40 protein-coding genes and 1 tRNA gene are annotated in these 41,526 nt (G+C 54.7%); 19 read left to right on the forward strand and 22 right to left on the reverse strand.

From position 1 onward, the window contains the following. The first annotated feature begins 7 nt into the window (after positions 1-7). The 3 genes from VNZ60_RS01360 to VNZ60_RS01370 all read left to right on the forward strand — a co-directional run bounded on the left by VNZ60_RS01360 (position 8) and on the right by VNZ60_RS01370 (position 1,312). On the forward strand, positions 8-619 hold the full coding sequence (locus VNZ60_RS01360) for a glutathione S-transferase N-terminal domain-containing protein (protein WP_092355772.1): 612 nt from the start codon (positions 8-10) through the stop codon (positions 617-619). A gap of 82 nt (positions 620-701) precedes the next feature. Continuing rightward, positions 702-1,211, forward strand: a complete 510-nt coding sequence (locus tag VNZ60_RS01365) for a ClpXP protease specificity-enhancing factor (RefSeq protein WP_325656431.1) — start codon at positions 702-704, stop codon at positions 1,209-1,211. A gap of 25 nt (positions 1,212-1,236) precedes the next feature. Next, positions 1,237-1,312: transfer RNA gene (locus VNZ60_RS01370), tRNA-Thr, on the forward strand. Between the two features lie 98 nt (positions 1,313-1,410). On the opposite strand, the gene VNZ60_RS01375 is transcribed toward VNZ60_RS01370, so the two are convergent. The 4 genes from VNZ60_RS01375 to VNZ60_RS01390 form a co-directional block, all read right to left on the reverse strand. Then, on the reverse strand, positions 1,411-2,181 hold the full coding sequence (locus tag VNZ60_RS01375; protein WP_325656432.1) for a LuxR C-terminal-related transcriptional regulator: 771 nt from the start codon (positions 2,179-2,181) through the stop codon (positions 1,411-1,413). Positions 2,182-2,704: 523 nt separating this feature from the next. Next, a complete protein-coding gene (locus tag VNZ60_RS01380; RefSeq protein ID WP_325656434.1) occupies positions 2,705-4,696 on the reverse strand; it encodes a protease pro-enzyme activation domain-containing protein in 1,992 nt (663 codons plus the stop codon). A gap of 733 nt (positions 4,697-5,429) precedes the next feature. Beyond that, positions 5,430-5,852, reverse strand: coding sequence for a lysozyme inhibitor LprI family protein (locus VNZ60_RS01385; protein ID WP_325656436.1), 423 nt, complete (start codon positions 5,850-5,852; stop codon positions 5,430-5,432). 190 nt (positions 5,853-6,042) lie between these two features. Then, the gene (locus VNZ60_RS01390) at positions 6,043-6,804 is read right to left on the reverse strand and encodes a molybdate ABC transporter substrate-binding protein (RefSeq protein ID WP_325656438.1); all 762 of its coding nucleotides are present in this window, start codon (positions 6,802-6,804) and stop codon (positions 6,043-6,045) included. Between the two features lie 524 nt (positions 6,805-7,328). Here VNZ60_RS01390 and VNZ60_RS01395 point away from each other — a divergent pair. Beyond that, entirely contained in the window at positions 7,329-7,676 is a 348-nt protein-coding gene (locus VNZ60_RS01395) for a hypothetical protein (RefSeq protein ID WP_325656441.1), read from the forward strand. Between the two features lie 186 nt (positions 7,677-7,862). Here the strand turns inward: VNZ60_RS01395 and VNZ60_RS01400 are convergent, their stop codons facing one another. Next, positions 7,863-9,278 (reverse strand): SH3 domain-containing protein, encoded by a 1,416-nt coding sequence (locus tag VNZ60_RS01400; protein WP_325656444.1) that lies wholly within the window; start codon positions 9,276-9,278, stop codon positions 7,863-7,865. 294 nt (positions 9,279-9,572) lie between these two features. On the opposite strand from VNZ60_RS01400, the gene VNZ60_RS01405 reads away from it, so the two are divergent. Next, complete coding sequence (locus tag VNZ60_RS01405) at positions 9,573-9,851, forward strand: hypothetical protein (RefSeq protein WP_325656446.1); 279 nt, start codon at positions 9,573-9,575, stop codon at positions 9,849-9,851. A 198-nt stretch (positions 9,852-10,049) separates the two neighbouring features. Beyond that, positions 10,050-10,892 (forward strand): alpha/beta hydrolase, encoded by an 843-nt coding sequence (locus VNZ60_RS01410; protein WP_325656448.1) that lies wholly within the window; start codon positions 10,050-10,052, stop codon positions 10,890-10,892. 34 nt (positions 10,893-10,926) lie between these two features. Here VNZ60_RS01410 and VNZ60_RS01415 read toward each other — a convergent pair whose 3' ends face one another. Further along, entirely contained in the window at positions 10,927-12,021 is a 1,095-nt protein-coding gene (locus tag VNZ60_RS01415; RefSeq protein ID WP_325656449.1) for a YncE family protein, read from the reverse strand. Between the two features lie 29 nt (positions 12,022-12,050). Then, the gene (locus tag VNZ60_RS01420; RefSeq protein WP_325656450.1) at positions 12,051-14,906 is read right to left on the reverse strand and encodes a TonB-dependent receptor; all 2,856 of its coding nucleotides are present in this window, start codon (positions 14,904-14,906) and stop codon (positions 12,051-12,053) included. Between the two features lie 407 nt (positions 14,907-15,313). On the opposite strand from VNZ60_RS01420, the gene VNZ60_RS01425 reads away from it, so the two are divergent. Next, a complete protein-coding gene (locus VNZ60_RS01425; RefSeq protein ID WP_325656500.1) occupies positions 15,314-16,048 on the forward strand; it encodes a COG4705 family protein in 735 nt (244 codons plus the stop codon). A 57-nt stretch (positions 16,049-16,105) separates the two neighbouring features. Beyond that, the gene (locus tag VNZ60_RS01430; protein ID WP_414648754.1) at positions 16,106-16,522 is read left to right on the forward strand and encodes a histidine kinase; all 417 of its coding nucleotides are present in this window, start codon (positions 16,106-16,108) and stop codon (positions 16,520-16,522) included. A 161-nt stretch (positions 16,523-16,683) separates the two neighbouring features. Here VNZ60_RS01430 and VNZ60_RS01435 read toward each other — a convergent pair whose 3' ends face one another. Next, positions 16,684-17,910 carry an ABC transporter substrate-binding protein gene (locus tag VNZ60_RS01435; protein WP_325656452.1) on the reverse strand — a complete coding sequence of 409 codons (1,227 nt, stop codon included), beginning with the start codon at positions 17,908-17,910 and terminating at the stop codon, positions 16,684-16,686. A 113-nt stretch (positions 17,911-18,023) separates the two neighbouring features. Next, positions 18,024-18,644, reverse strand: a complete 621-nt coding sequence (locus VNZ60_RS01440; protein WP_325656454.1) for a TetR/AcrR family transcriptional regulator — start codon at positions 18,642-18,644, stop codon at positions 18,024-18,026. 99 nt (positions 18,645-18,743) lie between these two features. Between VNZ60_RS01440 and VNZ60_RS01445 the strand changes: the two genes are divergently transcribed. After that, on the forward strand, positions 18,744-19,127 hold the full coding sequence (locus VNZ60_RS01445) for a darcynin family protein (protein WP_325656456.1): 384 nt from the start codon (positions 18,744-18,746) through the stop codon (positions 19,125-19,127). Between the two features lie 177 nt (positions 19,128-19,304). Here VNZ60_RS01445 and VNZ60_RS01450 read toward each other — a convergent pair whose 3' ends face one another. Continuing rightward, positions 19,305-19,754 carry a hypothetical protein gene (locus tag VNZ60_RS01450; protein WP_325656458.1) on the reverse strand — a complete coding sequence of 150 codons (450 nt, stop codon included), beginning with the start codon at positions 19,752-19,754 and terminating at the stop codon, positions 19,305-19,307. Positions 19,755-20,167: 413 nt separating this feature from the next. Here VNZ60_RS01450 and VNZ60_RS01455 point away from each other — a divergent pair, with 413 nt between their 5' ends. The 4 genes from VNZ60_RS01455 (at position 20,168) to VNZ60_RS01470 (ending at position 23,664) form a co-directional block, all read left to right on the forward strand. Next, complete coding sequence (locus VNZ60_RS01455; protein WP_325656460.1) at positions 20,168-21,448, forward strand: dicarboxylate/amino acid:cation symporter; 1,281 nt, start codon at positions 20,168-20,170, stop codon at positions 21,446-21,448. A gap of 133 nt (positions 21,449-21,581) precedes the next feature. Beyond that, positions 21,582-22,013, forward strand: a complete 432-nt coding sequence (locus tag VNZ60_RS01460; protein ID WP_325656461.1) for a GNAT family N-acetyltransferase — start codon at positions 21,582-21,584, stop codon at positions 22,011-22,013. A gap of 26 nt (positions 22,014-22,039) precedes the next feature. Beyond that, positions 22,040-22,201 (forward strand): hypothetical protein, encoded by a 162-nt coding sequence (locus VNZ60_RS01465; protein WP_325656463.1) that lies wholly within the window; start codon positions 22,040-22,042, stop codon positions 22,199-22,201. 92 nt (positions 22,202-22,293) lie between these two features. After that, positions 22,294-23,664, forward strand: coding sequence for a carbohydrate porin (locus VNZ60_RS01470; RefSeq protein ID WP_325656465.1), 1,371 nt, complete (start codon positions 22,294-22,296; stop codon positions 23,662-23,664). Here the strand turns inward: VNZ60_RS01470 and VNZ60_RS01475 are convergent. The 6 genes from VNZ60_RS01475 to VNZ60_RS01500 form a co-directional block, all read right to left on the reverse strand. Further along, complete coding sequence (locus VNZ60_RS01475) at positions 23,661-24,911, reverse strand: AGE family epimerase/isomerase (RefSeq protein WP_325656467.1); 1,251 nt, start codon at positions 24,909-24,911, stop codon at positions 23,661-23,663. The two genes, VNZ60_RS01470 and VNZ60_RS01475, sit on opposite strands and share 4 nt — an antisense overlap. Before the next feature lie 12 nt (positions 24,912-24,923). Then, entirely contained in the window at positions 24,924-25,904 is a 981-nt protein-coding gene (locus VNZ60_RS01480) for a LacI family DNA-binding transcriptional regulator (protein WP_325656469.1), read from the reverse strand. A gap of 394 nt (positions 25,905-26,298) precedes the next feature. Further along, positions 26,299-28,188, reverse strand: coding sequence for an alpha/beta hydrolase family protein (locus tag VNZ60_RS01485; protein ID WP_414648755.1), 1,890 nt, complete (start codon positions 28,186-28,188; stop codon positions 26,299-26,301). 128 nt (positions 28,189-28,316) lie between these two features. Further along, the gene (gene trpC, locus VNZ60_RS01490) at positions 28,317-29,120 is read right to left on the reverse strand and encodes an indole-3-glycerol phosphate synthase TrpC (protein ID WP_325656473.1); all 804 of its coding nucleotides are present in this window, start codon (positions 29,118-29,120) and stop codon (positions 28,317-28,319) included. Positions 29,121-29,147: 27 nt separating this feature from the next. Beyond that, positions 29,148-30,185 (reverse strand): anthranilate phosphoribosyltransferase, encoded by a 1,038-nt coding sequence (gene trpD / locus VNZ60_RS01495; RefSeq protein ID WP_325656474.1) that lies wholly within the window; start codon positions 30,183-30,185, stop codon positions 29,148-29,150. A gap of 83 nt (positions 30,186-30,268) precedes the next feature. Then, the gene (locus VNZ60_RS01500; RefSeq protein ID WP_325656475.1) at positions 30,269-30,838 is read right to left on the reverse strand and encodes an aminodeoxychorismate/anthranilate synthase component II; all 570 of its coding nucleotides are present in this window, start codon (positions 30,836-30,838) and stop codon (positions 30,269-30,271) included. Positions 30,839-31,437: 599 nt separating this feature from the next. Between VNZ60_RS01500 and VNZ60_RS01505 the strand changes: the two genes are divergently transcribed. Next, entirely contained in the window at positions 31,438-31,638 is a 201-nt protein-coding gene (locus VNZ60_RS01505; protein WP_325656477.1) for a DUF1059 domain-containing protein, read from the forward strand. Positions 31,639-31,723: 85 nt separating this feature from the next. On the opposite strand, the gene VNZ60_RS01510 is transcribed toward VNZ60_RS01505, so the two are convergent. Next, the gene (locus VNZ60_RS01510) at positions 31,724-32,032 is read right to left on the reverse strand and encodes a hypothetical protein (protein WP_325656478.1); all 309 of its coding nucleotides are present in this window, start codon (positions 32,030-32,032) and stop codon (positions 31,724-31,726) included. Positions 32,033-32,320: 288 nt separating this feature from the next. On the opposite strand from VNZ60_RS01510, the gene VNZ60_RS01515 reads away from it, so the two are divergent. Together VNZ60_RS01515 and VNZ60_RS01520 are read left to right on the forward strand one after the other, a co-directional pair. Then, positions 32,321-34,159, forward strand: a complete 1,839-nt coding sequence (locus VNZ60_RS01515; RefSeq protein ID WP_325656479.1) for a hypothetical protein — start codon at positions 32,321-32,323, stop codon at positions 34,157-34,159. Between the two features lie 154 nt (positions 34,160-34,313). Further along, complete coding sequence (locus tag VNZ60_RS01520) at positions 34,314-34,595, forward strand: hypothetical protein (RefSeq protein WP_325656481.1); 282 nt, start codon at positions 34,314-34,316, stop codon at positions 34,593-34,595. Positions 34,596-34,705: 110 nt separating this feature from the next. Here VNZ60_RS01520 and trpE read toward each other — a convergent pair whose 3' ends face one another. The 3 genes from trpE to rpe form a co-directional block, all read right to left on the reverse strand. Continuing rightward, positions 34,706-36,220 (reverse strand): anthranilate synthase component I, encoded by a 1,515-nt coding sequence (gene trpE, locus VNZ60_RS01525; RefSeq protein WP_325656483.1) that lies wholly within the window; start codon positions 36,218-36,220, stop codon positions 34,706-34,708. Positions 36,221-36,429: 209 nt separating this feature from the next. Beyond that, complete coding sequence (locus VNZ60_RS01530) at positions 36,430-37,128, reverse strand: phosphoglycolate phosphatase (RefSeq protein ID WP_325656485.1); 699 nt, start codon at positions 37,126-37,128, stop codon at positions 36,430-36,432. Then, entirely contained in the window at positions 37,125-37,790 is a 666-nt protein-coding gene (gene rpe / locus VNZ60_RS01535; protein WP_325656487.1) for a ribulose-phosphate 3-epimerase, read from the reverse strand. The genes VNZ60_RS01530 and rpe overlap by 4 nt, the downstream gene beginning before the upstream one ends. 142 nt (positions 37,791-37,932) lie before the next feature. On the opposite strand from rpe, the gene apaG reads away from it, so the two are divergent. Further along, complete coding sequence (gene apaG, locus VNZ60_RS01540; RefSeq protein ID WP_325656489.1) at positions 37,933-38,307, forward strand: Co2+/Mg2+ efflux protein ApaG; 375 nt, start codon at positions 37,933-37,935, stop codon at positions 38,305-38,307. A gap of 47 nt (positions 38,308-38,354) precedes the next feature. Here the strand turns inward: apaG and VNZ60_RS01545 are convergent, their stop codons facing one another. Next, the gene (locus VNZ60_RS01545) at positions 38,355-38,498 is read right to left on the reverse strand and encodes a hypothetical protein (protein WP_325656491.1); all 144 of its coding nucleotides are present in this window, start codon (positions 38,496-38,498) and stop codon (positions 38,355-38,357) included. Between the two features lie 12 nt (positions 38,499-38,510). Between VNZ60_RS01545 and mltA the strand changes: the two genes are divergently transcribed. Further along, positions 38,511-39,716: a murein transglycosylase A gene (gene mltA / locus VNZ60_RS01550; RefSeq protein WP_325656493.1), complete on the forward strand. Its 1,206-nt coding sequence runs from the start codon at positions 38,511-38,513 to the stop codon at positions 39,714-39,716. Positions 39,717-39,772: 56 nt separating this feature from the next. Here the strand turns inward: mltA and VNZ60_RS01555 are convergent, their stop codons facing one another. Further along, a complete protein-coding gene (locus VNZ60_RS01555; protein WP_325656495.1) occupies positions 39,773-40,210 on the reverse strand; it encodes a universal stress protein in 438 nt (145 codons plus the stop codon). 275 nt (positions 40,211-40,485) lie between these two features. Here VNZ60_RS01555 and VNZ60_RS01560 point away from each other — a divergent pair, with 275 nt between their 5' ends. Beyond that, a complete protein-coding gene (locus tag VNZ60_RS01560; RefSeq protein WP_325656497.1) occupies positions 40,486-41,262 on the forward strand; it encodes an enoyl-CoA hydratase in 777 nt (258 codons plus the stop codon). The last annotated feature ends 264 nt before the right edge of the window (positions 41,263-41,526 follow it).

Consider the following 41,526-nt stretch of genomic DNA (forward strand, 5'->3'; position numbering starts at 1 on the left):
TATAAAAATGATGGTTCTCTATTCGGGTACAACCTGCCCATTTTCACAACGCTGCCGTCTCGTTCTGTTCGAGAAAGGCATGGACTTTGAAATTCGCGATGTCGACTTGTTCAACAAGCCGGAAGACATCTCGACCATGAATCCATATGGTCAAGTGCCGATCCTGGTCGAGCGCGATCTGATTCTGTACGAGTCCAATATCATCAACGAATACATCGACGAACGTTTCCCGCATCCGCAGCTGATGCCGGCCGATCCGCTGATGCGCGCCCGTGCGCGGCTGATGCTGTTCAACTTTGAGAAAGAATTGTTCATCCACGTGCACACGCTGGAAAACGAGAAAGCCAAAGCAGCAGAAAAGAGCCACGAAAAGGCACGCTCGGAAATCCGCGACCGTCTGACCACGCTGGCGCCTTTGTTCCTCAAGAACAAATACATGCTGGGCGACGAGTTCTCGATGCTGGATGTCGCCATCGCGCCGTTGCTGTGGCGTCTGGATCACTACGGCATCGAACTGTCGAAGACGGCTGCGCCGCTGATGAAGTATGCTGAGCGCATTTTCTCGCGCCCAGCCTACATCGAAGCGCTGACGCCGTCCGAAAAAGTCATGCGTCGTTAAGATCGTGTAGATTACTGGTGTGTATCGCTCCGGCGATACGCGCCAGCCCTTGCCTAAATTTTGTAGTGATAGCGTTTTTCCAATGTCAGAAACCTCTACCAAACCGTATTTGTTGCGCGCTATTTATGAATGGTGCACCGACAATGGCTACACCCCGTATCTGGCGGCCAGGGTAGATGCGCAAACACGGGTGCCGATGCAGTTCGTCAAGAATGGCGAGATTGTATTGAACATCAGTTTCGAAGCCACCAGCGGTTTGAAAATGGACAACCAGTTTGTCAATTTCAGCGCCCGTTTCGGCGGCGTATCGCGCGACATTTCGGTGCCGGTGGATAACGTGATTGCGATCTATGCACGGGAAAACGGCCAAGGCATGGCGTTCGAAGCAACGGCTCCGGCCGCAGAATCGGATACCGAAGCCGCCGCCGAGCAAGAGCTCAACACTGAATCACCCGCAGCGGTAACGCCGATTCTGACCTCGGTGCCATCGCCGTCATCGGATGCAAAACAGAGTTCGTCAGGTACGGATCCAGAAAAAGATCCGGAACCACCAAAAAAAGGTGGAAGACCTACCCTAACTCGAATTAAATAGGTATAATTGCGGACTTCGCAGTTTAGCTGGCTTAGCTCATCTGGTAGAGCACCTGACTTGTAATCAGGGGGTGGCGGGTTCAAGTCCTGCAGCCAGCACCAGAATTTAAAAGGCCCTCAGAAATGAGGGCCTTTTTCTTTTGCTCCGCAATTCTCCAGTCGCAAGGGTTCGGTTCAGTTACACAGGAAAAACCGAGAGCTTAGTGCGCTGGTTTGATGATTTCCATCATGATTGCTTTGCTGATGGCATGGCGGGTGCTGTAGACGCCAAGTTTCATCACGACATTTCTCAAATGGAAATATACGGTGCGTTGCGAAATCCCCAAGATCAGTCCGATTTCGAAGCTGGTTTTGCCCTCTGCACTCCAGCGCAGGCATTCAAGTTCGCGTAGCGATAGCAGAGGCGGCTGATTGGGGATGGTCTTGCACCACAGTAGTTCAGCGGCCTCCTGCAGATGGAGGCCGAGTAGCAGCGCAGTGGCTTGAGTGTTAATGTCCAGCGCCATCGGTTTTGCGGCATTGTAGTAAAAGTCGAGGCGGCTCACCGCATTTTTTCTATGCGTGGCCAGACTCATCCCATGTGTGATACCCATCGATTTCAACAGCGGGTAGATTTGTCCGCCGTCTAGAATGCACAATTGCTCAACCTGCCAGGTTAAGGGGAGGCTGGATCGTGATAGATGCTGCTGGATCGGATCTGTTTTTCCAGGCGGAGGATTATTGAACAGCTGCAGCCAGGAATTTGGCAAGCTGCTGAACTTCTGCATCAACGGCTTGCCGTTGGCGCAGAAGATGTCCATCTTCAAACAAAAATCACAAATCCCGAGTTTCATCAGAACGCGCTGCATATGTTCACGCAGCCTTTCCCAGTTTGGCGCATGCAATATCTCCAGCAGATCTGGAGCGGATAGTCTGGGAGCGGCTTCGCTTCGTAAAGATTCGACGTTTGATCCAGTTTTATAATCTGACATTAAGTGTTCAAGAAAGATGAATTTGAAATTTCGAGCCACAGCCACGGAAAGTTTTTGCGCTGCAAGCTGCCCCGCATGGTGAGGCTCACAAAATTCAAATGCGTTTACCAGCGGCGCGCAGGAGACGCGCGATATTTTCAGATTTCATGGTGATCGTCTTCTATTTTTGAAGTCATCGAATCGAAGCGGTGTTTTGCTGATATTGCCGCTTAGAATTATTATTTATTCCGACAATCAAAACAATCCTGAAAATTAGAACAACACTTGTGCCGTAGCGGCACAAATAAAATCGTAAGCGCCACGTCTTTAGCTACCGTTCGCTACGGTGATGACTAAGAATGGGTGGGAAATGACAACGGCGAGATGGATGTCGGGCAGGACGAGATAATAGGGGACAGAACACTATCTTCTGACAGAGGAAACGGCGCTGCCGTTTCCTCGTCCCGGCTGAATTTCACAGCCGTTCAATCTTTACGTCTTATTTGCGTCTTATTTACGTCTCAACTAGGCAGAAGCACCCGGCTCAATCATTCGCTACCAGTGTTACGCCGCTAAATGTGGCATACGAATTGAGCAGCAAATAATAAGTCCCTGCTTTCGGATTGCTGATTGTGATGTTCTCGGAAGTCGTCCAACCGTCGGAAATATACTGATACGAACTTGTGGTCGGAGCCGAACCGAAGCTCACGTAGATATCGCAGTCGCCGCTGCCGCCGGAAGTCTTGAAGCTGAGGCTGCTGCGGCCGGCAGGAACGACGATGGTGTAGAGCTTGCTGGAACCCGCAGGAAGCGCCAGACCGGTTACCGGAACACCGCTTTTCAGCACATTGCCTGGTGGCGGTGGAGGCGGTGTGACCGAACCGATGACTGCCGCAAATTTTGCAACATCCAGACTGCCGTAGCCGCTGGCATAATCCCATCCAGCCTTGGCGCTATAGCCTTGGCTACCCGAGGTGATGTCGTGGAACATGGTCGGATTGGCCGCTGCCTTTTGGTAGATTGCAGCTGCCGGGAAAGCCAGGCTGTTGTTGTTTTGCGATTGGACACGAGCCCAGAAGCCAGTGAACAATGGCGCCGCCAGGCTGGTTCCGCCAATCTGCTGAGCGGCGCCATTGATCAGGACCATTGCGCCGCTGGATGGATCGGCATCCAGGGAGATATCCGGGACGCCGCGTTTTGTCGATGAGCCGAGAACGCCGGCATTGATTTGCCAGCTAGGTGCTGCCTCAGTCAGGCTAGGACCACCGCCGGCGCCGCCGCTTGCGCTTTGCTGGCAGCTCTGCCAATCGGTACAGGCCCACACGGATTCCGAGGACCAGGCATTGTTCGCACCGGTGCTGACCAGAGTACCGCCCAAAGCCATCACGTACGGCGAGACTGCCGGAAAACTTTGGGCAGTCGAACTGGTGTTGCACTCGTAGGCGCCGGAGTCACCTGACGACACCGAGAACATCTGCCCCTGTGCGACCGCAGTCTGGAAAATTTGGTCATTGCTGGCCATGATACCGGACGCTTGGGCATCGTTTTCGCATTCGCCCAGCGAGACGTTGATCGACTTCGCCTGGTTGTCCGTCACCGCCTGGTTGTAGGTGGAGGTCAGGTCAGCATCGCTCAAGGTGTTCGCTACGTACAGGATCATCTGCTTGATGGTCCCGCCCGCTGCAGCCAGTGAACTTTGCGTGTCCATGTTCCATTCACCGAGACCGGCAGTATCGGTGCTGGGGCTGCCGACCACGACGGTGGAGACATTAGTCTGCGGATAACCGGCATTGGATGTGAAGGTATTCAAATCCGCAATGGTTTGCGTCACGTCGCCCTGGGTGATGATGCCGATGGTGGCGTTGGTCGCGCTAGGCAGGCTGCTGGCGTTGTAGATTACCGGGAAATCGGTAGGATTGTGGCCGCTCACCCCGAGCGTCACGGCATTTGGTTTCGCTTCCAATTTCTTTAACGTGGTGTGATGCAGATGTACCGTCTGCAGACCGTGCACCGCCAGCACAATACCACCCAACGACTGCGGAACAGCGGCGTCGCTGATGTTGGCGTAGGCATTGCGGCCATTCACGCTATAGGTGTGCAGTTCGGTATTGAATGCGGATTTTACCGAGCCAGCAGAGCCGTTGGCGCTGACCAGCAAGTTGTTAGCAGAAACGGTAATGTTGGTAAAACCGTTTTTAGTCAGATGGGCGACGACAGCTTGCACCTGTTCTTTGGTAGGGGCATACAAGCGCATGAAGTCGGCGCTGGACAGCGTCCTGTTTGAATGCCCTGACATGAGATTAGCCGTGAACTGGTCCAGTTCAGGCTTGTTGCGCAGTTTCAGCGCCACGACCACGTGAGTCAGAGCGCCGGCCTGCATTGCCGAGATATGCGTCACGGCGGTTCGCGCCGTGCTCGCAACAGCGGTTGCCTTGGTCGCGGTTGGCGCCCAAGTCTCCGCTTGTGCGGTTGTGGCGAAAGCAGCAAGCGTCAAGCCCGCGAGCGCCAGCATTTTAAAGTTGGATCTGAATGTCATTACTTTACTCCGGTTTTTAAGGGATAAAGTGATCCCGTCGACGGTGGTCGACTGGATCTGCTCAGTGGATGCATTCCTCTGAAATGTAAGGCTCTCAAAGGAAGTCGCAATTTCACGCAACGTCGAACCTCCTGACGATGCGGAGAAATGCCATATTGCGTGTCACGCACAATCGGCGGACATAACACAAACGCCAGGCGACCAAGATCAAGCCGTCTGACTTATTGAACAAATCAGCGAACAGAAAAACTCAATGCGCGCTGCTTTAAAGGGCATAAATTCGTGCTACAAGCTCGACGCTGGATGAACGACGGCGTGTGACGCCTGGCAACCAGGTGGGCGCAGCGTTGCCTCAATGAATGCCCGGTTTCGTGCAGTCATTTCGTTTTATCGCTTTTATCAAAAATCAGATGCCAGCGATAAATTAGTTTCCCGTGCGCAACTAAAATTACGCGGGTTGGCATATCGTGAATAGCTGCAATAAGTGTCAGTTGACAATCGATCTTCAACCGGCTGTTGAAAATTACAGGCGCTGGAAATTGCCGTGATCGACAAGTCGGACCATGAGGCAGCCAATTTTTGGCGGGGCTCTTTGAGTAAATGTGGTTCCGCAATTCGCCGTTAAGCATTTGTAAGGTCGCGTTTGCTTTCGGACTGATTTGCTTTCGATTCTGGATATAAAAAAAACCGCTTGCGCGGCTTTTCTTTTGTGAATTCAGAGCATCAGCGCCGCCTATTTTTGGCCTTCTACCCATCGAATCATTTTCTTTGTCTCTGCGGCCACGCACATCGCCTGCGCTGTCGGCCTCATTGACCCTTCACCGAACTCGCGCGCAGCAGATTTAGCACATGCTGCGTCGCGCTTCTTCTCCCACTTGGCAATCTTTTCGTTGAAGGCATCCGCACGCTGCGCCTGCTTGGCGGCGATCGCATGTTTAAGTGTCAAATCGGCGGCCACTTGGTCGCGATAGGCGCACAGATTGGTGTTTATCTGATTGGCGTCGCAATTGGCAAGGCTCTGCTGCAGGTCGGCTTCGGGCAAATTACTGCGGCGGGAGAGTTCGGTCAGCACCTCGCCAGCCGGCGGGACGTAGCTGGCCGAAGCGCTGGCCGCTGACACAGCCGTGAACAAAACCACAAATAGAAATTTTTTCATATTCGAAGGCTCTTCGTTTTTGATCGATTGCGGAGCGAAAATCACGTTAACTTATTGATTTGCATGGCATTTGGTGTGGACTTGTAATCAGGGGGGCGGGTTCAAGTCCTGCAGCCAGCACCAATATCTAAAATGTAGTAGTCCCGACTTCACGCGTATTGTGATCGATAAGCGGATGCGAATAGCCGATTTAGTTTGGCTCCAAACCTCTTGCCTTCAAAACTGCCTTCGTCGCAGCCGTAACCAGCAGGTCAATGAACGCCTGAGCTGCTCCAGGGGCTTTCGCTTCAGTTGCTATGGCGGCAGCAAATGACGAATAGACTTGAACTTCCGGGGGAAGCGGGCCGACCAGCCTTGTGCTCGGCGTATCCAGAATCTCGCTAATCTGCGTAAAGCCCATTTCGGCCTGACCTGATGCCACGGCCTCAGGGGCAGTTATCGCAGTAACTACGATTGTCTTCGCGCTCATCACTTCAGTGATTCCAAACCGCTCAAATATTCGCTTCATAATTGGCGCTGTTGCGCCTTGTGCCGAATACACAATCGACTTCGCAGATAACAGTGCTTGCTTTAGTTCCTCGCCAGTCGTGATGGATGGTGCGGCGGCTCCTCTTTTTACTGCGATGCCGACACCTGACTTGGCCACGTTGATTTTGCTGATCTGTGTGAAACGGCCCTGTTTGATTAGGTCGTCGACAGCGGCAACCGTCAGCAGCGCGACGTCACAGGGTGCACCTTTTTCGATTTCGGCCTTGAGTTCCGCAGCTGTTGCGAATCGCAAAACAAGCTTGTGATTGGAGTCGCGTTCAAACGCGGGAGCAATCTCCTCCAACACGGACTTTGCCGCTACCGTACTCAAGACGACTACTTCTGCAGCTCGAGAGTTGGAACTCGTTGCTCCGATCAGTATCAGCGACAGTGCTGCGATCGCGACGACAGGACGAAATATCATGGTATCTCTCCTAGTTAATCTATTCACTGTCTTGCACAAGTCCACGGTGCACGGTGATTCTCCGCACGGAGAAAGCCGTGTGACACTGAATGCAACGTGAACCTCAAGCAGTGTGGCATGAATCGGGAATTGCGGTATATCGCTACTGGTCGAAAGCTGCTGAAACCAACGCATTACTTGCTTTGGGATTCACGGGGTCGGAGTCGAATATTTTTTGGCACGGCGCTAGAAACACCAAGTCGGTATACGGCAGCCACTTATTGCCACGATATCAAAGAACGTCTATAGTTTGTTCGTCCCTGCAAAAAACAGGGATCAGGTTTTGCAGCCTGTATTTGCATATAGCGCACAGACCGCGCCACGCGGTCTTTTTTCGTGCGTACTACTACGTTCTCCACGGGCGGCAGTGGTAGGGAGCCTTCGGGCTGCCGGTTTTCCTATATGCACCGGTCTGCAAACCTTGCCACATGTCGCCCTCCCGTTTTGCAGCGGAAAGCGACTTAACCGCATGTATGGAGATCGTAATGACTTACACATCTATCGAATTCCCGCGCACCCCGGTAAAAGCAGACCATCAACCATTCTCCTGGCTAGCCGAAGAACTGCGCATGGATACATCCGCGCAATTCATGGCGCTTACTCTCGATCTGAGCCAAGGTATTAAAACCTGTTTGTCGCTGATCCACGCCAGCCATCTGGCGCGCGAGCATGGCGACGAAGAATCTCCGCCTATGCTAAATGTGTCCGATACAGAATGCCTGACACGTATGGCGATGGCTGCGGCAGGCGTTCTGTCGGAACGGGCTGAGAGCTACATTGATGTCTTCAACGACATGCAGGTGAGCTGCGGGGAGCGTAAGCCGCATATGTGATGCAGTAGCTGGCGCCAGTAATCTAAAAGGCTCACAACAATGTGGGCCTTTTTCTTTTTTCCGCAGAACCTGATTTTTGGAGGAGCTTGTGCTTGCTGAACGATTTCATCAATCTGTTGCATCTACCGGTTGAATCCACTTCCCCAAGCGGACGTTCGGCATTTTGCCGCGGCGTTTAGTCCCGCTTTATCGCGCAGTGACATGCACCAAGCTCGTCATTGCATCAACGTACAAGTGCTGTTCATCTGCAAGCAGTGGCAGCAACGGCGTGACCGAGACTTGATTCACTTTTGTCATGCGAATTTTTCCTGTCGCATCACGAAAAACGGCAAACGGCACATCTTGTATTACGTAGGGTTCACCATTGACTTTCCCCAAAATCATCAGCACATGTCCCGGCACCACGATCAGGTCGCCTGTCTGAGCATCTGATACTGCCTTGACGCGCTCTTGGTGAGAATCTGAAGCCGAGAAAACGCGCTGCCGTAATGCCGGGCTGCGGCCTTGGGCGGCAGAATCCGGCGGCAGGAAAATTCCCATGCTGCGATATACGTCGCTGGTAAATCCGCTGCAATCGCGTGCGTTGTAGAGGTGTCCCCAGCCATATCGCTCGCCGAGGAACTTGAACGCCTGGCGAATAATGTTGGCCCGGGTGAGCGGGAGATAGGTGGGGGAGGTGTCTTTGATTTTTTGCAGCAGTGCGGGTTTGAAGCCTAGCGATCCATCGTCGCGGCGTACTGGCAGATCGATGGTCCAGGACACGTAAGGCCCTTGGCCATTCACCGCTTCGCCGGCGGGGAGCTGGGCGAGCGGGATGCGCGTACCCATATCCAGCTGCAGTTCGGATACCTCGGGAGCCTCTGGCGTAAATACCGTGTGCACCTTATCCCCGGTCACTATGCGAAATGGTTGCTTATCTGCATAAGAAATCACCTGTTCGGCCGTGCCCTCGGCAATGTCTGCGCGTGCCACCCAGGCAGGGCCTTGCTCACTGAAGACCAGAAACCACTGGTTGTCGACGCTCGTATGCGCAATTACGACGGGATTACCTGGGAAAAGCGTGCCTCCCTGGAAGCTTTCGAAATCCAGAAGATCCTTGGACGGGAAAGCTTTGAGGGGCGTCGGAAAGAGGCGCAGCTGAGCGCGTCTTACGCTTAGTCCGTAACGGATCGGGGTGCTCGCCGCGATCCGATCGATACTGAGGTTGGCTTCGATTGCATCGATCGTTGCTTTGGGGATCGCATTACCCGATGCGTCTACCAGTGGCTTGCTCGGTAGCGCTGAAGCCTGGTTCAGCCAGGACAGTATTTGCTCCCGGGATAAGCTGGATCCCAGCTTGCTGAGATCATGCGGCGCTGGGTCCGTTGCGAGTGTTTTTGCATTCAGTGCATCGATCTGCCGCGGTGACATCAAGACTTTGTTCGGCGTGGCAGCCCGCGCAATCCAATAGTCAGGCGAAAGCATCGCCTGATCGAAACCGATAACTCCGGAAGGTGGGATGGGCAGCGTATTATTTTGCGCGCCGGCGGTAGCCGAGATGAAGAGAAAAAGAGAAATGCCAACCCTTTGGAACGACAATCTTTTCGATTGGCCCATCGCCATTTTTATTTTCCTTTGGTAATTTCGGGGGAGTGAGTTGATGCATGCTGCCATAGGTGATTTATCAAAGCAACATCAAGCAGATGACCTTCGTAGCCATAGAACCTCGGCATTGCACCGCTTATCCGCTGGTCGAATTGATAAGCACCCACCTGACACTTTTACCAGTATGTTTTCCTTGCGCATGCGACTAGCATTGGTTTCTCTTCGGCAAGTGTTGGCATTTTTGTAGCCTGTAACTGGAAGGCCGCGACAGCTACGGGTATCCGACTATGCGGTCATCGCAAGGGGAATATTATGACGACAGAACTGGCTGGTGGTTGGACTCAGTTTGACTATGAAATAACCAGTGCTGCGAGGGCAGTATTCAAAGAAGCGACGGCGGAAATTATTGGCGTGACTTACACGCCATCGGCTTTTGCAACGCAAGTTGTGGCAGGCACGAATTATTGTTTCTTGTGCACCGCTCAAGTTGCCCATCCGGTGGTTTCTCCTTACCCGGCTCTGGTTTCTATTTTCAAGCCGCTGTCTGGCAAAGCCCACGTCAGCGAAATTACAAGAATCAAGCCTCAATAGAAGCTTAGTCTTAGAGACTCCAAAAAGGGACGTCTCAGCAGAACCCCGGTAAGCGCAAGCTGCCGGGGTTTTCTGTTTGGAAATAACGGGGTCAGCGATAATAAAATTACAGAGACGACAACAAATTCAAGGATTACAATATGCACAGAGGGGGATGTGCGCAGCATAGGGTAGCGCCCCGCGCAGCCGCATTGGCATATGAACAGCATCAAGTACAAGAAAATGACTGGTATGGGCGGCATCATCGCCCTCGGGTGGCTGATTTTTACCACCGCAGTCGCGGTTAGCCAGCGCAAACTGATTTTCAAGCCGGTTCGAAACAAGGAAGTCGAACATCCCCACAGCGTTGGCCACAGATCCCGTCTTATCGTGTTGCGCAGCCTTGATGGCACTCGCCTCTCGGGATGGTTGTTGACGCCGCGCGTGCCCGGTCCTCATCCTGGCGTAGTGTATTTCGGCGGCCGCTCGGAGGAAGTCTCTTGGGTGGCGCGCGATGCGTGGCGCATGTTTCCGAATATGACTGTGCTTGCCATTAACTACCGCGGCTACGGCGATTCGGAGGGCATTCCGGGCGAGCTGAAAATGATGGAAGATGCTCACATGCTGTTCGACTGGTTTGCCGAGCATCGCCATATCATGGCTGGACAAATCGCCGTGGTCGGGCGCAGCCTTGGCTCGGGCGTGGCGGTACAGATAGCGGTCAGCCGGCCAGTCGCAGCGGTGGTGCTGATTACGCCCTATGACTCGCTGCTGGCCCTAGCCAAGCGCCGCTTCCCGTCCATACCAGCTTTCGTTCTCAAGCATCGCTTCGATTCAATCAAGCATGCGCCTTTGTTGTCTGCGCCGACGTTTATCATCCGTGCCGCATCTGACGATGTGGTGCCGGCTTCGCACACCAATCTGCTGGTGGCCAAATTGACGAACCCGCCGCAGGATGAAACCATCTCTGGCTCCGACCATCACAACATCCCCTACCTCGAAGCTACCCAGGAACGCATTGCAGCCTTCCTGACGGCGAAATTCAGCAGGGGCAGTCTCTAATCAGACAGCGTGAAGCTAAAGGATTGTTCGGCAATCACGGTGTCGCTTTTTTAGGTGCAACTACCAGCACGTTGACGCTATCCGGCAGCACCGGCGCGCGCGGATGCGGGACTTCTTTGCTTGGTTCTGCCGGCTTGCCGAATTTGGCGCTCACCAGATAGACCAGATGGTTTTCCGGATTAAACGCCAGCGTCTTCGCTCCCTTTTGCGTAGGGAGGTTTGCCTTTACCGTGTACTGATCCGCTGTGTCTTGATGCACGACGGTCAATGTGCCGCTGCCATTGGAAACCAATACCAGCCCCAATTCGGGATCAAAAGCAACCGCATCCGGGCTTTCGCCGATTTCCACCGTGCTGACGATTTTTCCGGAGAGGGAATCGACCACCATCATTTTCTTGTTGCTACACACTGAAAATAAGCGGTGCTGCTTGTCGTCGATCGCCAGGCCGCTTGGCTCTTCGCACGGAGCAAGCGCCCAGCGTTTGACTATTTTGGAGGATTGCGCATCGATGACCGCAATTTCTCCCTTGTCTTCGACGTTGAAAAAGATATGTCCCTGGCTGTCGCTGACGGCGAATTCGGGGCGTCCGGCAACTGCTATGGTGTCGATCACCTTGCGGCTCACAGCGTCGATCACTGTGATGTTGCCGCCGCGGCCGTTGAAGCTGTAGACCCGTTTCAACGGAGCGTAGTAGAAGATCACGTCGGGCGCTGCGCCGGTGGCTTTGATGGTGTCTAAGGTTTGCAGGCTATCGAGGTCAAATACCGTTACCGTGTCCGATTTGCCATTGCTGGTAAAACCGAGATTGAGATCCTGGGCGATGGCGACGCCATGCACACCGGCAGTACCGGAGATGTTGGCTACCAACTTTTCAGACTTGGTATCGATCACCTGGACGTGATCGGAGCGGCTGACGAAGAGATGATTGCGTTTGCCATCGATTGCGAGGAAATCCCAGCCTTCGTTTCCGGCTACCGGAAAGCGCGACACTATTTCGTAGTTGTCCGGCGTCGTTGCTGGTGCTGATGCCGGTGCTGCTGCTTGCGCCGATGAAACCAGGGCGGCTTGCAGTAAGGCCAGGGCGCCAAGCCTAATCATCGTCGATTTGCTGAAGTTAAAATTTTTCATGTGCTCTTAATAGTTGGATTCGATAAAGGTTAGTAGCTGGCGGTGACGCCGACTTGAATTGTCTTGCCATACGTTTCGCGCTGAATCGGACGGTTTTCGGTTCCTTCCGTGAATTTCAAGGCGGTGTTGGTCAGGTTTTTCACGTTCAGATAAATCGAGTAATTTTGCCTGATTGCGTAACTCGCGCCGAAGTCCATGGAGAAGCGTGGTTCCGAATAGATATCGGTGGCGGCAGAACTTCCTACCCCAAACAGGTTTCTGCCGACGTAGTATGCAGCCAGTCGCATGTCGAGGCCATTGCGCTCGTAGAACAGGGTGGCGTTGGCTGTGTTCTTCGAGGTCGAAGGCAAGGACTGGAATTCGCCGGGACGAATTTCGAGCCGGGAATGCACCCAGGTCCAGTTAAACGAAGTGCCGAGGCCGCTCAACAATCCGAGCAGCCCGTGGAACCGTTGTTCGTAGTTGAGTTCAGTGCCGTAGACCCGGGCCGACGAGATATTGTCATAGGTGAAAACCTTGGCTGGGCCGGTAAATCCTGCAAACAAGCCATCGTTAGGAAAGGTTTGCGTGCTGACCTTGCTCACCACGTAGTTGGAGAGGGATTTGTTGAACACGCCAAACGATGCGACCCCGCCTTGCGACAGGTAATGCTCGATCGACAGATCGATATTGTCCGCCGTGGTCGGTTTCAAGCCCGGATTCCCCTGCGATACAAAATCTCCACCCGGATTGATATTGATCGCTGCGCTGGTCTGGTTAAAGCCAGGGCGGGCAATGGTGCTGGAGTAGATCGCGCGGCCAACCAGCGACGGCGCGAACTCATAGCGCATCTGCAACGACGGGAAGAAATTCGAATAATTGCTGTTTGCCGAAACCGGCTGGACTGGATAGGTCGTATTGCCTGAACTGTCTGTTTGAGTTGAAACCGCATTGCCTCTGAAGGTGGCGCGGGTAAGTTCTGCGCGTAAGCCGGTCAGAATGCCGAGCTTGCCGAAGCCGAATTGATATTGGCCGTACAAGGCGTAGACGTTTTCCTTGTTGTCAGCGGCGCCGCGGGCTGCAGTTGCCGCATCGGCCAGCGTGTTTTGCACAAAGCCGACGCCGCTTTGATAAGCGCTCCTGATCAGATCCTGATTGATTTGCGGACCATTTTGATAGTGGTCGTTGTAATAGGTGACACTCGATCCGCCTGCTGCCTGCGACAGCGGAATGGCCGGCACCGCAGAGTAGGTAAAGGCGCCGATAGTCTGTGTGTTCTTGCGCAGGCGAGCACCGGCGCCAAACTTTATTTCTTCATTTTCTGCGGCAGTGAAATGCGTCGGAATCGTGACATTGGCCGCAGTCGACCACTCGCGTGTGGTGTTCTGCTGGGTACCGTTGTTAAAGCCGGTCAGCGTATAGGCCGAAGTGTCTAGCGGGCTGCCGCCGCTGACGATGTTATAAGTCGGGTAATTCGGACTGGCGGTGTTGTTGTAATTGACGGTTGACGGACCGGGATTGGAAAAATCCGAGTTGTAATCGTATGGCTTATCGTAGGAGCCAACGGTATGCGCCAGCCAGTAATCAATCTTCATGCCGCCCAGATCGTTTTTACCGCCGATCGTGAATACCTTGGTGTCGATGGTTTCTTTTTCGTCGCGCAAGGTCTTGTCGAAGCTGACCCCTTGTTCGGTAAAGCTGCCATCCGCATTGACGGTCGGATTGCCAGGGAAATTAAGCAGCAGGCGATTGCGGCTGACTGTTTCCGTATAGCCGGCATCGTAATAGCGGACATACCATTTGTTTGCAGCGTCCGGCTCATACGCCAGTTCGCCGCCGTAGCCGTGACGCTTGCGATGATAGTTGTAATAACGTTGTTCTAAAGAGGCGAAAGCCTTATCCGGAACAACCGGCTGGCCGTCGACATAAGAGGCTTCCAGATCGTCGACGCCGCGCCGGTCTTCGTAATACGACAGAGTGCCGATGAAACTGAATGGATGGTCCGAATAGGCCACTGGCTGGCCATCCTTGGGGACATTGTCAGAGCCGCCAAAGCGGCCGCCGAAAGTCAGCCCAAGCTCCTTGATGCCGGTGTTGCGCAACGGCTCGATACCGCTACCAAGTTTTGCTTCGATAAAAGGTTTGCCTGAAAGCGGAACCGACTTCGGCGTAATTTCTACGGTGCCGCCCAGGGCTTCCGCATCCTGTTCTGGCTTGTTGGTCTTGGTCACCAGAATGGAGCCGATAATCCCGGCAGGAATGGAATCGAACGCAACTGCGCGGCCGCCGCCGAACGGACTTGCGGTATTGGTCGGCGGTAAACGCACGCCGCCGAAAGTCGTCCCGGTGAGGTCTGCGTCCAGTCCGCGGATATTCACGAAGCGGCCCTCGCCGGTATCGCTTTCCAGCGAGACGCCGGGAACGCGGCGCACCGCTTCGCCGGCGTTGACATCCGGCAGCTTGCGAATTTCTTCTGCGGTCATGACGTTGATCATGTTCGGCGCCACTTCCTGTTTGGCGCGCGCGATGTCATTGCGGCGTGAATTGACAGTCACGGAAGCGAGCGAGGCAGTGCTGCTAGCCAGCGTAATGTCACGCGTTGTCACCGCGGCGTCGTCGACGTGAACGGCTTGTTCTACAGCGGCCTGCTTGCCGACCGTGATTGCTAATGTGTAATCGCCTGGTGGCAAGTCCTTGAATGCAAATCCGCCGTCGCTGGCAGTGGAAGTGCTTGCACCCGTCTCGCGAATCTCAACCCGCGCATTCGCCAACGGCCGATGATCTTGTTCTGATTGCACATGTCCTTGCAAGCCGCCAGAACTGGCTGCAATGGCAACTTGCACAACGAAACTTGTGGAGACTCCCAGCAGCAGGCATGCCTGTCGCGCCTGTGATTTACGCAGCATTGTCGATCCCTCAATTAATAAAAAATGACGATGCTGCCGTTGCAGCCTCGTCGCAAAAGAGGGCAATATCCGCTTGTTTTGTTACTGCATAATTACACTGCCGATCAGCTTGATGTTGTGCGACAACAGGTTTAAATGCTAAGCGTCAGCTAAGTATCGGCTAAGTATCGCCTGATATTTTCGCGGCCGCGCGCAGTCTTGCATATATAGGAAAAATGGTTGGACAAGCTCTGCCGGGCGCAATGAAAATTGCCGGCGAATACTAAGTGAGCGCTAAGACTGAGCTATCACAATAGATCGTGTCAATGCGATAAACCAAAGGCTCACACATGCAAGCACTTAACGCTACTATCGAACACTCCGCACGCGGCGGGCCGGGCCAACCTGGCGCTGAAAGCGCTGCCTACATGCGCAACAAAGTCCCGCAGGTTGTCCTCGCTTTCTGGGTGATCAAGATCTTGTCGACCACCGTCGGCGAGACCGGCGCCGATTACCTTGCGGTGCATGCCGGACTTGGCACTGCCGTTACCGGTGGCATTACCGCGACTCTTCTGGCGTTGGCACTGCTGTTGCAATTCCGCCTGAAGCAGTATGTGCCTTGGGTTTACTGGCTGACAGTGGTCTTGCTGAGCGTGGTCGGCACCCAGATAACCGACGCCCTGACCGACGGCCTGGGTGTCAGTCTGTATATCAGCACAGCCGTATTCAGCGTGCTGCTGGCTGCGTTGTTTGCGCTTTGGTACCGGCAAGAACATACCCTCTCAATCCAGACCATCGTTACCCGGCGTCGTGAACTTTACTATTGGGGCGCGATACTGTTGACTTTCGCTTTAGGCACCGCGGCAGGCGATCTCGCAACTGAAGCGCTCGGTCTTGGCTTCAGGTTTGGCGTCATCATTTTTGGGGCGCTGATTGCATGCATCGCCGTGGCTAATCGCCTGGGCGCCAGTTCTGTGCTGACTTTCTGGCTGGCTTACATTCTGACCCGGCCATTGGGCGCCTCGCTTGGCGACTTGCTGTCGCAGTCGCCTGAGTACGGCGGGGTCGGTTGGGGGACAGTAAATACCAGCATCGTGTTCCTGACCGTCATCACTATCTTTGTGCTCGTTTTGAGCTTAGGCAAGAGCCGTCCTGCTTCCTGATTTTCTGCAAGCGCAATCCCGTCAAATCAAATTGATTCTTCTCTTAAAGGTAAGAAAATGTACAAACTGAAATCAGCTTCAATCTTCGCCGCTCTGATGGCAGTAGCGATTTTGGGGGCCGCGCAATTCACGCCGTCGGGTTCCTTGATCTCGTCTGCCGCAGCCGCAACCACAGCCCCGGCTTCTAAACTGGGAGACCTGGCGGCGTTCCGGCGGATTGCTCAAGACACTGCTGCCTTGGTCGAGAAGGGTGATTTGGGCGCTGCAAAAACCCGGATCAAGGATCTCGAAACCAGTTGGGATGAAGCCGAGGCCGGTTTGAAACCGCGCTCGGCGGCGGACTGGCATGTTGTCGATAAGGCGATCGACCGCGCCTTGGCGGCATTGCGTGCAGCCAAACCTGATGCGGCTGCGTGCAAGCAAGCCGTGGCGGAACTCCTGAGCATCATCGACAAGCAAACCGGGAAGCTGTAATTTCAGCTGATCTTTATCAATCCTGATCGGCGTTCTTTTAACCTGCGCCTGCTGATAAGAAAAGGCCCATAGCAATATGGGCCTTTTCTTTTTCTCTGCAATTCCAAGTTTGGGCTGATGTTGGGCTGATAGCGCTAACTATCCCGCGCTGACAACCTCTCTCATGGACTCTTCTTGGTCCGCGCAATCGATCCGCTGCTTGCATCTTCCCGGTAGGCGTAAGCCACCTTGCCGTTGCGGATTTCACCCATCACGATCATGTTCAGGGCAATCGCTTCATGGTCGGTTGGCGAGAAGGGTTTGAAGTAACGCGAGACGACAGTCGACGTCGTGTGTACTTGCAAATTCTCCAGCGCATCCTTGATCTTGACGCCATCCGCCGAGTTAGCCTGGAATATTGCCAGCGTAATCAAACGCAGCGCGTCGTAGGTTTGGGCGGCAGCCACGGCGGAGGGAATGTGGTTGGTCTTGTTCACATTGCGATAGGTCAGCGAGAACTGGTTGCTGACTGAACTCAATTCGTTTTCGATGAACGTCACAGAGCTGCGCACGCCTTCAGCGCCTTGGCCGGCCTTGTCGATGAAGGTCTGTTGCGACATGCCCCACGGCCCGACTATCGGCAACCGCATTTTCAGTTTTTCCGAGCTCCTCACCACCATCGCGCCCTCGGGAGCGAGGCAGTACATCACGATGGCCTGGGCGCCGTTGTCTTTTGCGTGCTGCAGTTGCGTCGTCATGTCTTGATCGCCGACCTTGAAACTTTCCACCAGCACCGGTTTGATCTTGCGCCGCTCCAGTTCCGCCAGCATGCTTTGTTTGCCGAACTGGCCGTAGGGGCTGTCGTCATGGAGCAGCGCGATCTTGTCGATTTTGCGGCGGTCGATCACATCATTGAGAATCACGATCGGTTGCAAGGCGTCGCTGGCGGAAGTACGGAATACATAACTCACCGGATAGGCCGGCGGCATGAATGATTTGGTGATGGTAGCGCCGGTGGCGCCGGTCACGATCAGCGGGATCTTGGCTTCCTGGAAAATTTTCGCGGCAGGCAGGGCGACGCCGGTATTGCCGAAACCGACCACGGCGACCACTTTTTCTTTTTCAATCATTTCCTTGGCCATGGCGGCGCCGATGTCCGGCTTGGCGTGATCGTCGCGCTCGACCAGTTCGATGCGTCGGCCCAAGACGCCGCCGACCTGGTTGATGTCAGCCAGGAATACCCTGGCGCCACCGATCATGCTTAACCCCATGTCTTCCGATGGCCCGGTGATGGGGCCGATGACGCCGATCTTGATGGGGGGCAGTTCGGCCAATGCACTTGTGCTAAACCCAAGTGCTGTCAGACAAAAAATGACGCCATACATATGGCGTTGGCTGCGTTTTTGCATCGCTATCTCCTTGATGAGGCATTATTTTAATTTCCCCGTGGAAATATACATGAGGAGAATGCGAAATGTGGCAGTTTGATGTGCCAAAATTGAAATTAAACGCGTTTGCCGGTTCAGGTAGAGGCAGCGCCCTGCAGATAGCCGTTCACCGCCAGCATCACGCGTTGTTCCAGCGCAACCGCATCAAGTTCGCCGCGCTCGCCGGCGGCATCGACCATGCCGTGAACTATGGCCAGCAGATCGTGAGCCACCAGGGGTACGTCGGCCAGCCGTGGCGCGTCGGGCAATTGCAAGGCGGCTGCCAGTTGCGCATGGATGATATCGGCCACGCGTTGATTGCGCTCGCCTAGCGGCAACCGTCTTTCCTCGAAGTCAATCAGCCTTGCCAGCACCGGCCGCCGCATTTGATGCGCGACCGCTGCCCGCACCATGTATTGAATGCGGCTGCGCGCGGTTTGGCCTTGCGCGGCGCGCTCGATATCCAGTAGCAACTGCGCCGTCTCGCGCTCGATCAACGCTACTGTCAGTGCGTCGCGGTTGGGAAAATACTGATACAGCGAGCCGACGCTGACGCCGGCGCGTTCTGCGACGGCGTTGGTGGTGCAAGCGGCGAGCCCCTGCGTTTCGAGAATGCGAGCCGTTGCTTCGAGCACGGCTTCAACGGTTTGCGCTGAGCGCGCCTGGACCGGTAATTTGCGGGGTTTGAGGCGCTGCGTGGCGGAGGGTTTCGGCATGGAGGGAAAGCGAGTTTTAAATGTGAGCAATGGCTCGTATTATGGGCTCGTTTCGCGAAACGCTGCAATCTACCTCTCACTCTTACTGGAATTGTCACTATGACTAACTCTGTAACTACCCCTATAACTACCACTGCAAGCCAACCGGAATTGACAGTTTTCATGCTGGTGAAGACGATGCCGGAATGGCTGGGTTTCCCGATCGACGAACGGTTTCGCCTGCTGCGTGAGCATCTGGAACCGCTTCTGAAGAAACATGCCGAACACATCCGCCTGCGCTTCTACGATATCGAGTTCTACTCGGCTCGCGTGACCGATCTGTGGATGTGGGAAGCGAACAGCCATCACGCCTACGAGTTGCTGGTGGAAGACTTGCGCGAAACGCCGTTTTGGGACCGCTATTTCGCGATCGTTGAGATCCTGCCAGGCGTGGAAAACGCCTATGCGAAAAATTACGACAGGGCTGCCTTGCTGGCTTCTTGAATTGCGTGACTCAGGAGCTTGTCACGACTGCTCCGCCCGTATCTTGAAAGCAACGGCTCGGTTGCCCACGCAAGCGGATCACCAGTACTTTGATGAGACGGGTACTGCAAGCCTGGCATGACTACGGCACACGGAGCGCTCAAGCGCCGTGTGCCGCTATGCACTCTTGCTCTGCGATTAGCCGACGTTCGGCCCGGCCTGCACGGCATTGATGATGACATCGGGAACAGTGACAACTTTATTGCTGCTGAAAGAAAATTTCTCGAAAGTTGCCGGATTTGGTATCCATAGCTTCTGATTGTTGGTCACCAAATAGATATTGCTAGGACTTCCTTTGGCCAGTACCGCGCCTGAAGTCAGTGGGGGGCCGGAAGGAATACTGTCGACCAGATAGTCGCTGACGACGACGCCACCCCAGGTGCTGAATAGATTGTTGTACGTGGTCGGATTGGGAATCAAGTGGCGCAGGCCATTCATGACCAGATATATCGCTCCTCCTGTGCTGGCGGTGATGCGTTCGCCATCATATTTTTCCCAGTCGACCAGCGCCAGAGCTTCCTGTACCTGGCTTTCCGAAGCGATTGTCAGGTTTTTTTCGGAGTGAATCGGTGACAGTTGTGACGTCATGATAATCCCTCATTGGTTATTGTTAGGTTGGCATCCTGGCGCTCAGGAAAATGCAGCGCCGGACCAGATCAGCATAGGTCGCGAAGCAAGCGCTACAAGCTGTGAAAAGTGACAGTGGTTTTTTTGGAATGCTCGGAAATCAGAGATTGATTGGGGGCTGTCATGTAAGGTAATATGCAGCCCTGTTTGAGCTTTGGCGCGGACTTGCAATCAGGCAAGCAAGAGGTTCAAATCCTGCCGCCAGCATCAGGTTTCATAAGGCCCTCAGCTATGAGGGCTTTCTTATTTTGTCTCGTAAAACATTGTTATTTCCGCACAATTCATTCGTCTGATGCAAGGCGCCCTTGCTTAGGATATTTTTGATCGTTAGTTTTTGTATTTTTTGTATTTTTGTATAACGGCAGGAGACGTAAATGAGAAAAATTAAGGCAACGACGTGGATTATGGTCGGCATGGTTCTGGGTATCGTGGTCGGCTATATCTGCCACAATCTGGCGCCGAATGAAGCGGCAGCAAAGGAAATCGCCGCTTACTTCTCCATCATTACCGATGTGTTTTTGCGGCTGATCAAGATGATTATCGCGCCTTTGGTGTTCGGCACGCTGGTATCGGGCATTGCCGGCATGAAGGACAGCAGCTCGGTGGGCCGCATCGGCATCCGCGCCCTGGGCTGGTTTGTCATCGCTTCCTTGCTGTCTTTGGCGTTGGGCATGTTGTTCGTCAACGTGCTCCAGGTCGGCCATGCGCTCAACCTGCCGTTGCCGGCGCTGGGAGCCGACACCAAGCTCAATACCAGCGGTTTTAATCTGAAGGATTTTGTCTCGCACGTGTTCCCAAGCAGTTTCGTCGACGCTATGGCGAAAAACGAAATCCTGCAAATCCTGGTGTTCTCGCTGTTTTTCGGTTTTGGCCTGGCGTCCGTCAAAGGCGAGGCAGGAAAAGCAGTAACTACCGCCATTGACGGCCTGGTGCACGTCATGCTGAAGGTCACCGATTACGTGATGCGCTTTGCTCCGCTTGGCGTCTTTGCTGCAATCGCTGCGGTCATCACAGTGCAGGGCTTCGGCGTGCTGGCGACTTACGCCAAGTTCCTGGGCGGTTTCTATGCCGGGCTGGCCACCTTGTGGGCGCTGCTGATCGGTATCGGTTATATTTTCTTGCGCGGTTCGATCTTCACTTTGTTGCGTTTGTTGAAAGAACCAATCATGCTGGCGTTTTCTACCGCCAGCAGCGAAGCGGCCTATCCGAAAACCATGGAGCAGCTGGAAGCATTCGGCGTCAACAACAAGATCACCGGCTTCGTACTGCCGCTCGGTTACTCCTTCAATCTCGACGGCTCGATGATGTACCAGGCGTTTGCCGCTTTGTTCGTGGCTCAGGCCTACAACATTGAAATGTCGTTTGCGCAGCAACTTACCATGTTGCTGGTGCTGATGATCAGCAGCAAAGGCATGGCTGGCGTGCCGCGCGGTTCGCTGGTGGTGGTGGCCGCTATCCTACCGATGTTCCATTTGCCGGAAGCCGGCATTCTGCTGATCATCGGCATCGATCAGTTCCTCGATATGGGACGTACCGCCACCAACGTGGTCGGTAACGGCATCGCGACCTCCGTGATCGCGAAATGGGAGGGCGAGCTGGATCAAGACGTTGCCCGGCAAGCCCTCGAAAATAATGCCCTCGGAAGTAAGGCCTGAAAAGTAATGTCTGAACAGTAAGGCTTGAAAAGTAAGATCAGAGACACAGCGCCCGCAAGGCGCTGTTTTTCATTCGGGAGTATGCTAATTTACTGGCTTGCATCGTTCTGTAAATGACCAGAAAGAGATCCCGATGGAGAAACTGCGTATCACCACCGAACCGGCTGAATTGGATATCCCCCTGATTCATCGCTTCCTGTCTGAGGAATCGGCATGGGCGCGTGGAATCCCTCTCGCGACGGTTGAAGAGTCGATCCGTCACTCTCTGAATTTCGGCCTGTTCGCCGGTGCCGCACAAGTAGCTTATGCGCGCGTTATCACCGATTATTCGACGTTTGCCTATCTGGTTGATGTGTTCGTGCTTACCGAACATCGCGGCAAAGGTTATAGCGTCGAGCTCATGACAGCCGTCATGGCGCATCCGAGACTGCAGGGATTAAGACGTTTCATGCTGGCGACCAGCACCGCCCACGGCCTGTACGCCAAGTTCGGCTTCGCGGCGCCGTCCAGGCCGCAAGCGCTGATGGAGCGTTATGCGCCGGATGCGCACCTGCCTGGCGCCTGAGTCGCGCTCTGGTCGGCATCGAGATCGTGATTACCCGTTTGTCGGGCAAATGGAAGGTCAGCCAGAACCAGCCGGCGCAGAACCAGGCAACGGTGATTGAGGGTTTGCGCGCGCAGGCCAGCGAAGAGTCCGTGGCCATGGCGGCGCTGGTTGAAGCTGGGGCTGAGGCGGGCAAGATCGCACGTTAAACCACAGTTGCATTTTGGGGCGTGGCGTTGTTGTACTATCGTAGCTTTCCGTAAAACCTGCTTGCACGGCGCTCCGCCTGTGTTGAAAATTCATGCCACGCAAACAACCAGCGCCCACACTTGCCGATCAATTCACCATGCAATCCGGCAGCCACTTCCTGCTTGGGCTGGTGCTGACAGCGGCCAGCGTTTTGCCGCTAGCCGCGCATGCCGACGATATCGAGGAAGAGAACTGGGGTATCAAAGGGCAGGCCACCTACATCTGGCAAAAGAAACCTTCTTTCGATGCGGCTTATTCGGGGACAAACAGTTTGAACACGCGGGCCGAAAAGGGTTATTCCTTTTCCGGCACGCTGTTTCTCGGCTTGCGGCCGTGGCGCGGCGGCGAGTTGTACTTCAATCCGGAAGTGGTGCAAGCCGTGCCAATGTCCGGCCTGACCGGCTTGGGCGGGATGATGGATTCAGAACAGCAAAAGGGCAGCAGCCCGAATCCCACTTTTTATCGCGCCAGATTGTTCTTGCGGCAAACCTGGGGTTTCGGCGGCGGCCAGCAGGCGCTGGAATCGGCCCCAAACCAGTTGGCCGGGATGGTGGATAAGCGGCGCCTGGTGCTCACCGTGGGCAACCTCAGCATCATCGACATCTTCGACAACAATGCGTATGCCCACGATGGCCGCACTCAGTTTCTGAACTGGGCCTTGTCGACTTATGGCGCCTTTGATTATGCCGGCGACACGCGCGGCTATACCTGGGGTGCTGCGGCCGAATATTACTACGACGACTGGGTCTTGCGCGGCGGCAGATTCATGGTGCCGCTGGAATCCAACGGCCAGCGTCTGAATACCCAACTTACCAAATACCACAGCGACCAGATCGAGCTGGAGCATGATCACATGATCGGCGCTCAGCCGGGGAAAGTGCGGGTGCTGGCTTTTCGTAACAAGGAAGTCATGGGCAGTTTTTCCGATGCACTGACTGACGCAGCGTCCAACGGCGGTACGCCTGATGTGGCCCTGGTGCGCAAAGGCCAGGTCAAGTATGGGTACGGGATTAGCCTGGAGCAGAGCTTGAGCGACACCCTCGGCGTCTTTGCCAAGGCCAGCCGCAACGACGGTAAAACGGAGACCTATTCGTTTTCCGAAATCGAGCGTTCTTTGACGCTGGGGATGGCGCTCAAGGGCAGCAGCTGGCATCGTGAAAACGACACCTTCGGTTTGGCGCTGATACAAAATGGCTTGAGCAAAGCGCATCAGGACTATCTGGCGGCCGGCGGTCTTGGCGTGTTTATCGGCGACGGCCGGTTGAACTACCGGCCGGAACGTATCCTGGAAGCCTATTACAGTTTCAGCGTGTCCAAAGGCGTTGCATTAACGGCCGATCTGCAGCATTTTTATAATCCTGCATATAACGCCGACCGCGGGCCGGTGACGGTAGCTTCGCTGCGGCTGCACGCGGAGTTCTAGTTATCCCTGAGGCCGTGGCCGAGCGCATTGCTCAGCACTTCATAACAAGCGCCCATGGTGTGGTAGTCGGTCTTTCCAGCGGGGCTTTTTTCATCGCCGTACTTGCGGTTGTCGCGCGTCAGGATGCGGTACCAGGCACCGTATTGATGATCGACGAAGTGTTGCCAGCTGTACTGCCAGATGTGTTCGTACCAATCCCAGAAGCGTTCTTTGCCGGTGCGTTTGGCGAGCAGGGCGGCGGCGGCAAAACTTTCGGCCTGCACCCAGAAATATTTGTCCTGGTCGCAAATCACGCCGTCCGACGCAAAGCCGTAATAGATGCCGCCGCATTCGATATCCCAGGCTGCATCGAGCCCGGCGTCGAACAGTTCGATGGCGCGTGGCAGCATCCAGTCTTGCGGCCGGTGCCGTTCCAGGATCAGCAGCAATTTGGCCCACTCGGTGTGATGGCCGGGCTGGAAACCCCAGGGCCGGAAAATATTGCTGCTGTCTTCCTTGTTGTAGTGCCAGTCGGGCGACCAGTCCTGGTGGTAGTGTTCCCAGATCAGATTATTGCTCAGCGCCGCCTGGCGCACGGTGATATGCTGCGCCACCATTTCGGCGCGATCCAGAAACATCGAATCGCCGCTGGCTTCATAGGCTGCCAGCAGCGCTTCGGTCATGTGCATATTGGCGTTTTGGCCGCGATAACTTTGCAGCTGCCAATCGGCGCTGGCTTCATCGGCATACAAACCTGCGTGCGCTTCCCAGAAATGCTGTTCGAGCAAATCGTAGGTTTGATATAAATCTTCTTTGGCGCTGCTTATGCCCGCCATCATGGCATGGGCATAAGCCAGCAAGACAAACGCCAGGCCGTAGCAGTGACGCGTCGGATCCAGCACCTGCTTGCGGCCGTCTTGCCACGACAAGGTCCAGTCGTAACCTTGGTGCAGCGGGTCCCAGTGCACTTCACGCAGGAACCTTAGTCCATGCTTCAACCCATCCAGATAAGCAGCATCGCCGAACTGGCGATACGCCATGGCGTAGTTGAAGATGAAGCGTGTGCTGCTGACCAGGTGCCGGGTTTCGCTGTCGTATACGCTGCCGTCATCTCTGAAGAAATGATAGAAGCCGCCGGAGGGATCAAGCGCCGCCGGATGGTAGAAGCGCATGGTGTCGCGTATGTGCTGCAACAGAAACGATGGATTGCGAAACTCGGCTTTAGGAATCGGGTTCAGAGGGATTGCTTTCGATTCGTGCATGTTCATGGCGATAGCGGATCAGTTGCCAAGTGTGCTGGCGCGTTGTATCAACTCCACCGGCAGCATCACTTCGGGTTGCGCCAGAGCGTCGTCCAGCAATAGCTTGATGCCCATCTGGCCTAAAGCTTCCTTGTCTACCGCAAGCGTGGTCAGTGGCGGGGTGGAGCTGGCGGCGGCATCGATATTGTCGAAACCGACGATCGCGATATCTTCCGGAATCCGCAAGCCGCGCGCCTGGCACACATTCATGACGGCCAGCGCAGTGGCGTCGTTATAACAAAATACGGCGTCCGGCGGGGCGTCGGATTGCAGCAGGTTTTGCATCGCGGCGGCGGCGTGCAGATGCAGTTCCGGTCCCGATTGCAGGTTGATTTCCAGGCGTGGATCGAATAAACGGCCGGCTTCGAACAGCGCCTGGCGATAACCCCGCGCCCGTTGCGCAATACTGTAATGAGATAGCGGGCCGCTGATGAATGCCAGCCGTTGACGGCCAAGCTTGATTAGATGGCGGGTCGCGGCCAGCGCGCCGCTCAGATTGTCTGGATTGATGGAGCGGAAGCCGGGCGCCCAGAGGTCGATCAGCACTACCGGTTTGCCGGTCTGGGCCAGCAATTCCAATACCTCCGGTTCCATGAAACCGGCTACCGCCAGTGCGTCGGGTTCGTGCAGACGGATCTGCTCCATCACATTGTCGGCGGCGCCGATCGACAATACGGTCGGCACGATGCTGCGCTCGCGGCAGGCTGTTTCCACACCGTGCAGCACATGCGAAAAAAACGGACTGGCGACGAAATTGTTGTGCTGGCGATGCAGCAGGAAAGTCAGGCGCCGGATTCTTCCCTGACGCAAATTGGCTTCGTCGTAGCCAAGCTGGGTTGCAATTTTTTGTACATGGATGCGGGTTTGCTCGGTCAAGCCGGGCTGCTTTTTCAAGGCGCGCGATACGGTGCCGATGGATACCTTCGCAGCCGAAGCGATGTCCCGAATCGTTGGTCTCATGATCTCCTCTTTATATGCCAGCCGGCGCATGCATTTGCCAGGCCGGATGCCGCTGTTTGCGGCTGGCGAGGCTGCTGCCCAGGATTGTTTTAGTTGGATAGTAATGTATAGTAAAAAAATTATATTTACAAATAATCCTTCAAATAAACTCTCATAACACCTTGTTATATAAGGATTTATTCATCATGTATTTCATATATTTGTTTAATAAACTTACTAAACTTTTGTCTCTGGATAAGGCTGAAATGAGGATTTGCTGAGAAACAGTATCGAAAGCAGGAGCGGATCGTTTTTGTCGCTGCTTTGTTGGATCTGCGGTTTCACCGTAGCTGAAAATAAAAATGGCGGACGACCGTTTCCGGTCGCCCGCCATTCCCAGGCAATTTGGCGTCTTTTACTTCGGCGCCAGGTGCTTGGCTAAAAATCCTTCCATCGCGGTATAAAAATCAAAGCGATTTTCTTCATTGTGGAAGCCATGGCCTTCGTTATCCTTCACCATGTATTCGACCGGCACGCCACGCTTGCGCAGGCTCTCGACGATCTGGTCCGACTCCGCTTTATTGACGCGCGGATCATTGGCGCCTTGCGCAACGAACAGCGGCGTCTTGATGCGGTCGGTGTGCAAGGCTGGTGAAACCGCCGTCAGCAAGTCCTTGTCCTTGACCGGATCGCCGACCATTTCGTGCATCTGGTCGAGGAAAGGTTTCCAGTATGGCGGGATGGTTTTCATGAAGGTGAACATATTCGAGACGCCGACATAGTCGACCGCCGCCGCATACAAATCCGGCGTGAAGGCGACCCCGGCCAGCGTCGCATAACCGCCGTAGGAACCGCCGTAGATCGCTACCCGTTTAGGATCGGCGATACCTTGTTCAACCAGCCATTGCACGCCGTCGGTGATATCGTCCTGCATGGTCTTGCCCCATTGCTTGAACGAGGCTTCCCAGAACTGCCGGCCATAACCGGTTGAGCCGCGGTAGTTCATCTGCAGCACCGCATAGCCGCGGTTTGCCAGCATTTGCACTTCCGGGTTGTAACCCCAGACATCGCGCACCCACGGGCCGCCGTGCGGGTTGACGATCACCGGCAGGTTTTTCGGATCTTTGCCAAGCGGCAGCGTCAGGTAAGCATTGATGAGCAAGCCGTCGCGCGCCTTGTATTGCACCGGTTTCATCACCGCCATGTCCTGTTCGGCGATGGCCGGGTTGATGTCGGCCAGCTTGCTCAGCGTGCCGAGCTTGCTGTCGAACAGATAGCGGCTGCCTTGGGTTCTGTCATTGTAGGCAGCGACAATCCATTTCGATTCATCCTTGGTGTGCGACTGCGTAACAATTTCGTAGCCAGGCAGTTTTTCCTGCAGGGTTTTATGCAGAGCTTCGCTTTGCGGGTCGAGGAATTTATACTGGTTTTTCCAGGTGGTGTAACTGATCTCGGTCAGCACCTTGCGCTTCTTCGAGTAGGACAGTCCGTCGACGTCGACCTCTGGATTTTCATATAGAACCTGTTCTTCCTTGGCCGTCTCCGGATCAAGTATCACTATCGCTTGTTTATCGCGGCCGAGGTTCGACGATGCGTAGAGTTTCTTGTTGTCGAAGGTAAAGAACAGCGGACTTACCGAATCCTTGAAGGATGTCGTCAGCACGGTCTTGAACGGTGCGCTTTCGGTGGCGCGATATAGCAGGCTGGTATTGACGCCGTCGGAAGTGGTCGCGGCGCGCACCTTGCCGTCGTGATCGGTGATCCAGGACTGGATGGTGCCGGGGTTTTTCGCTACCAGCTTTTCAGCGCCGGTCCGGACGTTGATCCGGTAGACATCGAATATTTCCGCATTGCGTTTGTTGTGGCTGACCAGGATTTCATCCTTGTTCTCTTCCAGGTCATCAACAATCTGGGCGCGCACCTTCGGATACGGCGTCAGGTCTTTCAGACCCTTGCCATCGCGGCCGACCGACACCACGTGAAAATTTTCGTCGCCGCCAAAATCCTTGGCAAACAGGATGTGATCGTCGCCTTTCCAGAAATAGCCGCTGATGTCGCGCTCCTTTTCGGAGGTGATGCGGGTTGCTTCAGCATCCGAGCCGACGCTCTTGACAAAGATGTTCATGCGGCCATGCCATGGCTGCATGAAGCTGATGTATTTGCCGTTGGGCGAAAGCTGGAATCCGCTTTGCTCGGGATTGCGGAAGAAATCGCGCACTGAATATTGTTTTTGCGGGCTTGCCGCCAGCGCATCCCCACCCAGTATGGACAAGCCGAAACATGTGGCGGTAACCACTTGAAGAATAGAAATAGCGCGCATCAAAAACCTCCAAAAATATTTCGGTCGTAGGTGTCGTCGTGTTGTTTCCGGTAGTCTGAGTTTTGATCTTGCAGCTCGGCGCGCTCGCACTGCCGGGCTGCAACAACGCCGCTTCAATTATCGAACAGGCGGCCGAGTTCAACCCCGGGCTGTGCTGCGCGCATGAAGGCTTCGCCCACCAGGAACGCGTTGACATTGGCGTCGCGCATGCGCTTGACGTCATCCCGGGTGTGGATGCCGGATTCGGTCACGACCAGTTTGTCGCTTGGTATCTGCGGCAATAAATCCAGGGTGGTTTGCAGCGAAGTGTCGAAGGTGCGCAGATTGCGGTTGTTGATGCCGAGCAGGGCGCTCTTCAGTTTTAACGCCGCGTTTAATTCTTCGGCGTTGTGCACTTCCACCAGCACGCTCATGCCCAGCTCATGGGCGACAGCTTCCAGCTCCGCCATCAGGCCGTGGTCGAGTGCGGCGACGATCAGCAAGATGGCGTCGGCGCCCCATGAACGGGCTTGATACACCTGATACGGATCGATCATGAAATCCTTGCGCAGGACCGGCAGGGCACACGCGGCGCGCGCCTGTTGCAGGTATTCGGGCGCGCCCTGGAAGAATTGGATATCGGTGAGCACCGACAAACAGGCCGCGCCATGCGCTGCGTAGTCGGCAGCAATCTCAGCTGGCCGGAAATCGGCGCGAATCACGCCTTTCGACGGCGAGGCTTTTTTGACTTCGGCAATCACGCCGGCATGGCCCGCCGTGATTTTCGTGCGCAAAGCCGCTTCATAGGCGCGCAAAGCGGCGCGTGCTTCTGCATCCGACTCTACCTCGCGGCGCAGGCTGGCAAAGTCTTGCTGCTTTTTTGCCGCAGCGACTTCATCCGCTTTGACGTCAAGGATTTTATTCAAAATATCAGACATGGTGCGATCCCTTTATTGCGCGTGCCGTCAGTTGGCGGCGCCGATGGTTTGCGTGACTTGTACGAATTGATCGAGTTTGGCCTTGGCCGCACCGGAAGCGATGACAGCGCGGGCTTTATCCAGCCCATCCGCAATCGAACTGGCGACGCCGGCGGCGTACAAAGCGGCGCCGGCATTGATGGCAACGATGTCGCGCGCTGGCCCTGCCTGGTCCTCCAGCGCTTCCAGCACTTTTTGTCTGGACTCTGCCGAGTTCGATACTTTCAGATTTCGGCTGGCAATCATTTGCATGCCGAAATCTTCCGGATGGATTTCGTATTCGCGAATTTCGCCGTTCACCAGTTCGCCCACCATGGTGCCGGCGCCTAGCGAGACTTCATCCATATTGTCGCGGCCCCACACCACGATGGCGTGTTGCGCACCAAGCCGCTGTAGCACGCGCACCTGGATCCCGACCAGATCGGCATGGAATACACCCATCAGGATATTCGGCGCGCCGGCCGGATTGGTCAGTGGGCCAAGGATATTGAAAATGGTACGCACACCCAGTTCTTTGCGCACTGGCGCAGCATGTTTCATCGCCGCATGGTGATTCGGCGCGAACATGAAACCGATGCCGGTCTGTTCTATCGATTCTGCCACCTGGGTCGGCGTCAGATTGATATTGGCGCCAAGCGATTCCAACACATCGGCGCTGCCGGATGACGACGAGACGCTGCGGCCGCCATGTTTGGCGACCCGGGCGCCAGCGGCGGCGGCGACAAACATGGAGGCGGTCGAGATGTTGAAAGTTTGCGCGCCATCGCCGCCAGTGCCGACGATATCCACCAGATTGCCGGTATCGCGGCAGGGAACGGGAGTGGCGAATTCGCGCATGACTTGCGCCGCCGCAGCGATTTCGCCGATGGTTTCTTTTTTAACGCGAAGGCCCATGGTCAACGCCGCAATCATGAGCGGCGACATTTCGCCCTTCATGATGCGGCGGAACAGCGACAGCATTTCATCGTGAAAGATTTCGCGATGCTCAATGCAGCGCAACAGGGCTTCTTGTTCGGTGATTGGCATGATTTCCTTGCTACGGATTCTACGGATTCTACGAATGAGGAGTGCGGCGCCTTATTTGCTGACGAGGCGCCGGCGCTAAACGTTCAAACAGTTCTTTGAACAAAATTCCGCAGCAAGGCGTGGCCGTGCTCCGACAAGATCGATTCCGGGTGGAATTGCACACCTTCGATATCGTAGTCCTTGTGCCGCACACCCATGATTTCGCCGTCATCGGTCCAGGCCGTGATTTCCAGGCAGGCCGGTATCGAACTGCGCTCGATGGCTAGCGAATGGTAGCGAATCACTGTAAACGGGTTGGGCAGATCCTTGAATACGCCGACACCGGTATGGTGAATTGGCGAGGTTTTGCCATGCATCACTTGTTGCGCGCGAATCACTTTACCGCCGAACGCTTCACCGATTGCCTGATGGCCAAGGCAAACGCCGAGTATTGGCAGCTTGCCGGCAAATTGCTGCAGCAAGTCGACGCAAATCCCGGCTTCCTTCGGGCTGCAAGGGCCTGGCGACAGGCAGATGCGATCAGGTTTCAGGGCAGTGATTTCATCCAGCGTGATTTCGTCATTGCGGAAGGTACGGACGTCTTCACCAAGTTCGCCGAGGTATTGCACCAGGTTATAGGTGAAGGAGTCGTAGTTGTCGATCATTAGCAGCATAATAGTTCTAACCCATTGATTTTGTTTGGGAATGCTGCCCGCGGCATGGTTGCTTGTACGGTATGTTGTCCGGTTGTTGCAACACAAACGCAAAAATCTCGCGGGCGACACTAAATCAGCCCTGAATTATAGGGCGCATAGTGTGGTTTTGGCTTTCCACCAACCTTAGTCTAGGGACGCCATCGCAGCTGCGGAGTCGCAGGCTGGATAAAGTTGGCAGTGAGGCGGGGTGTATTCATCTATGGAGATAGGTAGGCAGTGCAAGCACATGTCGTTGCAGCAAAGTATAGCGTCATGGCCGTAAAACGTGCAATAACCATGATCATAAACGGAAATATCGGTAGCGGTTTGGTTTTATTCAAAAGACTAGCCTGGAGGCATCAGATCGCCACGGTTGTTAGTCGTCAAAGTTGGCAAAAGGCAATTGAAGACCTGATGCTGAGGCCTCCAGGCAGACAGCTGGCGAAAGGCTAACGCTGCGTTGACAAACGCTTCCTTGATTCCTAAGATTTATTCGCAGGCGAGCTCGCAGCAGGCCGTTTGCATGCGTCGGATTTGTGCATTCGTGCAATCACATTGCTGCAATGAAGGAGTTCACAATGACACGCAAATACATCGACTGCCGCGAATATCCGAGCGATACCAACTGTTCTGTGGCGATCGCTGCAGACAATGACGAAGAATTGCTGGCGGCGGCGGTCCAGCACGCAGTAAGTGTTCATGGCCACCAGGACACGCCGGAATTGCGCAGCCAGCTTGGACAGCTATTCAAGGAAGGTACGCCGCCGCTGAAAATATGACGGCGACAGCATTGTTCTAGGGATGGCGGAACTGGCGCGACCGCGGTTGGTAAGCATCATCCATGCGATCATCCGCGCGGCTGCATTAACGACTACTCTCTTGCGCAGGCAGAATCATGAGGGTTTCGCCGCGCGGCGTTTGTATTGCCTTGCCGGTTGACTTGAGTACCGGCCTCGGGTTGCCGACCGTGACAGGAATCGATATCGCATTCGTGCGATCGTCGATGGTGACGGACACATCCAAGTGATACACACCATCTGCCGCTGCCTGCACATTCGGCGTATCTGTCACGGTGCCGTCTTGTTCACTGATTACGCTGCCTTGTGTACCTGTCGAACTTAGCGCTTTCCATTGCATACAGAGCGGCGCCATCGGCAGACGTACCGTAACCAATCGATTAATCGTCCTGAATCGCGAAATCCTTTCCTTTCATGCCGTGCTTGCCGTTCTGGCTGCTTTATCTCGCGACTATACCGCTCAATGTTTAGTTGAGCGGCATTGAGAGTGATTCTGGATTGTCTTGCCGATTAGTTCTTTGCGAACTACCCGGTAAGGGAATTTGAACTGTTTTTCTTTCACTCGCAGTGAGTAAGGTGCAAGCCATGATCGCTAGTTATCGTCCATGGTTTGCATGAAATATTAATATAAAGGCAATTACAATGTTATAAAATAATAAATTTCATGATTAAAATTAAAGGCAGGCAAATTGCATCGAGCTACAAGTGTCGGGATCTTATATTGATGTCGCTAGTGATTGGACTGAGCGTCTCCGCTGCCCATGCGGGCTCGGGGGTTCGGGTAGAGGTGCTGCAGGGGGCGGCGCTTAATGGCGTGTTGTCCGGTCAAGCAAAGGTGCGTACGACCACAACGGCTGAGGATGGAACGAGCAAAGTCGAAGAGCTGTCCATCCCGGATGGCGCTGTCTATGAAACGCAGGCGACTGGAAGCGGATTGCCAAACTTGCGGACACCTATCGCCCGATCAGGCAACCCCGGTGAGCAGACGTTGCATAGCGCCTTGCCGCCTGATATCAAGCTGGGCACTATTTTTTCGGCGCCGCAGTGCGATGTTTCGCGTTTGAGTAACTGGAATGACGTGCCACAACCGGAAGCGGCGGCAATTGCCGCGCGCGATTCGCGTGATCCGTATGTGATTGCCGCTTATATGTCACAACAATACTATGGCGGCGGTTTTAGTAATCGCCGTGGCTTGACCAATTCCCTGGCTGCATTTAGCGGTGTACAGCCGCAGGACATGAGTGCACTTGTCTTGCAGCCAGCGAATGAAGCGTTGTTCCGGGAGTTCTCTACGCAGATACTGAATCACCAAGAGTGGTATGAGCCGCTGGTCTCCCGGCTGACGCTGCGTCTAGGCAAAGTCGCCAGCATCCGATGGCCAACCCCGCCCGTCCAATTTTCGCAGGAACAGCTTACTGCGTTACGCGCGGCCTTCATAAAGAAGGATGGATTGATTCTGGGCGGGAACCTACTCCTTGCTTACCCTGATCGACTGGAACGCAATGAAAAGATGATCACGCAGCAGTACTACGACATCTCGATAGCAATGGGATCGTTAATTGGGAACGAGGCAGATTGGGCCACCTTTGCCACGTGGGCGTCCGATACTGTTGGGCGTAGCATTGGCAAAGATTTTTTGGTTGATGTAGCTGAAACTGCGGGTTCGAATCCTCGTTATTGGTTGAGTAAAGGTAACGCACAGCTGGCTTCGCAATTGCCTGTGGCATATGTTCAATTTATTCAGACCTTCAAGAATGGCGCAAATCGCCAGCTGAGTTTCGAAGAGTTCTGGAGCCGCCTGGTGAAGCGATATTCCGGTTATGGGGTTACGTATATCGATGGCGACGAGCAGTCCAAGCGTGACGCCAAGAACGCTTTCAAGGCGTATTACGACAGTATGAAACTCTATGACGAAGAGAAAACTCTTCGAAATAGCTACTGGCCCTGGGACGTGAAAAGGCGTATGTCATTGCGCGAGACGCGGGGCCAGTACATGCTATACGGAAATGTTATGACTGTATTGACCGAACAGCGACTGCCGGCGACACAGACCGCCCTCAATAATGGGCAATGTATCGGTGGCGTGATCAATCCGATCGGCGCTGCTAGCGCAATCGGTGTGATATTCCACCTCCCAGGGTGGGCGGGTATTGGCGACAAACCGCTGCCGGCGATATTGGGTTTGCCATTGAACACACTCTATCGCGTCTATTTGAATCGGTCTTTTGTTACTTCCAATGGCGCCTCGATAGACATGGGGAGGGAAGTGAAGAATCTCTTGAACGGTCTGCGAACTCGCAATTTTTATAAGGATAAGTATTTACCGATCTATAGCGCAACGGCGCATTGGGAGGATCTTGGGGAGCGCATGGCATACATTTTCCACATGTTTGCCAATTTTCAGCGCTATAGCCCGATATACAGTAATCCTCGAAAGGTGTACGGCTCCAGGGCGGGGGTGAGCGTTAATAACCCGATCATTGAATATGCTCTGCTGCCATGATGACGTCCCACGACAGTTTGTTTATCAAAGTCTGTAGAAGGATGAACAGCCGGTTCGCCAGGATTAATCGTCGATTACGTGAGTGCGGATAGGCGATCAATACCCAAGCCAAAGGGGGGATTCTTTGGCGTTTTTACTCGAGAAGGAAATACATATGAAGCAGCTCACTATTGAAGAAACCATGCAAGTATCCGGAGGCGGTATGGGGGCGGCGTGGTTCGGTTCCGCATTGATTGGGGCAGTTGGCATTGTTAATAACCTGCTTAACGCAGCAGGGCCAATCGGGCTGGCACTCAATAACCTCGGTCCGGTCGTGCGGATCGCCCACCAGGCGGGCGATTCAGCTATTTATGAGATATCTAAGATCGCAACTGGCATCGGCCGTGCGTTGGGAGGTAAGGGCAGCCCGAATTACCACTATCCGACCGAGTGGTAATTCTCGCTGAATCTCGTTGAATCTCGCTGAATTTTTGGCTGGAAAAGCAATGCGGCCCTCTTGCCGGTAAACCGTCGACCATGAGCGATAGCTAACGACCGAGATCAGCCTCAGATTTCTCCATCTAAACCGTCTTGCACCTGTTCTGCCGCGCGCAATACTGCGCGCGCCTTGTTTTCGGTTTCTTGCCATTCCATTTCGGGCACCGAATCGGCGACGATGCCGGCGGCGGCTTGCACATACAGCATGCCGTCCTTGATGACGCCGGTGCGGATCGCAATGGCGACATCCATTTCGCCGCCGAACGACAGGTAACCGCAGGCGCCGCCGTAAATCCCGCGCTTGGTCAGTTCCAGTTCGTCGATGATTTCCATGGCGCGGACCTTGGGCGCGCCGGACAGGGTGCCGGCCGGAAAGGTGGCTTTCAAGACGTCCAGATTCGACAGGCCGGATTTGAGCTCGCCTTCGACATTGGAGACGATGTGCTGCACATGCGAATATTTTTCAATCACCATCTGGTCGGTGACCTTGACGCTGCCGGTCTCGGCGATACGGCCGATGTCGTTGCGCGCCAGATCGATCAGCATCACATGTTCGGCGATTTCCTTCGGATCGGCCAACAGTTCGGTGGCCAGTTGCTCGTCCTGTTCCGGCGTCGAACCGCGCGGCCGGGTGCCGGCCAGAGGGCGAATCGTGACTTTACGCTTGCTTTCGCCATTTGCCTTGGGGGCTGAGGTTTGCTCATTGCGCACCAGGATTTCCGGCGAGGCGCCGACAATCTGCATGTCGCCGAAATTGTAGAAATACATGTAAGGCGATGGATTCAGCGAGCGCAAGGCGCGATACAGCATCAGCGGTGAATCGACATATGGCTTCTTGATGCGCTGGCCGATCTGGACCTGCATCAGGTCGCCCGCCATGACATATTCCTGGGCTTTGGCGACAGCTTTCAGATAGTCGTCTTTTTTGAATTCGCGTATGGTTTCGGTACGTACCGAGGCCGAGGTAACTGGCGCATCGGCCGGACGGCGCAGCATGTTGCGCAAATCTTTCAAGCGCTGGCGGCCTTTGGAGAATGCTTCCGGCTGGGTCGGATCGGCATACACGATGAGATACAGTTTGCCGGACAGGTTGTCGATCACCGCCAGTTCTTCGGTCAGCAGCAATTGAATGTCAGGCAGGCCGAGATCATCCTTGGGCGTCGAGTTTGCCAGGCGCTTTTCGATGTGGCGCACCGTGTCGTAACCGAAATAACCCGCCAGGCCGCCGCAAAAACGTGGCAGGCCAGGGCGTAGCGCCACTTTGTAGCGCGATTGGAATTCGGCGATGAAATCGAGCGGATTGCCTTCGCGGCTTTCGATCACCTTGTCGTCCTTGACCACTTCGATCCGCGTGCCGTAGCTGCGCAATAGCGTGCTGGCCGGCAAACCGATGAAGGAGTAGCGGCCGAAACGTTCGCCGCCGACTACCGATTCAAGCAAGAAGGTGTTTTTGCCGGTGTGCTGGGTTTGCGCCAGTTTCAGATACAGCGTCAACGGAGTTTCCAGATCGGCAAAAGCTTCTGCGATCAGCGGGATACGGTTGTAGCCTTGCGTGGCCAGCGATTTGAATTCGAGTTCAGTCATGTTTTTCTCCAGACCGCTATTGTAAAACAGCGGTGGTGCACTACAAAAAACTTGCCTGCGACTTAAAAGGTGAATAGCAGGCAGCAGCGATCAGCGGACTTAGTTGGTCCAGGATTGCCAGCGTCGCCATAGCCAGGCCTCAGGGGCGGCTAGTGGGACTTGATGTTTTTTGTCGAGAAACATGAGAGAGATGTATTAAATAAGTCGGTTCAGTGGCTTATGTTTTGTGCTGCAACAAGCAGCGAAGCGACTATACCATCCGAATCGACGTCTTGTATAGACTCGCCGTGATTGTATCCATAGGGTACGTTAAACACCGGGCAACCGGCGGCGCGCGCTGCCTGGGCGTCGTTGCTGGAGTCGCCGATGGCGACTACCTGCGCCGGTTGCAGCTTGAAATCGGCGCACACTGCCAGCAGCGGCATCGGGTCCGGTTTTTTCAGCGGGAAGGAATCGCCGCCATACACCACCTCGAAATAGGCATGCAAGCCGGTTTTCTGCAGCAGGGCCACCGCGAACGCCAGCGGTTTGTTGGTCACGCATGCCAGCCGCAAGCCTTTATCGCGCATCGCTTGCAGGCCGTCCAGAACGCCCGGATAGAGTGTGGCGTAGCTGCCGTTGACCACGGCGTAGTGACTTTGATAAGAATCCAGCGCGGCGCTGAAACGTTGCTCTACTTCTGCCGGCGGATAATCGACGCCGAGTACGCGCCGGATCAGGTTTTCGCTGCCCTTGCCGACAAAATCGATAATCGTTTTTTGCGGCAGCGGCGCCAGCGCCAGTTCGGCCCGCATGCGATTCACGGCGACATGGAAATCCGGGGCGGTATCCAGCATGGTGCCGTCCAGATCGATGATGGCGGCGGCGATACCCTTTAGAGCAACGATTTCAGGTGCTGCCGTATTCATACGGTTGCCAGTTGGGCGCGCATGTCATCAATCACTGCTTTGTAGTCGGCCTTGCCGAAGATGGCCGAGCCGGCGACAAAGGTATCGGCGCCGGCCTTTGCTGCCGCGGCGATATTCTCGATCTTGATGCCGCCGTCGACTTCCAGCATGATCTCGCGACCTGAAGCGTCGATGCGCTGGCGCACTTCGGCGATTTTCTTGAGCGCTTCCGGAATGAACGACTGACCGCCGAAACCAGGGTTGACCGACATGATCAGGATGATGTCGATCTTGTCCATGACGTAATCCAGATAATGCAGCGGGGTGGCCGGATTGAATACCAGGCCGGCTTTGCAGCCGTTGTCGCGTATCAGTTGCAACGAGCGGTCGACGTGGTCCGATGCTTCCGGATGGAAAGTGATGATATTGGCGCCGGCCTTGGCAAAATCGGGAATGATGCGGTCCACCGGTTTGACCATCAGGTGGACATCGATCGGCACTTGCACGTGCGGCCGGATTGCTTCGCATACCAGCGGCCCGATGGTCAGATTGGGAACGTAATGATTGTCCATCACGTCGAAATGGATCATGTCGGCGCCGTCGCGGACAACATTGCGTACTTCTTCACCCAGGCGGGCGAAGTCGGCGGAGAGGATACTGGGAGCGATACGATAGGTTGGCATGGCGGGCAATCCAGGGAAGGGCGCTAAAAAGAGCGCTATTTTACCCTTTAGCCTTGCGCCTGGCTTCCTTGCAGCTTGCGTCCAGGGGTAAATTCGTGTGCAATGAGCTGTTAGCTATATAGCGTCAATCGAGGAAATCAGCATGGCCGCCTATGAATTCACCGTTTCTGTCAGAACCCAGTATCTGGAAGAGCAGTCTCAACCTGACAGTTCGCACTATGTATTTGCGTATGCGATCACGATCAGGAATACCGGCCAGGTCGCCGCGCAATTGATTTCACGCCACTGGGTAATCACCGACGCTAATAATCATGTCGAGGAAGTGCGCGGCCTGGGCGTGGTCGGCCACCAGCCTTTGCTGCAGCCCGGCGAGCAGTTTGAATACACCAGCGGCACTTCGATGGCGACGCCGCAAGGCTCGATGCTGGGCGAGTATTTTTGCGTCGCCGAGGACGGCGAGCAATTCGAGGCGCGGATTCCGGAATTTATCCTGTCCCTGCCGCGCACTTTGCATTGACGCGCTCGGGATTGAAGCATTCTGGATTGACGCATTCTGGATTGAATCTATTGGTCCTTGCCCTTGTCTTTAGGTGGTAACGACTTGGCGGGTGGTTTCTGATCCGGCTTACGGCCGGAAAACATGGTCCACCAGACAATGAATGCGAATACGAAGAAGGCGAAGCACGCTTCGAGAGCCACTAACCACATAAAGAATCCTAAATGCCATTTAAACGTATCAGTCTACCCGTTTCCGCCTTAACTGCCTTAATCATCGGACTCAGTTTAGCTGCCTGTACCACCGCCCCAGTCACCACGCCAGTGCAGGAAACTCAGCGCCCGCCCGGCATCCCTACGACGCCGTCCGCCACGCCCGGCGCCAGCTTGCGCGCCACCACCTTTGCCGCTTTGCCGGGTTGGGGTAGTGACGATTTGCGCCAGGCGTTACCGGCTTTCCTGACTTCATGCTCAACCCTGGCGCGCAAGACCGACTGGAAAGAACCATGCGCTGTTGCTGCGGGGCTGGATGGTAGCAATGAAAATGCAGTACGCACATTTTTCCAATCTTTTTTCACCCCTTATCAAGTTATTAATGCCGATGGTTCCGACAATGGTCTCGTGACCGGGTACTACGAGCCTTTGCTGAAAGGGTCGCGCAAGCGTGGTGGTCCGTATCAAACGCCCATTTACCGGGCGCCGGAGGATCTGATCACGGTCGAGTTGGCGAGTATTTATCCCGAGTTGAAAGGCTTGCGTCTGCGCGGCCGCCTGGTGGGCAATAAGGTGCTGCCCTATCCGAATCGCGCCGAGCTGGATAAATCCGGGGCGCTGGCCGGCAAGGAAATCTTATGGGTGGATGACCCTATCGATGCGTTTTTCCTGCAGGTCCAGGGTTCCGGCCGAGTCCAGTTGAATGACGGCGGCAGCATTGTACGTGTCGCCTATGCTGATCAAAACGGTTATCCCTATAAGTCGATCGGCCGTTATCTGGTCGATAAAGGGGAGCTGAGCCTGGCCCAGGCTTCTGCGCAGGGGATCAAAGCGTGGCTGGCGGCGAATCCGGGCCGGCAGCAGGAATTGTTGAACGCTAATCCTAGCTATGTTTTCTTTAAGGAGGAGAAGGTGCTTGATCCGAGCAAGGGGCCCAAAGGCGCGCAAGGCGTGCCGCTGACGCCGTTGCGCTCGATCGCTGTGGATCCGCAGTTTGTGCCGTTGGGTACGCCGGTGTTCCTGGCGACGACTCAGCCCAATAACAATGTGCCGTTACAGCAGCTGGTAGTGGCGCAGGATACCGGTGGGGCCATCAAAGGTGCGGTAAGAGCTGATTTCTTCTGGGGTTTTGGCGATGAGGCTGGCGACAAGGCCGGCAAGATGAAGCAACGCGGCATGATGTGGTTGTTACTGCCAAAGCTGGCGGCGGTGCATTAGGGGGGCAAGGCTCGACGCTGTCTGGCGTCGAGTGTGGCGAGCTTGCCGGTAAGAGCTTAGCGCAGGACCAGCACCGGGATGGTGGAGTGCGCCAGTACTCGTTGGGTTTTGCTTCCTAAAAACAAACGGCTCAGACCGCTGCGGCCATGCGAAGCCATGAAAATTGCGTCGCAATGATATTTCTCGGCCGCGCTGATGATTTCTTCGTCGGGATTAAAAGCCTGTGCAGTCAGCACTTCACAGGGAACGCCAGCAGTCTTGGCGGCATCGGCGACCTTTTGCACGTTGAGCTTTGCCAGCGCCAGCATGTTTTCTTCATAGGTGCCAGGGTCGGTCGCCATGGTGCTCTCCGCCATCGGCGAGAACGGGTAAGGTTCGGCAACCGAGAGGGCAATTATCTTGCCGCCGCTGAATTTGGCAAACTCAATCGCTGTATTGATGGCTTTGTCTGACAAGTGAGAGCCGTCGGTTGGTACAAGAATGGTTTTGAACATGGCTTGCCTCCTTCTGGTTGAAAAAGGGGTGTCGGTCAAAATCTGGCGATCTTGTCGGTAATATATAGGGCTCTAATGCAGAGCTTTAATACAGAGCACTAATATAGCGCTTTAATAATATAGAGCTTTATTATCGAACCGTACTCAAACATAGACAGTTTGAAAGCTGGAAGATTCCGAGGGCGACTGTTAAGTATCCACGTTACAGTCATCCTATCCGTTATCCAGCGGCGCTACAATTAAGTTTATTCGACTCAAGTTAAATGGGATCTGCAATGACATACGAAAATATTCTGATTGAAATACAAGGGAAAGTCGGCCTAATCCATCTGAATCGCCCTAAGGCTCTGAACGCCTTGAATGATCAGCTAATGAGCGAATTGGGCGAAGCTTTGCTGAAATTCGACGCTGATCCTGAAATCGGTTGCATCGTCTTGACAGGTAGCGACAAGGCCTTTGCTGCCGGCGCCGACATCGGCGGCATGGCTGAGCTGAGCTATATGGATGTATTCAAAGGCGATTACATTACCCGCAACTGGGAGAAGATCCGCAGCGTGCGCAAGCCGGTGATTGCGGCTGTAGCCGGGTTTGCCCTGGGCGGCGGCTGCGAGCTGGCCATGATGTGCGACTTCATCATTGCCGCCGACAATGCCAAATTCGGCCAGCCTGAAATCAAGCTGGGCATCATTCCCGGTGCCGGCGGTACCCAGCGTTTGCCACGCGCCATATCAAAATCCAAGGCGATGGACATGTGCCTGACCGCACGCATGATGGATGCTGCTGAAGCTGAGCGCGCCGGCCTGGTGTCGCGTGTCGTGCCATTGGACAGATTGCTGCAGGAAGCCATGGAAGCGGCAATTGTGATTTCCTCTATGTCGTTACCGGCGGTCATGATGATCAAGGAGTCGGTCAACCGTGCCTATGAAACCACCCTGGCGGAAGGCATTCAATTTGAGCGCCGGCTGTTCCACAGTACCTTCGCTACAGAAGATCAAAAGGAAGGCATGCAGGCATTCTTAGGGAAGCGTTTACCTGTTTTTAAAAATCTTTAACAAATCGCTTGCCATAGGGCGAAATGGTTTGCTATAGTTCGCCTCCCGTTGAGAACGACGCGAAACAAGCGAAGCAGCTGAGAGGTAAATGAGCTGTTTTTGCGAGCGAAGTTTGAAGTGGGGAAGCGGGTTAGGAAGTTGTGGTGGTAGTAAAAAGTTTTTCGGTGAGTAGTAAAAAAGTAGTTGACGAAAAACTGGAAACGCCACATAATCTCATCTCTCTGCTGCTGACAAACAAAACGATTTGACAGCGACGCGAACCGG

Origin of the sequence: Collimonas sp. (assembly GCF_035566375.1) — a bacterium.
GTDB lineage: Bacteria > Pseudomonadota > Gammaproteobacteria > Burkholderiales > Burkholderiaceae_D > Collimonas.

Excerpts from the sequence above, each read along its gene's own strand:
- VNZ60_RS01360 (WP_092355772.1), top strand. The coding sequence starts at position 8 with ATGATGGTTCTCTATTCGGGTACAACCTGCCCATTTTCACAACGCTGC.
- VNZ60_RS01365 (WP_325656431.1), top strand. The coding sequence starts at position 702 with ATGTCAGAAACCTCTACCAAACCGTATTTGTTGCGCGCTATTTATGAA.
- VNZ60_RS01375 (WP_325656432.1), bottom strand. The coding sequence starts at position 2,181 with ATGTCAGATTATAAAACTGGATCAAACGTCGAATCTTTACGAAGCGAA.
- VNZ60_RS01380 (WP_325656434.1), bottom strand. The coding sequence starts at position 4,696 with ATGACATTCAGATCCAACTTTAAAATGCTGGCGCTCGCGGGCTTGACG.
- VNZ60_RS01385 (WP_325656436.1), bottom strand. The coding sequence starts at position 5,852 with ATGAAAAAATTTCTATTTGTGGTTTTGTTCACGGCTGTGTCAGCGGCC.
- VNZ60_RS01390 (WP_325656438.1), bottom strand. The coding sequence starts at position 6,804 with ATGATATTTCGTCCTGTCGTCGCGATCGCAGCACTGTCGCTGATACTG.
- VNZ60_RS01395 (WP_325656441.1), top strand. The coding sequence starts at position 7,329 with ATGACTTACACATCTATCGAATTCCCGCGCACCCCGGTAAAAGCAGAC.
- VNZ60_RS01400 (WP_325656444.1), bottom strand. The coding sequence starts at position 9,278 with ATGGCGATGGGCCAATCGAAAAGATTGTCGTTCCAAAGGGTTGGCATT.
- VNZ60_RS01405 (WP_325656446.1), top strand. The coding sequence starts at position 9,573 with ATGACGACAGAACTGGCTGGTGGTTGGACTCAGTTTGACTATGAAATA.
- VNZ60_RS01410 (WP_325656448.1), top strand. The coding sequence starts at position 10,050 with ATGAACAGCATCAAGTACAAGAAAATGACTGGTATGGGCGGCATCATC.
- VNZ60_RS01415 (WP_325656449.1), bottom strand. The coding sequence starts at position 12,021 with ATGAAAAATTTTAACTTCAGCAAATCGACGATGATTAGGCTTGGCGCC.
- VNZ60_RS01420 (WP_325656450.1), bottom strand. The coding sequence starts at position 14,906 with ATGCTGCGTAAATCACAGGCGCGACAGGCATGCCTGCTGCTGGGAGTC.
- VNZ60_RS01425 (WP_325656500.1), top strand. The coding sequence starts at position 15,314 with ATGCGCAACAAAGTCCCGCAGGTTGTCCTCGCTTTCTGGGTGATCAAG.
- VNZ60_RS01430 (WP_414648754.1), top strand. The coding sequence starts at position 16,106 with ATGTACAAACTGAAATCAGCTTCAATCTTCGCCGCTCTGATGGCAGTA.
- VNZ60_RS01435 (WP_325656452.1), bottom strand. The coding sequence starts at position 17,910 with ATGCAAAAACGCAGCCAACGCCATATGTATGGCGTCATTTTTTGTCTG.
- VNZ60_RS01440 (WP_325656454.1), bottom strand. The coding sequence starts at position 18,644 with ATGCCGAAACCCTCCGCCACGCAGCGCCTCAAACCCCGCAAATTACCG.
- VNZ60_RS01445 (WP_325656456.1), top strand. The coding sequence starts at position 18,744 with ATGACTAACTCTGTAACTACCCCTATAACTACCACTGCAAGCCAACCG.
- VNZ60_RS01450 (WP_325656458.1), bottom strand. The coding sequence starts at position 19,754 with ATGACGTCACAACTGTCACCGATTCACTCCGAAAAAAACCTGACAATC.
- VNZ60_RS01455 (WP_325656460.1), top strand. The coding sequence starts at position 20,168 with ATGAGAAAAATTAAGGCAACGACGTGGATTATGGTCGGCATGGTTCTG.
- VNZ60_RS01460 (WP_325656461.1), top strand. The coding sequence starts at position 21,582 with ATGGAGAAACTGCGTATCACCACCGAACCGGCTGAATTGGATATCCCC.
- VNZ60_RS01470 (WP_325656465.1), top strand. The coding sequence starts at position 22,294 with ATGCCACGCAAACAACCAGCGCCCACACTTGCCGATCAATTCACCATG.
- VNZ60_RS01475 (WP_325656467.1), bottom strand. The coding sequence starts at position 24,911 with ATGAACATGCACGAATCGAAAGCAATCCCTCTGAACCCGATTCCTAAA.
- VNZ60_RS01480 (WP_325656469.1), bottom strand. The coding sequence starts at position 25,904 with ATGAGACCAACGATTCGGGACATCGCTTCGGCTGCGAAGGTATCCATC.
- trpC (WP_325656473.1), bottom strand. The coding sequence starts at position 29,120 with ATGTCTGATATTTTGAATAAAATCCTTGACGTCAAAGCGGATGAAGTC.
- trpD (WP_325656474.1), bottom strand. The coding sequence starts at position 30,185 with ATGCCAATCACCGAACAAGAAGCCCTGTTGCGCTGCATTGAGCATCGC.
- VNZ60_RS01500 (WP_325656475.1), bottom strand. The coding sequence starts at position 30,838 with ATGCTGCTAATGATCGACAACTACGACTCCTTCACCTATAACCTGGTG.
- VNZ60_RS01505 (WP_325656477.1), top strand. The coding sequence starts at position 31,438 with ATGACACGCAAATACATCGACTGCCGCGAATATCCGAGCGATACCAAC.
- VNZ60_RS01515 (WP_325656479.1), top strand. The coding sequence starts at position 32,321 with ATGATTAAAATTAAAGGCAGGCAAATTGCATCGAGCTACAAGTGTCGG.
- VNZ60_RS01520 (WP_325656481.1), top strand. The coding sequence starts at position 34,314 with ATGAAGCAGCTCACTATTGAAGAAACCATGCAAGTATCCGGAGGCGGT.
- trpE (WP_325656483.1), bottom strand. The coding sequence starts at position 36,220 with ATGACTGAACTCGAATTCAAATCGCTGGCCACGCAAGGCTACAACCGT.
- VNZ60_RS01530 (WP_325656485.1), bottom strand. The coding sequence starts at position 37,128 with ATGAATACGGCAGCACCTGAAATCGTTGCTCTAAAGGGTATCGCCGCC.
- rpe (WP_325656487.1), bottom strand. The coding sequence starts at position 37,790 with ATGCCAACCTATCGTATCGCTCCCAGTATCCTCTCCGCCGACTTCGCC.
- apaG (WP_325656489.1), top strand. The coding sequence starts at position 37,933 with ATGGCCGCCTATGAATTCACCGTTTCTGTCAGAACCCAGTATCTGGAA.
- VNZ60_RS01545 (WP_325656491.1), bottom strand. The coding sequence starts at position 38,498 with ATGTGGTTAGTGGCTCTCGAAGCGTGCTTCGCCTTCTTCGTATTCGCA.
- mltA (WP_325656493.1), top strand. The coding sequence starts at position 38,511 with ATGCCATTTAAACGTATCAGTCTACCCGTTTCCGCCTTAACTGCCTTA.
- VNZ60_RS01555 (WP_325656495.1), bottom strand. The coding sequence starts at position 40,210 with ATGTTCAAAACCATTCTTGTACCAACCGACGGCTCTCACTTGTCAGAC.
- VNZ60_RS01560 (WP_325656497.1), top strand. The coding sequence starts at position 40,486 with ATGACATACGAAAATATTCTGATTGAAATACAAGGGAAAGTCGGCCTA.